The 57,671-nt window shown below is 51.9% G+C and carries 50 protein-coding genes and 1 riboswitch (2 of these 51 running past the window's edge); of the genes, 29 read left to right on the top strand and 21 right to left on the bottom strand.

The window, feature by feature from the left end:
* The 3 genes in view from EHT25_RS09570 to lipB are tightly spaced (at most 30 nt apart) and all read right to left on the bottom strand, a layout consistent with a single transcriptional unit that may run on beyond the window.
* Positions 1 to 500: the 5' portion of a ribonuclease H-like domain-containing protein gene (locus EHT25_RS09570; RefSeq protein ID WP_124873837.1), read on the bottom strand. Its footprint begins 232 nt before the window's first position; 500 of the gene's 732 nt are visible here — the first part of the coding sequence; the start codon lies at positions 498 to 500; the stop codon falls past the left edge of the window.
* Positions 501 to 529: 29 nt separating this feature from the next.
* Entirely contained in the window at positions 530 to 943 is a 414-nt protein-coding gene (locus EHT25_RS09565) for a hypothetical protein (RefSeq protein ID WP_124873835.1), read from the bottom strand.
* A gap of 30 nt (positions 944 to 973) precedes the next feature.
* Entirely contained in the window at positions 974 to 1,759 is a 786-nt protein-coding gene (gene lipB, locus EHT25_RS09560; RefSeq protein ID WP_124873833.1) for a lipoyl(octanoyl) transferase LipB, read from the bottom strand.
* 92 nt (positions 1,760 to 1,851) lie between these two features.
* Between lipB and EHT25_RS09555 the strand changes: the two genes are divergently transcribed.
* The 3 genes from EHT25_RS09555 to EHT25_RS09545 all read left to right on the top strand — a co-directional run bounded on the left by EHT25_RS09555 (position 1,852) and on the right by EHT25_RS09545 (position 4,651).
* Complete coding sequence (locus EHT25_RS09555; RefSeq protein WP_124873831.1) at positions 1,852 to 2,205, top strand: YraN family protein; 354 nt, start codon at positions 1,852 to 1,854, stop codon at positions 2,203 to 2,205.
* Between the two features lie 66 nt (positions 2,206 to 2,271).
* Positions 2,272 to 3,798, top strand: a complete 1,527-nt coding sequence (locus tag EHT25_RS09550) for a S41 family peptidase (RefSeq protein ID WP_124873829.1) — start codon at positions 2,272 to 2,274, stop codon at positions 3,796 to 3,798.
* A 49-nt stretch (positions 3,799 to 3,847) separates the two neighbouring features.
* Positions 3,848 to 4,651: an RpnC/YadD family protein gene (locus EHT25_RS09545; protein ID WP_124873827.1), complete on the top strand. Its 804-nt coding sequence runs from the start codon at positions 3,848 to 3,850 to the stop codon at positions 4,649 to 4,651.
* Positions 4,652 to 4,708: 57 nt separating this feature from the next.
* On the opposite strand, the gene atpC is transcribed toward EHT25_RS09545, so the two are convergent.
* Both atpC and atpD read right to left on the bottom strand, forming a co-directional pair.
* Complete coding sequence (gene atpC, locus EHT25_RS09540) at positions 4,709 to 4,957, bottom strand: ATP synthase F1 subunit epsilon (protein WP_124873825.1); 249 nt, start codon at positions 4,955 to 4,957, stop codon at positions 4,709 to 4,711.
* 99 nt (positions 4,958 to 5,056) lie between these two features.
* The gene (gene atpD / locus EHT25_RS09535) at positions 5,057 to 6,580 is read right to left on the bottom strand and encodes a F0F1 ATP synthase subunit beta (protein ID WP_124873823.1); all 1,524 of its coding nucleotides are present in this window, start codon (positions 6,578 to 6,580) and stop codon (positions 5,057 to 5,059) included.
* 398 nt (positions 6,581 to 6,978) lie between these two features.
* On the opposite strand from atpD, the gene EHT25_RS09530 reads away from it, so the two are divergent.
* From EHT25_RS09530 to EHT25_RS09505, 6 genes are all read left to right on the top strand, one after another.
* The gene (locus EHT25_RS09530; protein WP_124873821.1) at positions 6,979 to 10,008 is read left to right on the top strand and encodes a hypothetical protein; all 3,030 of its coding nucleotides are present in this window, start codon (positions 6,979 to 6,981) and stop codon (positions 10,006 to 10,008) included.
* Positions 10,009 to 10,048: 40 nt separating this feature from the next.
* Positions 10,049 to 10,549 carry a hypothetical protein gene (locus tag EHT25_RS09525; RefSeq protein WP_124873819.1) on the top strand — a complete coding sequence of 167 codons (501 nt, stop codon included), beginning with the start codon at positions 10,049 to 10,051 and terminating at the stop codon, positions 10,547 to 10,549.
* Positions 10,550 to 10,595: 46 nt separating this feature from the next.
* A complete protein-coding gene (locus EHT25_RS09520; protein WP_124873817.1) occupies positions 10,596 to 11,330 on the top strand; it encodes an ABC transporter ATP-binding protein in 735 nt (244 codons plus the stop codon).
* Between the two features lie 121 nt (positions 11,331 to 11,451).
* Positions 11,452 to 12,210 (top strand): carboxypeptidase-like regulatory domain-containing protein, encoded by a 759-nt coding sequence (locus EHT25_RS09515; RefSeq protein WP_124873815.1) that lies wholly within the window; start codon positions 11,452 to 11,454, stop codon positions 12,208 to 12,210.
* Between the two features lie 176 nt (positions 12,211 to 12,386).
* Positions 12,387 to 12,743 (top strand): DUF6152 family protein, encoded by a 357-nt coding sequence (locus EHT25_RS09510; RefSeq protein ID WP_124873813.1) that lies wholly within the window; start codon positions 12,387 to 12,389, stop codon positions 12,741 to 12,743.
* Positions 12,740 to 13,228, top strand: coding sequence for a DUF6644 family protein (locus tag EHT25_RS09505; RefSeq protein WP_124873811.1), 489 nt, complete (start codon positions 12,740 to 12,742; stop codon positions 13,226 to 13,228). Before EHT25_RS09510 ends, EHT25_RS09505 begins: the two co-directional genes overlap by 4 nt.
* A 148-nt stretch (positions 13,229 to 13,376) precedes the next feature.
* Positions 13,377 to 13,477, bottom strand: a riboswitch (SAM riboswitch).
* Positions 13,478 to 13,712: 235 nt separating this feature from the next.
* On the opposite strand, the gene EHT25_RS09500 is transcribed toward EHT25_RS09505, so the two are convergent.
* The 5 genes from EHT25_RS09500 to EHT25_RS09480 form a co-directional block, all read right to left on the bottom strand.
* Positions 13,713 to 14,810: a mevalonate kinase family protein gene (locus tag EHT25_RS09500; RefSeq protein WP_124873809.1), complete on the bottom strand. Its 1,098-nt coding sequence runs from the start codon at positions 14,808 to 14,810 to the stop codon at positions 13,713 to 13,715.
* 18 nt (positions 14,811 to 14,828) lie between these two features.
* Positions 14,829 to 16,124 (bottom strand): DUF3472 domain-containing protein, encoded by a 1,296-nt coding sequence (locus EHT25_RS09495; RefSeq protein WP_124873807.1) that lies wholly within the window; start codon positions 16,122 to 16,124, stop codon positions 14,829 to 14,831.
* Positions 16,125 to 16,134: 10 nt separating this feature from the next.
* Positions 16,135 to 17,586, bottom strand: a complete 1,452-nt coding sequence (locus tag EHT25_RS09490; protein WP_124873805.1) for a RagB/SusD family nutrient uptake outer membrane protein — start codon at positions 17,584 to 17,586, stop codon at positions 16,135 to 16,137.
* A 12-nt stretch (positions 17,587 to 17,598) separates the two neighbouring features.
* Positions 17,599 to 20,526 carry a SusC/RagA family TonB-linked outer membrane protein gene (locus tag EHT25_RS09485; protein ID WP_124873803.1) on the bottom strand — a complete coding sequence of 976 codons (2,928 nt, stop codon included), beginning with the start codon at positions 20,524 to 20,526 and terminating at the stop codon, positions 17,599 to 17,601.
* A gap of 137 nt (positions 20,527 to 20,663) precedes the next feature.
* Positions 20,664 to 22,034, bottom strand: a complete 1,371-nt coding sequence (locus EHT25_RS09480; RefSeq protein WP_124873801.1) for a Gfo/Idh/MocA family protein — start codon at positions 22,032 to 22,034, stop codon at positions 20,664 to 20,666.
* A 229-nt stretch (positions 22,035 to 22,263) separates the two neighbouring features.
* Here EHT25_RS09480 and EHT25_RS09475 point away from each other — a divergent pair, with 229 nt between their 5' ends.
* Complete coding sequence (locus tag EHT25_RS09475; protein ID WP_124873799.1) at positions 22,264 to 23,274, top strand: LacI family DNA-binding transcriptional regulator; 1,011 nt, start codon at positions 22,264 to 22,266, stop codon at positions 23,272 to 23,274.
* Between the two features lie 25 nt (positions 23,275 to 23,299).
* Here EHT25_RS09475 and EHT25_RS09470 read toward each other — a convergent pair whose 3' ends face one another.
* Positions 23,300 to 24,778 carry a xylulokinase gene (locus tag EHT25_RS09470; protein ID WP_124873797.1) on the bottom strand — a complete coding sequence of 493 codons (1,479 nt, stop codon included), beginning with the start codon at positions 24,776 to 24,778 and terminating at the stop codon, positions 23,300 to 23,302.
* Between the two features lie 176 nt (positions 24,779 to 24,954).
* Here EHT25_RS09470 and EHT25_RS09465 point away from each other — a divergent pair, with 176 nt between their 5' ends.
* The gene (locus EHT25_RS09465) at positions 24,955 to 26,988 is read left to right on the top strand and encodes a serine hydrolase (RefSeq protein ID WP_185731324.1); all 2,034 of its coding nucleotides are present in this window, start codon (positions 24,955 to 24,957) and stop codon (positions 26,986 to 26,988) included.
* 84 nt (positions 26,989 to 27,072) lie between these two features.
* On the opposite strand, the gene EHT25_RS09460 is transcribed toward EHT25_RS09465, so the two are convergent.
* Both EHT25_RS09460 and EHT25_RS09455 read right to left on the bottom strand, forming a co-directional pair.
* Positions 27,073 to 27,903: a M23 family metallopeptidase gene (locus EHT25_RS09460; RefSeq protein WP_124873793.1), complete on the bottom strand. Its 831-nt coding sequence runs from the start codon at positions 27,901 to 27,903 to the stop codon at positions 27,073 to 27,075.
* 104 nt (positions 27,904 to 28,007) lie between these two features.
* Positions 28,008 to 30,080 (bottom strand): S9 family peptidase, encoded by a 2,073-nt coding sequence (locus EHT25_RS09455; RefSeq protein WP_124873791.1) that lies wholly within the window; start codon positions 30,078 to 30,080, stop codon positions 28,008 to 28,010.
* Positions 30,081 to 30,239: 159 nt separating this feature from the next.
* On the opposite strand from EHT25_RS09455, the gene EHT25_RS09450 reads away from it, so the two are divergent.
* On the top strand, positions 30,240 to 31,748 hold the full coding sequence (locus EHT25_RS09450) for a M20/M25/M40 family metallo-hydrolase (protein ID WP_124873789.1): 1,509 nt from the start codon (positions 30,240 to 30,242) through the stop codon (positions 31,746 to 31,748).
* A 202-nt stretch (positions 31,749 to 31,950) separates the two neighbouring features.
* Entirely contained in the window at positions 31,951 to 33,399 is a 1,449-nt protein-coding gene (locus EHT25_RS09445; RefSeq protein ID WP_124873787.1) for a Gfo/Idh/MocA family protein, read from the top strand.
* A 44-nt stretch (positions 33,400 to 33,443) separates the two neighbouring features.
* Here the strand turns inward: EHT25_RS09445 and EHT25_RS09440 are convergent, their stop codons facing one another.
* From EHT25_RS09440 to galK, 3 genes are read right to left on the bottom strand one after another with little or no spacing between them, the layout of a single operon-like run.
* Positions 33,444 to 33,896: a PIN domain-containing protein gene (locus EHT25_RS09440; protein WP_124873785.1), complete on the bottom strand. Its 453-nt coding sequence runs from the start codon at positions 33,894 to 33,896 to the stop codon at positions 33,444 to 33,446.
* Positions 33,893 to 34,099, bottom strand: a complete 207-nt coding sequence (locus EHT25_RS09435) for a hypothetical protein (RefSeq protein WP_124873783.1) — start codon at positions 34,097 to 34,099, stop codon at positions 33,893 to 33,895. The genes EHT25_RS09440 and EHT25_RS09435 overlap by 4 nt, the downstream gene beginning before the upstream one ends.
* Before the next feature lie 53 nt (positions 34,100 to 34,152).
* Positions 34,153 to 35,325, bottom strand: a complete 1,173-nt coding sequence (galK, locus tag EHT25_RS09430) for a galactokinase (protein WP_124873781.1) — start codon at positions 35,323 to 35,325, stop codon at positions 34,153 to 34,155.
* Positions 35,326 to 35,552: 227 nt separating this feature from the next.
* Between galK and EHT25_RS09425 the strand changes: the two genes are divergently transcribed.
* Positions 35,553 to 37,094, top strand: a complete 1,542-nt coding sequence (locus tag EHT25_RS09425; RefSeq protein ID WP_124873779.1) for a YifB family Mg chelatase-like AAA ATPase — start codon at positions 35,553 to 35,555, stop codon at positions 37,092 to 37,094.
* Positions 37,095 to 37,100: 6 nt separating this feature from the next.
* On the opposite strand, the gene recF is transcribed toward EHT25_RS09425, so the two are convergent.
* Positions 37,101 to 38,186 carry a DNA replication/repair protein RecF gene (recF, locus tag EHT25_RS09420; RefSeq protein WP_124873777.1) on the bottom strand — a complete coding sequence of 362 codons (1,086 nt, stop codon included), beginning with the start codon at positions 38,184 to 38,186 and terminating at the stop codon, positions 37,101 to 37,103.
* Between the two features lie 169 nt (positions 38,187 to 38,355).
* Here recF and pdhA point away from each other — a divergent pair, with 169 nt between their 5' ends.
* From pdhA to serS, 6 genes are all read left to right on the top strand, one after another.
* Positions 38,356 to 39,414: a pyruvate dehydrogenase (acetyl-transferring) E1 component subunit alpha gene (gene pdhA, locus EHT25_RS09415; protein ID WP_124873775.1), complete on the top strand. Its 1,059-nt coding sequence runs from the start codon at positions 38,356 to 38,358 to the stop codon at positions 39,412 to 39,414.
* Positions 39,415 to 39,589: 175 nt separating this feature from the next.
* Positions 39,590 to 40,291, top strand: a complete 702-nt coding sequence (locus EHT25_RS09410) for a tetratricopeptide repeat protein (RefSeq protein ID WP_124873773.1) — start codon at positions 39,590 to 39,592, stop codon at positions 40,289 to 40,291.
* Between the two features lie 178 nt (positions 40,292 to 40,469).
* Positions 40,470 to 40,979, top strand: coding sequence for a 6,7-dimethyl-8-ribityllumazine synthase (gene ribH, locus EHT25_RS09405; protein ID WP_124873771.1), 510 nt, complete (start codon positions 40,470 to 40,472; stop codon positions 40,977 to 40,979).
* A 74-nt stretch (positions 40,980 to 41,053) separates the two neighbouring features.
* Entirely contained in the window at positions 41,054 to 42,388 is a 1,335-nt protein-coding gene (locus EHT25_RS09400) for an aspartate kinase (protein WP_124873769.1), read from the top strand.
* Positions 42,389 to 42,462: 74 nt separating this feature from the next.
* Positions 42,463 to 42,627: a nucleotidyltransferase domain-containing protein gene (locus tag EHT25_RS32650; RefSeq protein WP_185731323.1), complete on the top strand. Its 165-nt coding sequence runs from the start codon at positions 42,463 to 42,465 to the stop codon at positions 42,625 to 42,627.
* Between the two features lie 131 nt (positions 42,628 to 42,758).
* A complete protein-coding gene (gene serS, locus EHT25_RS09395; protein WP_124873767.1) occupies positions 42,759 to 44,030 on the top strand; it encodes a serine--tRNA ligase in 1,272 nt (423 codons plus the stop codon).
* 57 nt (positions 44,031 to 44,087) lie between these two features.
* Here serS and EHT25_RS09390 read toward each other — a convergent pair whose 3' ends face one another.
* Both EHT25_RS09390 and EHT25_RS09385 read right to left on the bottom strand, forming a co-directional pair.
* Positions 44,088 to 45,533 (bottom strand): TonB family protein, encoded by a 1,446-nt coding sequence (locus tag EHT25_RS09390; protein ID WP_124873765.1) that lies wholly within the window; start codon positions 45,531 to 45,533, stop codon positions 44,088 to 44,090.
* A gap of 130 nt (positions 45,534 to 45,663) precedes the next feature.
* On the bottom strand, positions 45,664 to 47,109 hold the full coding sequence (locus EHT25_RS09385) for an energy transducer TonB (protein WP_124873763.1): 1,446 nt from the start codon (positions 47,107 to 47,109) through the stop codon (positions 45,664 to 45,666).
* A 267-nt stretch (positions 47,110 to 47,376) separates the two neighbouring features.
* On the opposite strand from EHT25_RS09385, the gene EHT25_RS09380 reads away from it, so the two are divergent.
* The 5 genes from EHT25_RS09380 (at position 47,377) to EHT25_RS32640 (ending at position 50,440) form a co-directional block, all read left to right on the top strand.
* A complete protein-coding gene (locus EHT25_RS09380) occupies positions 47,377 to 47,703 on the top strand; it encodes a hypothetical protein (protein WP_124873761.1) in 327 nt (108 codons plus the stop codon).
* The gene (locus tag EHT25_RS09375) at positions 47,700 to 48,371 is read left to right on the top strand and encodes an ATP-binding cassette domain-containing protein (protein ID WP_124873759.1); all 672 of its coding nucleotides are present in this window, start codon (positions 47,700 to 47,702) and stop codon (positions 48,369 to 48,371) included. The genes EHT25_RS09380 and EHT25_RS09375 overlap by 4 nt, the downstream gene beginning before the upstream one ends.
* 129 nt (positions 48,372 to 48,500) lie before the next feature.
* Positions 48,501 to 49,262, top strand: a complete 762-nt coding sequence (locus EHT25_RS09370) for a YHYH protein (protein ID WP_124873757.1) — start codon at positions 48,501 to 48,503, stop codon at positions 49,260 to 49,262.
* Positions 49,225 to 49,836, top strand: coding sequence for a toxin-antitoxin system YwqK family antitoxin (locus EHT25_RS32645; RefSeq protein WP_221622262.1), 612 nt, complete (start codon positions 49,225 to 49,227; stop codon positions 49,834 to 49,836). The genes EHT25_RS09370 and EHT25_RS32645 overlap by 38 nt, the downstream gene beginning before the upstream one ends.
* Entirely contained in the window at positions 49,823 to 50,440 is a 618-nt protein-coding gene (locus EHT25_RS32640) for an SCO family protein (RefSeq protein ID WP_185731321.1), read from the top strand. The genes EHT25_RS32645 and EHT25_RS32640 overlap by 14 nt, the downstream gene beginning before the upstream one ends.
* Here EHT25_RS32640 and EHT25_RS09360 read toward each other — a convergent pair.
* Positions 50,437 to 51,330 (bottom strand): porin family protein, encoded by an 894-nt coding sequence (locus EHT25_RS09360; RefSeq protein ID WP_124873753.1) that lies wholly within the window; start codon positions 51,328 to 51,330, stop codon positions 50,437 to 50,439. The genes EHT25_RS32640 and EHT25_RS09360 overlap by 4 nt on opposite strands.
* Positions 51,331 to 51,367: 37 nt before the next feature.
* Here EHT25_RS09360 and gldB point away from each other — a divergent pair, with 37 nt between their 5' ends.
* Genes gldB through EHT25_RS09340 form a run of 4 tightly spaced genes read left to right on the top strand, consistent with a single transcriptional unit; the run spans position 51,368 to position 56,465 of the window.
* Positions 51,368 to 52,342 (top strand): gliding motility lipoprotein GldB, encoded by a 975-nt coding sequence (gene gldB, locus EHT25_RS09355; RefSeq protein ID WP_124873751.1) that lies wholly within the window; start codon positions 51,368 to 51,370, stop codon positions 52,340 to 52,342.
* 45 nt (positions 52,343 to 52,387) lie between these two features.
* Positions 52,388 to 54,202: an ABC transporter ATP-binding protein gene (locus EHT25_RS09350; RefSeq protein WP_124873749.1), complete on the top strand. Its 1,815-nt coding sequence runs from the start codon at positions 52,388 to 52,390 to the stop codon at positions 54,200 to 54,202.
* 23 nt (positions 54,203 to 54,225) lie between these two features.
* Entirely contained in the window at positions 54,226 to 54,657 is a 432-nt protein-coding gene (locus EHT25_RS09345; protein ID WP_124873747.1) for a Fur family transcriptional regulator, read from the top strand.
* Positions 54,657 to 56,465, top strand: a complete 1,809-nt coding sequence (locus EHT25_RS09340; RefSeq protein WP_124873745.1) for a MutS-related protein — start codon at positions 54,657 to 54,659, stop codon at positions 56,463 to 56,465. Before EHT25_RS09345 ends, EHT25_RS09340 begins: the two co-directional genes overlap by 1 nt.
* Here the strand turns inward: EHT25_RS09340 and EHT25_RS09335 are convergent.
* Positions 56,462 to 57,671 carry the 3' portion of an ATP-grasp domain-containing protein gene (locus EHT25_RS09335; RefSeq protein ID WP_124873743.1) on the bottom strand. 5 nt of this gene lie beyond the right edge of the window, so 1,210 of the gene's 1,215 nt are visible here — the last part of the coding sequence; the start codon falls outside the window, past its right edge — the gene reads right to left on this strand; the stop codon is at positions 56,462 to 56,464. The two genes, EHT25_RS09340 and EHT25_RS09335, sit on opposite strands and share 4 nt — an antisense overlap.

The following is a 57,671-nucleotide window of genomic DNA, read 5'->3' as shown; positions in this document are numbered from 1 at the left end:
AACCGCCACATTTCCAGCACATCCTGGTGCGGAATGTCCCACGGTTTTCGGCCCGACAACCGGAGCGTAGCCGGGAGTTGGTGTTCATGAACCAGCATCCGGCGACACAGGTACGGATAGTCAAATTCCTTGCCATTGTGGGCGCAGAGAATCAACTCATTCGTCGGGTATTTTTCAATCAGGCTGATAAACTCGCCCAACAGCGCTTCCTCATCGTCGTTGGCCAGCGTTTTTACTTTCAGGAAAATGTTCTCCTCATCGTCCCAGTACAAACCACCAATGCCGATGCAAACGATTTTGCCGTATTCGGCGTAGTAGGACGCCCGGTTGTCGTACCATTTCGCGACCGACCAGTTTTCTTCGTTCTGAAAATAGCTGGTTTTCTGTCCCCATTGCTGCCGTATTCGTTCGTCTAATTCATCGTAGGAAGGGGCTCCGGCAACGGTTTTGATGTCGATAAACAACAGATTTTTAAGGCGTTTTTTCCAGGATACGGGCATGGCAGTGGCAAAAAGACGAATGACAACGGTTAGGTGTGCAGGATTCCGTCCAGTCCCAATTCATGAATCGGAATCAGGTTCTGCTCGGTAATGCTGTCCGGCACGAAGATAAACTTTTTGTCAAAAATCTGGTCGCCAATGTAGTAACTGACCCAATATTGGTTGTTCAGGTGAAACACATCCGGCATGATGGTTTCGACGGCTACGTGCTCATTCGGCTGTAATTCCGCAAAATAATGCCGCAACGTGGAGGTCGTCTGCTGCTGTTGCTGCGTTTCATCCCGAAAACCGTATCCCTTCGAGGTAACAAAGACGTTGCGGATCATTACATTATTTTGATTGATCAGATAAACCTGCCAATCGTATTGATCCAATTCGGTCGGTTTCCGCGCAATCACGACCTGTATTCCTTCGACCGGTAAAAACGAAATATCTCTCTTCATTCAACGTACCCACGGACTTTAGTCCGTGTTTTATGTTATACCGCAAACGGACTGAACGGGGGCGCCCGTGCGATCCGTAGGTACGGAAACCAACTCCATTTCAAACAGGTTGGCCAGGTGTTGGCTAACCCGTTCGGTAACTTCAACCATCGGCACTTCCCGGCCCAGTTCGGCCTGCATCGACGTCACGGCTTTGTCCGCAATGCCGCACGGCACGATGTGATTAAAGTAACTCAAATCCGTGTTGACATTCAAGGCAAAGCCGTGCATCGTTACCCAGCGGCTCGCTTTAACGCCCATCGCGCAGATTTTCCGGGGAATGCCATTCGGGCGGTTTTCCGACGTTTCGTAATCCAGCCAGACACCCGTCAGGCCATCGATGCGGCCCGCATCCAGTCCATAATCGGCCAGCGTTTGAATGATGGCTTCTTCCAGCACGCGCATGTAGCGGTGAATGTCCGTAAAGAAATTATCCAGGTCCAGAATCGGATAACCCACCAACTGACCCGGCCCGTGGTAGGTGATGTCGCCCCCCCGGTTTATTTTGTAATAGGTCGCCCCGATGGTTTCCAGAAAACCATCGTTGGCGAGCAAATGACCTTCTTTCCCGCTTTTTCCCAGTGTATAAACGTGCGGATGCTGGCAGAAAAGCAGGTAATTGGACGTCAGACGGTGTTGGTCGGTTGCCAGAGTCCGGTTGGCAATTTTGGTGGCTACAATATCCGCCAATAACCGCTCCTGATAGTCCCAACCGGCCTGATAATCAATAAGCCCCAGATCCTGAATCTGTACTTTTTTATTGCAGATACTGTTCATTTTAGCGTACTACTTGCGGAAAAAACACCAAAACCGTACGTTTTCGTTCGTATCTATCGAAGCGGTTTTCCGTCTAATAGGAAAAACGACCGATGGCACAGCACAATGAGACCGGCAAACAGGGCGAAGACGAGGCCGTTCGCTACCTCCAGCAGCAAGGCTACGAGATCCTGGAACGCAATTACCGGCACCAACACGCCGAAATTGATTTGATTGCCCAAAAAGGCAAACTGATCATTTTTGCCGAAGTAAAAACCCGAACCGGAACGCGGTTTGGCAATCCGGAAGAATTCGTCAATTCCACCAAAGCGCGGCTGGTGATGAAAGCCGCCGAGCATTATATTTTCGCCAAAGACTGGCAGCACGATGTCCGTTTCGACATTGTGGCCGTGACGGTTTTGCCGGACGAGGTGAACATCAAGCACATCGAAGATGCGTTTTACTAATTTTGTTTCCCATAAAAAAAAAGGTAGTTTCGGGAACAGATTTTACTGATTAGTCAGAAAAATAGTATGCGGTTCCTGGTGTGGCTGATGGCGTTGACTATCAGCACGGTTTATTGTTTTCCGGCCCATCCGAAAAGCGCGCCCTACCGCCCCCGGATGTACACGGTCGAGCAGTTGCGGAGCGACTTTGCGGTGCTTCGGAAGACGCTGGAAGAGCGCCATCCGAGCTTGTACCGGTATGTCCAACGCGAGGAAATGAACCGCCAGTTCGACGCGGTTGCCCGGCAGTTATACCGCCCGATGACCGAAAGTGAGTTCCGCGAATTGCTCCGCCCGCTGATTGTCCAGATTCGCTGCGGCCATACCGACGTGCAGGAATCACTCTATTCCAGTCGTTCTGGAAAGAAACCGCAACCGCAATGGTTACCGTTCGATATTATTCTACAAAACGACCGGATGTTTATCGGACGAAACCGCAGTACCGATTCGTCGCTGGTTTGCGGTACGGAAGTGCTTAAACTGGGCAATCATCCCGTCAAGGAAGTGATTCAGGCCGCTCGGGATCGCTGGCCATCAGACGGTTATAACCAAACCTTTAAAAATTATTTTCTGGAATTATACCACCTGGAGGAAACATACTGGCGGCATTTTGATGGTCATTCGCCCTGGACGATGACTGTGCGCGACACGACCTCGACCGAGCGCATCACCACCGTCCGTCGGCGGCCGGTCAGTTCCGGTGATATTCCCACAAGCTCAATGCCTGAGACAGTGAAACGGAGCCGTAAAAATCGCCACAAAACCGAGACATCCTTTTACGATGAGGATGCGAAACTGCAGCTCATGCGTTCGCTGCATTTCCTGAACGGTGATTCGACGGCGGCCATGTTGATCATCAACGGTTTTGCGTATGACCATTACGAATCCTACCACCGGGACGTTTTTGAAACCCTCGAAAAGCTGAAAGTACAGGATCTGGTGATCGATTTGCGGCAAAATACCGGCGGTAATGCCGAAATCGGTTCGGATTTGATGTCGTATCTGATGAAATCCGATTTCCGCCAGGTCGACCGGGCCGAAAGCCGCGTTCGCCGACCCAATTCCTGCGCGTATTTCGACCGGAAAGAAAAGCGGCTTTTGCGGCAGAATTTCCGGTTTATGAAATCGGAAGCCGGACGCTACCAGTTTGGCAAGTCCAACGTTGGCTGGAACAAACCCGCGTCGGACCACCGGTTTAGCGGAAAAGTGTATATTCTGACCAGCGGCCGAACCTTCTCGGCAGCTTCTATTTTCACCGCCAGCCTGAAAGCCCAGCGACCGGTTACGGTCATTGGCCAGGAAACCGGCGGGGGCGAAGCGGGCTGTAACGGCGGCATCATTCAAACCCTGACGTTGCCTGAAACCCGGCTGCGGGTGCGGTTTCCGGTTTTCTGGATTGCCACCGCCAGCCGAAATCCCGACCAGGGTCGGGGGGTCATGCCCGACTATCCGGTTGATTATTCCGTTACCGACCGGATCAAACAGCGCGACCGCGACATGGAAAAAGCCCTGGAATTGATTCAGGATAACAAACGGAAAGTGACGGCGCGGTGAGTTACTGATGTAAAATAGTATTCAATCTCGTTTTTGATACATTTGTTGTATGGGCAAGCAATCGAACCAATACGACAAAATTTTTAAAGAAAATATTGAAGCCGTCATACCGAGTTTGATGAAAAACTTACTGGGTATTATGGCTCTTTCTTCGGAAGAATTACCCGACGACATTCAGCATACCAAAGAACGCAAGCCGGATGTTTTAAAGAAAATACTTGACAATCAAAACAATACGTTTATTCTTCAAATTGAATTTCAGGTAGTTGATGAACCGGAAATGGTTTACCGTATGGCGGAGTATCACATTATGTTGGCCAGAAAATATAAATTGCCCATTCGCCAGTTTGTGTTATTTCTCGGCTCTGGAACTCCAAAAATGGCAATCCGTTACGAAAGCGATCTCTTAAAATATGAGTTTCCTCTGATTGCATTTTCGCAACTTGACTATCATATTTTCCTTAAATCCAATCAGCCAGAAGAAGTCATTTTAGGTGTCCTGGCGGATTTCAGGGATGAAAGCCCTGACAGCGCGTTGAAGCAGATTATTCAACGTATTGAAGAAACGACCGATGGCGATTTTTCGTTAAAGAGGTACTTTAGCCAGTTGCGCGTGTTAGCGCAGTTGCGTAATTTAGAATTAAAATTGAAAACCGCTATGGATAGTATTGCACAACATATTAGCGAAGAAAGGGATGTTCTCTATTTGCGGGGTCAGGAAAAAGAACAAATTAGGTTTGTGACAAGCTTGCTTAAAAAGAGTGATTTTAGCGTTGAAAAAATAGCAGATCTCGTCAATGTTCCCATTGAGTTTGTCCAAAATATTCAACAGAAGCTTTCTGAGACAAAATAAAAAGGACAAGCCTTCGCAGACCTGTCCTCCTTAATTTATATAAAGCTAACGACCGATTTAAGCCGCGACAACCGCTTCGGCCAATACCAGCACGTTGTTATTCAACACTTCCACAACGCCCCCATCGACGGTAAACGTCTGCGTTCCGGTTCCGGTCGCAATCGTAACCGGCCCCTTCGCCAGCGTGCTGACAATGGGTGCGTGGTCGTTCAAAACCTGAAACTGGCCTTCGGTGCCCGGAAATGTAACCGCCGTTGCTTCGCCGGTGAAGACCTTCTTATCGGGTGTAATGATTTCCAGATGCATTTTTCTTTTATAATAAGATGAAAGATCTGAGAGATGAGACAAAAGACAACCGTTATAACTGCGTCTCTTGTCTCACATCTCTTGTCTTTTAATCTGCACTTATTTGCCTGCTTCCTTCAACAGACGCTCACCTTTGGCGGCTGCGTCGTCGATGGTTCCAACGAGGTTGAACGCGGCTTCGGGCAGGTGATCCCATTTGCCGTCGATGATTTCGTTGAAGCCCCGGATGGTTTCTTCGATCGGTACCAGAACGCCTTTCAAACCGGTGAACTGCTCGGCCACGAAGAACGGCTGCGACAGGAAACGTTGTACCCGGCGGGCCCGGTTTACCGTCTGCTTATCTTCTTCGGAAAGTTCTTCCATCCCGAGGATGGCGATGATATCCTGCAATTCTTTGTAGCGTTGCAGAATCTCTTTCACGCGCTGAGCGGTATTGTAGTGCTCGTCACCCAGAATTTCGGCGGTCAGAATCCGGGAGGTTGAATCCAGCGGATCCACCGCCGGGTAAATACCTAATTCGGAAATTTTCCGGCTCAATACCGTCGTGGCATCCAAGTGGGCAAAGGTTGTCGCCGGTGCCGGGTCCGTCAAGTCATCGGCAGGTACGTAAACCGCTTGTACCGAGGTGATTGAGCCGCGTTTGGTTGACGTAATCCGCTCCTGCATGGTTCCCATTTCGGTCGCCAGTGTCGGCTGATACCCTACCGCCGAAGGCATCCGACCCAACAGGGCCGATACTTCCGAACCGGCCTGCGTAAACCGGAAAATGTTATCGATAAAGAACAGAATGTCACGGCCTTGACCGGTTCCGTCACCATCGCGGAAGTGTTCCGCAATCGTCAGACCCGAGAGAGCCACACGGGCGCGGGCTCCGGGAGGTTCGTTCATCTGTCCGAAAATAAAGGTAGCCTGGCTTTCTTTCAATTCTTCCGAATCGACTTTCGACAAATCCCAGCCGCCTTCTTCCATCGAGTGTTTGAACTCCTCGCCGTATTTAATAATACCGGCTTCGATCATTTCGCGCAGGAGGTCATTCCCTTCACGGGTCCGTTCGCCCACCCCGGCAAATACCGACAAACCGGCGTATGCTTTGGCAATGTTGTTGATCAATTCCTGAATCAATACGGTTTTTCCAACCCCCGCACCACCGAACAGACCGATCTTACCCCCTTTGGCGTATGGTTCGAGCAAGTCGATAACCTTGATCCCGGTGAACAAAACTTCCGTTGATGTCGCCAGGTCTTCGAACTTCGGCGCGTTCCGGTGAATCGGCAAACCGCCGGTGCTCGCCGGTTGGGGAATCCCGTCGATGGCGTTACCCACCACGTTGAACAACCGCCCGCGAATTCCGTCGCCCGTCGGCATGGTAATCTGAGTGCCTAAGTGAACCACGGTCATCCCGCGTTCCAATCCTTCGGTGGCATCCATCGAAATCGTCCGGACACGGTCTTCACCGAGGTGCTGCTGGCACTCCAATATAACTTTTTGGCCATTGGCTTTGGTGACTTCCAGAGCATCCAGAATCGACGGTAGCCGCGACCCTTCGCCCTCGAAACTCACGTCAACAACCGGGCCGATCACTTGCGTGATTTTACCCGTATTCGTTGCTGTTGCAGTTGTCATGCTATGAAGTTGAAATATTTAATAGGAAAAGCGTACTCAATGCGACCGCAAAATTAGATGATAATTTGCTTAAACCCAAGTTGACTTTTAATCTATTTTTAAGATTTTAACGACGAAACCGTTTTTGTTCCAGTTAGTTCGCTGTTAATCGCCCGGGTTACTCCGTTTGCACAAAACAAAGATTTTGGGGACAAACCGGTTTATTCGTTCGCAGAGGGCCTAATCGGCTGTCGTTCTGATGGGTACTCCCGCTCGTTTACCGGTTTTATCCGGATCTTTGCAACATAAACGGACTGATGAGATAGAATTTATCCACAGGCACTAACAAACCGCTTGCAGCGTTGCTATTGGTAGTTTAACCGGCACAATGTAACCCCTTGTCGGTTTATTTTTGACGTATGCTTTTTTTCTGGAAAAACTGGAATACTGCCCACCGGACAACCTACTGGACGGGTTTAGTGCTTTTGGCTGCGGCCATCATTGGGATGATCTGGGCCTGGATGCAAGGCTTGCAGAACGTCGTTCGCTGGGATGTCCTGAGCGACCTGACGGAACTCCCGGCTTCCATCGGCACCTTTACCGACGGACTTTTCGATTATTCGGTGTCGGGCAAAGCCTACATCGTTACCGAACAGTTTGCAGCCTCGGTCATGCAGGTCAATGGGCTGGCGGCCCAATTGGTAACACTGGGAATTTGTGTAGGTATGGCCTTTGTCCTGGCCGCCATTACAGAACTGCCCCGCTGGTATTACCTAATCGCAATGGCGGTTTTAATTGTGCTTCTGGCTACGTTCCGGCTGGAAGTATTGCAACTACCCGGTTTTTTGGGAACGGTTTTGGGAGGTCGGTTCCTGTTTGTCGTGGTGGCGCTGGGATTTGGTCTGGTCAGTTATTATTTCCACGCCTTCCGGCCGGAAATCGAACTGCCCGCCCGTCTCGGTGTTTTTGCGGCCATAACGCTGCTGGGCTGGCTGGTTATTGATCGGTTACCCGGACAACAGTTGCCCGCGCTGGCGTTTGTCGGTTATTCGTTGCCGGGTTTGCTGGTGCTGTCGCTGGGCTTTATTTTCTGGATTTCCCCGGAAATCATTGCGGGACTGGTCTACCTCACCTCCGTGACCCGGACTAACCGCAGCGACGGATCGGGGCGTCCGCTGGGGGTAGCCAACTTTCTGGTCATTGGTTCGCTGTATATTGTGAATCTGGTGCTGATCTGGCTTAATAACACCAAAGTCATTGCCTGGAATCCACTGGTAGTCAGTCCATTTGTCCTGATTCTAATTTCATTGATTTTAGGAATTTGGGGGTTTCGGCAGCAATTGCGCCAGAACGAAACCGCCCTGCCGTTTCGGGATGCCGGGGCGTATTTGTACCTGGGATTGGCACTCATTACCCTCATGGTCATTTCGTATGCCTTTGCGTCCGCCAATGATCCGCTTGTCGAAGCACTGGAGGACGTGATTGTCTATACCCATCTGGCCGCTGGTCTGGCGTTCGTGGCTTACGTGATTTTTAACTTTCTATCCCTGTACCGACAAGGCTTACCGGTTTATAAAGTTTTGTACAAACCAACGCGGTTTTCGGTGTTACAAGCCCGTCTGGTGACTGCCATTGTAACGGTTGTGATCCTGGCGTTCGAAAATTTCTTCCCCATCAGTCAGGCGGTTGCCGGTTATTTTAATAGCGTGGGCGATTACCACGCCGGGACGGGCGAAATTCGGGTGGCCGAGCAATATTACAGTCTGGCCCTGAACAGCGAATTTCAGAATCATAAATCCAATTACGCGCTGGCCTCGCTGGCACTTTCCCAAGACGACAAGGTGACGGCGGTCCATTATTTTCAGCAGGCGTTGTTGAAACAACCTTCGGCCCAGGCGTATGCCGGATTATCAGCGGTTTTGTTGCAGGATAACCTGCTTTTCGAAGCGATTAAAATGTTGCAGCGCGGCATTCGGTCTTTTCCGAAAAACGGTGAATTGCAGAACAATCTGGGCTATCTCTACGCCCGAACCAGCGTGGCCGATTCGGCTTATTATTACCTGGCCGCAGCCGCCGGTAATACGGCCCGGGAAGAAGTTCCGCAAACGAACCTGCTGGCGTTTTGGGCGCGCAATCCGCGACTGATTTCGCTCGATTCGCTGGCACGCACGATGGAAAACCGCTCGTATGAATCCTACGAAGCAAACCGCTCAGCCTTGGCATTTTTCCGCAACCCCACCGACAGCACCGGAGTTCAGCGCCCCAACTGGCTCGATGCCCCACTTACCGACGACGGCCTGAATGTGTCCCGGTTTGCTCAGCTGTATAATTATTCGGTTCAAAACCGCACGACCGACACAACCTTACTGACTATTCTGAACCGGTTGGGGCAGAATCCGGCCAATCAGGATTTTACGGACGATTTGCTGTTTGCGCGGGCTGCAAGCCAGTATTATACCGGCAATAAACGCACGGCTTTTGAGCTAACCGACCAGATTGCCCGCGACAATCAGCGCAATGGCGCTTTTTACAATTTCATTACGGGACTCTGGATGATGGAACAGGGGCTGAACCGCAAAGCCGCCGACATTCTAAGCCAGAACGCCGATACGCTTTCCATCTATTATCAGGCACTCGCACTGACCAAATCCGGTGATCCGCTCATTGCACAATCGCTTTGGGAAACCGCCGGGCAGAACGATCCCGGTGTGCAAACGCTGGCGGAGGTTTTGTACGAAAAAAGACAACCCGCAACCGATCTCGAAAAAGCCTTTGTGTTGCTGTATAACCCCTTGCTCGATCAGCCCGAATCGCAGCGGGCTTTGTACCGATCAATGCGGGACGACAACCTAAAAACGATTGTGGCTTCGGTTTTTGTCAACCGGTTTCTAACTCTCAACCAACCCGTCGTTGCCGAGAGCTGGTACGAACAAATTCCGCAGGAAGCCCGGCTAAATCCTTACGCCGGATCGGCCATGACGATCGCGTACCTGCGTTTGCGGAATGCGAAAGGGCAATATGATCAGACTATCAGCGACGCCCGGCAATCGGTAGTAGCGGCTTTTCAGCCCGAAAAAGATTTCGTTCTGGCGCAGGCTTATCAGGCTAAACGCCAAACCGCTCCGGCCCGATTAGCCTATGAAAATGCCTTAAAACGAGCGCCGTTTAACGCCGAAATCGTAGCGGCTGCGGCCGGTTTTGAACAGCAGAACGGCAGGGCTGAAAAAGCCTATAATCTGGTATTGGAAGCCCTGCCACTGAACGAACGAAACCCGGATCTGCTGAAAATATACGCGCTGCTTTGTCTCGATCTGAGCCTGACTGACTACGCCGACGAGAGCCTGACGCGTCTGCGTTCGGCCACCTCTCCCACCGATTATCAGGCATTTCTGGCCCGCTATCAGGCCAAACGTGCGTTGATTAAAAAACAGCGGGAGTCATTTCAATAAAATCCGTAAGTTTAAGAGGTGGTTTCTCCCCTCGGCCATTATGGAAAAACAACTTCACTGGGTTAAAGAAGCGTTCAGTCGCAGCATCGTCATTATGGATGGCGAAAAGGTGGTCGGTGGCATGCACCGCGATCTGTTGGTTCGGGATGTCGATGCCCATCTGAACGGGGTTCACATCTTTTTCGATGTCAGGGGTTTTCTGGTTCATTCGGTCAATATTCACGACAAAGATGCCGGGGATAAAATCGTTGGCCGGATTGAATTTGAAGGTTTCAACGGTGCCGTGGTTCGGCTGGAGACCGGTGAGAAATATACCTGGCAGCGGGAAAACTTCATGATGCACGAATGGAGTATCGTGGCCGACACGCCGGAATCAAAAACCGGGAACGAAATCATCCATTACGACCGCACGCGGATGTTTCTGGCCGATGAAGGGACCATTGAACTGGTGACTGCCCTGCCGAATGCCGAAATGCTGATATTGACGGGTTTGTTTGTCCGAAATTATTTTCTGCGTCGACGCAAAATTGCCGCTACGTAGCCAACTCTGTCATGCGGTTTTCGTATGATGCTGTTCCCAATTGATCATGAACAAAAATATTATTGAAACCAACGAAATCTCGAAACGGTACGTGATGGGCAGCGAGGTCATCGAAGCGTTGAAATCGGTGACCATTACGATCAAAAAAGGAGAATACGTTGCCTTCATGGGGCCGTCGGGTTCGGGGAAATCGACACTGATGAACATCGTGGGCTGTCTGGATACGCCGACCTCCGGTACGTATATTCTGAACGGGCTGGACGTCAGTAATATGAGCGAAAACGCGTTGGCCGAAGTGCGGAACAAGGAAATCGGTTTTGTGTTTCAGACCTTTAACCTGCTACCCCGCCAGACCTCGTTGGAAAATGTGGCCCTGCCGCTGATTTACGCCGGTTTTAACAAAGCCGACCGAACTGAAAAGGCCATGCAGGCGCTCAAAAACGTAGGACTCGAACACCGGGCGGGCCACCGACCCAACGAGCTTTCCGGTGGGCAACGCCAACGCGTGGCCGTGGCGCGGGCGCTGGTCAATGACCCGAGTATTCTGCTGGCGGATGAACCGACCGGTAACCTCGACAGCAAGACGTCGTACGAAATCATGGATTTGTTCGATCAGATTCACAGCAAAGGCAACACGGTGATCATGGTGACGCACGAAGAAGACATCGCCGAATACGCCCACCGGATTGTCCGGCTACGCGATGGCCTGATCGAAACGGACCTCATCAACAAGAATATCCGCAAGGCCAAGGCATTTATTCAAACCGCCGAAGAGCACTGATCGACCGGTTTTCTCTCCTTCCAGCCTATTTCCGGAAACCCTAAAAAATGTTAAAAACCGGGTAAACTATCCTAAAATCGGTTAGTTTGCGTTCGGATGATAGCACCGGTTTCCAGCGCAGATGAAAAAAACACTACTTTTCTTTTTGGTATTGCTGTCGGCAATCGGCCACGCTCAGACGATCCGGAGCGGTTCGGTGGTCGATAAAAGCAACCAAAAACCGATCGTTTCGGCTACGGTACAGAACACCTCGCTTTCCCGGGCGACGATGAGCACCGAAACCGGACAATTCCGGATCACGGCTTCCCCGAATGACACCCTGCTAATTTCGTGTATTGGGTATAAAACCGTCCAGCTAATTGTTCCGATCGATGAGCAGGAATTGATCGTTGAGCTGATTCAAGACGTAAAAATGCTGAACGAAGTAGTGATCAAAGGCTGGACCGAAAGCCGGTTCAAGCAGGAATTCATGAAGTTGAACATTGCCCCAAAACCAGTCATCGAAATCAAGACCGCCCCGGAACTGGTGGGTGTATCCCTCGGCAACGTCGGGCGAATGGGGTACGATTACGCGACTCTGGCTCCTAAAATGACATTGAAAGGCCCGATTTCTGCCCTCTATGGCCGGTTCAGTAAAGAAGCCAAAAACGAGAAGAAACTCCAGCAGTTCAACCAGGCCGAATTAAACAAAAAACGGTATCAGGCGCGTTTGGATCCGATCTGGATTTCGCGCATTACGGAACTGAAAGAAGAACGGCTGACAGCGTTTATGCAGTTCTGCAAACTCCCCGAAAAATTCGTTCTGGAAGCCAATGAGTACGATTTGATCGTAGCCATTCGCGGTTGCCTGAAGGATTTTCTGGTTCAGGAAAAAGGCTAACGTACCCACGGACTTTAGTCCGTGTTTTTTGAGAATTTCATAAAGCGGGCCCACAAAAAAACACGGACTAAAGTCCATGGGTACGTTAACAAATCGCTTTTTTTCAGGTTGTTGATTGATGAGAGATTCCTCTGTGCTCTCATGTCTTTTCTCTTTGATCGTAAACCCAATCAATTATGAACTTACTGAAAATCACGCCGTTTGCGCTGCTTTTTTTCCTCGGAACGGCTTTCGCTCCTTTACACCACGGTTGGGCCGATTACGACCAGACCAAAGTGCTGGATTATACCGGAATCATCGAAGAATCGAAGTATGAAAATCCGCACGCTACAGCCAACGTAAAAGATAAAGACAAAACCTGGTTTGTTGTTTTGGCTCCTCCGAGCCGGATGCAGGAGCGGGGCGCCACCGCCGACATGCTGAAAAAAGGCGTTTCATTGCGGGTCGTTGGGTATCCGCATAAAACTAAAAAAGGCGAAATGCGCGCCGAACGTATTTTCATCGACGGCAAGAAAGTTGAACTGCGGAAATGAGGCTGACCTTTCCCGTCGAGTGGCTGCAATGGGTTGAAAATACCACTTTGGCCGTTGTCATCCGCCAATCGACGTGGTTGTATCCCGGTCTCGAAATCGTGCACATTACCGGGCTTGCTCTCCTCGTTGGTGGGGCGTTTCTGTTCGATTTCCGCTTGTTGGGTTTCTCCAAAAAAATACCGGTTTTCGATCTGGCAACGCATGTTTTGCCTTGGTCAAGGCGCGGATTGGCGCTCGTCATTCCGTCCGGAATGCTGCTTTTTACGACCAATGCCGAAGCGCTGGGCAACGATCCGATGTTCGGATTGAAGCTGTTCCTGATTCTTGTCGCGGGCATTAACGTGGCTATTTTCCACCGGATCACGTTTCGGGCGCCCGCCGGCTGGGAGTCGGGCGCAACGCCAATTGGGGCCAAAGTGGCCGCCATTGGTTCGCTGCTGCTCTGGCTGGCAACCATCACCTGTGGCCGTTTGCTGGCCTACTAATAAATCAAAATTTGAATAAAAACGAAAAGCCAACGATCTAATCGCTGGCTTTTCGCACGTGGAAACTGATTACCGGATCGGACAAAGATGCCAGTCCTGATCGGGGTCACAACGTTGCTTTGACGTTTGATTGCTCATGATGGTTGATCATTTATAGTTCCTACTACTAGGCAGGTTAGCACTTATTCCACTAAATGGAAAGTTGCTAAGGGTTCATCGAGCCTGTCTCTCCCCCTTTCTGTATAAACCATCACACCGGCAACCGGGAATTACTTTTGCAAGTAATCAAGATGATGATGCAAAAATAAAAGGCGGTTTTTTATATTCCAAACTAAATCTATATTATTTATAGGATAATATTTTAAAACGTTCGCCTGTTGCCCCAGAATCCCCTGAATGGGACTGCGACGCGCGGTTGATCCGGATTCAAAAAGTCCGGCACTGGCCGATCGGAACTTAGGGGCAACAGGCGAAATCAGACATTCTACTCAACTGACTGAACCTGAGGCTGAACTGAAACGCCCTGATCAACCTGGATGATGTACGCTTTTCCGCCCGCCCGCTCAATGGCTTCGGCCACTGCTTCCGGGTTTTCGGGCGCGTAGGCAAACATGCAGCCGCCACCGCCGGAACCGTTGATTTTGCCGCCGTAAGCCCCGGCCTTGAGGGCTTCTTCAATCATTCGGTCGATTTTGGGGGTCGAGACACGCTTGGCTTCCCGCAGGCTGGTTTGATGAATCGTTAACAAAGCACCCAGTCGCTGGTGGTCGATGATGCCCGTTTTGAACATAGTCAGGGCTTCCTGCAATACATCGCGGTCGGACAGGTTGCCTTTCAACAGCACGGTTTCGTCCGGCGTCAGCAAGTGGCGGTATTCGTCCACTTTTTCCTGTGGACACGAATCAAGTGAAAAACCGGGATCGTACTGCCGGATTTTCTCCATCGCTCCCAGCATCCCGAATTTGACGTGCCGCAACACGCCAATGGTGTCTTTCGGCTGGCGCGAATCACCCAGCACAAATGTGCCCAACTGAGACTGAAACGACTCAAGATGAATGGCCGGTTTGGATTCAAGGTAAATCACCCCGCCAACCGCCGTGGCGTAATGATCCATCATACCACCGGGTTCGCCAAATTCCAGGATTTCGGCCCGGTACGCGAGTTCTGCCAGCTGCCTGGGCGACAACGGCTGCGGATTGTCAGCTAACTTACTGAGAATAGCTAACCAGGTGATCAACAGCGCCGAGGAACTGGAGGTGCCGGAATTGATGGGAATATTGCCCCGGACTTCGCCCTGAATTCCGCTGGAAAACCGAAAACCTTCCCGCAGCAACACATTGATGGCCGAGCGAAAATAGTCGCGGTCGTGCTGGTACGAAAGCGGAAAGGTGCGTAGCGAAAACCGCTCCTCCGCGTCAATGTCGGGCAGAAACAGCCGAACCTCCGGTTTGGTGGTGGGCTCAGCTGTAATTTGGATTCGTTTGGAAATGGCCGCAGCAATAACCGGTAAACCGAGGTAATCCTGGTGTTCTCCAAACAAACAGATACGACCGGGCGTGGATATAGAAAGGGGTAAAAACATAGCCAAATCAATCACAAATTAGGGTAATCGGGAAAAATCAATCGAGGGTGCTTTTTGGAGCGGTTTCCGGGTAAAGTCCGTATTGAGCGGAATGTTGTTGTCGAAAAAACCGCAGTTTTTCAGGAAGAATTGCGTTTCACCGGCTTGTAAACCGCCCGCGTAATCGAGCCGAAAGCCCGCCCGGGCGGTGGCGTCGCCGGTAAATTTGGCCCTAATAATTTCCTGCCAGTTTCCTTCCCTGCTTCGGACCCACTGATTCCCAAAGGTTACCTGTCGGGTTGTGTTACCCGTGTTGGGCATGAAATTCTCCAAAAAAGAGTGAAACGATGTTAAATACGTCGTGGTTTTGGGTCGTTTGAAACTGGCGATCAACTGCCAGTCTTGCTCGCTGGAATCCGAGAAATACGCCGTGTAAGTCGTATAGCCGTTTTCCGTTGGCCGGCCCCGGAGCAAAAACCGGTAGGTGTGGCCCGCTTTCCAGTTGTAACGCCGGTAGCTTTGCCCGCCCGAACCTTCGTTTCCGAAATCGTTGGTCGTAACGCCCTCGCCTTTTTTCTCCAGCAAAATTTTCTGGTCGTCGGGAATGTCTTTGGGATTATCGGTTTTAAATGGGCTCCAGACCGAAAACAGAATCCGGCGCTCCGTCGGCGAATTCACCTGCATGCCGAAATACCCTTCGGCAAAACCGTTCGCCATGAAGTAGGAACCCAGCACGTCGTTGCCTTCGGCAACCGTAATTTCGTTGTAAAACCATTCGGAATCGACATGCTCCGGCGTGGTATATTTCAGGTGAACCGACGGCCCGCGACGACCCCAATGGAAATAATTGCCGTTGTTGTTACGGACAAAACCCGTCTTTTCGTCCACCATATCCCCGCTGATGCCCAGTTCGCGGAACTGCCCGAACGTGGCACCGGTTTTCGCCAAACCCTGAACGTCGATTTTGACGTAACCCGGTTTTGGCACCGCCCATTCTCCGAGGTAATATTCCTTCTCTGCGCTGCCGCCGGCCGAAAACTCGACCGGTTTTCCCAACAAACTGACCCGTAGCTTGCTTTCGCCTTCCGGAACGCTGAGGGTTGCCGAGAGTTTCAACTTCCCGGCGCGGTCGAAGCGGATGTAGATGGAAACCACGCTTTCCGAAGACGTCCAGCCGGTTAATCCGTCGTTGGTGATTTTCTCGGAACCGCTGCCCGACTTCGAAACCCAGGCATTGCCGCCGAGGGGAACCGCCAACCGATTCGCGTCGTGCGAACCGGTTGCCGGGGTAATCAACCAACTTACTAGAAAAAGGATCGGGGTCAGGACATTCATCAGCAAATCACTACAATGGGTTCTGTTTCAGGTTGGAATTTAAGATAATTTCGGCTTCCGGAATCAGGTGAACCACTTGTTTGTCGTCGGCAGGAACGGTTTGCTGGCCGGTCGTGGTGTTGTGATAACCGGGATAATTGCGAACCAGACTCCGGCCATTGCGGTAGAGGTCGTAGGCGCGGTGGCCTTCAAACGCCAGTTCGAGTCGACGTTCCTGCAACACCACGTCCAAAACCGTCGGCAATCCTTTCAGGTCGGCTGTCGAATAAAGCTCCGTTCCGCTCAGGCCCGCCCGTTGGCGAATCAGGTTCACATCCGCGATCGCCTTGTCCGGTGCGCCGGTTTTGGCGTAGGCTTCGGCCCGGTTCAGGTACACTTCCGACAACCGCAGCAGAATCGGCGAACTGAGTGTGGCAATACCGCCCTGGTTGGAAAATTTCGTGACGTACACTTTGTCAATCCCGTTCCGTTTTTCCTGCGCGCCCTGCGCCGTCAGCTTCTTCACGATAAACGACCGGCGTTTGTCGTTCGGAAATTTGTTCACCAGATCCTGGTAATCCTGCGACGCGTAAACCTCGCCCCAGCCGACACCACCCGGCGACGTATACAGCATCGATCCCAGCGAACTCCAGGCGCGGTCGTCTTTCAGCGTGTGTTTGATTGCCAGAATGACTTCCTTATTTTGCTCGTTTTCCACCGTGTAAAAATCCGGCACCTGCGTCGGTGTCGCCAGCGTAAACCGGTTTTCGGTAATCACCAGATCGGCGTATTTGATGGCGTTGGCATTGTCGTTCATGTAGAGATACACCCGCGAAAGGAGCGCATTGGCGGCCGCGGCCGTGGCATAACTGCTGGTCCGCGAAACCGTCATCAGTTTGGCGGCTTTCTGCAACTCACTGACCACAAACGCATACACCTCTTTCACCGTCGCCCGGGCGGCATTGTCGTCCGCTTTTGTATCGGTTTTGATGATCACACCCAGATTCGTTTCCGGACTCTGGTTGTAAGGCCGCCCGAACAACCGGACCAGATCGAAATGGACACTGGCGCGCAGGAAAATATTCTCGCCCAGAATCTGGTCCATTTCTTTTGACGTTCCTTCCTGAACCGCCCCGATCACTTTGTTCGCACCGACGATAATCTGGTAAGCTTTCCGGTAAATCTGGAGCGCGTTGGCCTGATCGGAGGTGTGCCGGTAGGTGTACGTCAGGAAAAGCGCGTCCGTGGTTGTTCCGCTGAGCGTCAGGTTGTCCCCCGGATATTCGTTCATAATGAACAGGTTACGGGTATAATCGGATTCTTTGAGAAACGTATAATTCCCGTCGGTTGCCGCCCGTAGACCCTGCGCACCTTGCAGGATGGCTGATTCAGACAAACCGTTATAGGGTGTTGTATCAATTTCGCAGGCGGTGGTTACCACCACACAACCCAGCAATAAAAAGCGCGAAAGAGTGAATTTCATGGGTGTTGATGATTAAAAGTTAAACTGGAGACCAAAGACCAACTTCCGGCTGAATGGGTATTTCGTACCTACTTCGCCCGTCTCGGTTACGTCGGGATCAATGCCGGAAAACTTCGTGATCGTGAACACGTTATCCGCCGAAACCGACAGCCGGACACCGTCCAGTTTGGCTCTGCTGACCAAAGCCGCTGGCAAATCATACGTCAAGCTGATGTTGCGCAACCGGAGGTAATTGCCATTTTCCAGAAACCGGGATGAGGGGCGTTGGGCATTGTTGTTGCCGCCGATGACGTATTTCGGATGCGTGGCAATGTCGCCCGGCTGTTCCCAGCGGCTCCAGCCATCCTGCAGCGCCATGAGGTTGTAGCGGTCGTAAGCGCCGTCGTTGTCGAACAGGTTCCGGTCGCCGTTGTACAGAATAGCACCGGTGCTGTAGGTAAAGAACGCGTTCAGTTCCAGCCCTTTCCAGCTCAGCACCTGCCGAAAACCGCCGAACAGTTTGGGGTTGGCGTTGCTGCCGATAAACTGGATCGTCGCGTCGTTGTAATTGGTCGTGGTGGTGCTGGTTCCGTCGGTGCCGACTTTCTCCCAGAGCGGCCCACCGGTTTGCGGATCGACGCCCATCCACCGACGCAAATACCAACTGTTGAGCGGCTGATCGAGGGCATACGGACGCTGGCCGTTGGCGACCAAAACCCGGTCGCCGTAGAGGGCCGTCACCGCGTTGCGGTTTATTCCGGCATTGATGTCCATGCGCCATTTCAGGGCGGTTTTCTGCAAAATATCCGCCGACAAAACCACTTCCAGCCCTTTGTTTCGAACCGCTCCCACGTTTTCGGTTATGAACGAATAACCGCTGGTTGCCTGCAAGGGACGATTAAACAATAGGTTGTTGGTCAGACGGTTATACAGATCGACGGTGATCGACAGCCGGTTCCACAAACTGGCGTCGATCCCAAAGTTGGTGTTGTTCGACACTTCCCACGACAGGTTCGGGTTTTCGATCCGGGTCGGATAGGCCGACGGAATACCGGCGTATTGCCCGGTCAGGTTATACAAACCCTGCGCGGCATAATCGTTGATGCCGTCGGCGTTCCCGGTGGTTCCGTAACTCAGCCGGAATTTGAGATTGGTCAGCAACGGATTGCTGCGCAGAAACGCTTCGTTCGAGGCATTCCAGGTCAGGCCGACGGCATAGAAATTACCGTATTTCTTATCCCGGCCAAACTTGGACGAACCGTCCCGGCGGAAGGAAGTGGTGACGAGGTATTTGTCCTGATACCCGTAGTTGGCCTGAAACAGGTACGACGAAAACGCATTGTCGGTTTTGGTACCGCCGATGGTTTCGGGTTGTGAGGTCGCATCCAGAATGCTCAGGCCCGAGAAAATCCCTTTTCCGGTGGCCGCCAGTGATTCGTAATAATAATTCTGGAATTCGTAACCGGCCAAACCGTCCAGCGTATGTCCGCCCTCGAAACTATGTTTAAACCGTAAGAGGTTAGAAGTCAACAAAGTATAATCGCGTGTATTGGTTCGGGAAAGCCGCCCCTGCACATCCAGCGCACTGGGGCCGCGCATGTCCTGACTGCTCTGGCTGCCGTAATAAGTGGTCTGTCCACGGTTGGTCGTCGTCAAGGTCAGCCAGGGCAACAGGTCGTATTCGGCTTTGAAAAGCACATCCGCCGACATCGTGTTTTCATTGAACGTATTGAACTGGCGGTTGTAAATGAAGTTGGCGTTATCGCGGCCATACCATTTTTTCGCGCCCGTCACCGGGTTATACGGTTGTCCGTTGTAGTAGGGATCGTCGTAGGGCAGGTAGGTGTAAGCTGCATAAAGCCCGCCGTTGCTGTTGTCATAACCGCGTGTATACAGCCCGGCGGTATTCAGACTGACCCGGAATTTGTCGCTGATGTTGTGGCTGAAATTCAACCGTCCGCCAAACCGGTCGAGCCCGGTTCCCTGCAAAATACCCTGTTCCTTGTAGTAGTTGCCACTCAGGAAAAACTTGGTTTTGTCGCTCCCACCCGACGCACTCAGTTCGGCCAGCGTGTTGGTGGCTGTCCGAAACGCCTGATCGAACCAGTTGGTGTTGGCATTCGCTTCGGGCGTGGGCAGATAATCGTTGAGAACCCCCGTTGGCCGGTCGCGCTGGAATACTTTTTTCTGTAAATCATACAGTTGCGGGCCGTCCAGCAACCGGAAGTTGCCCAGACTCAAGGTGCCAACGCCCTGATTCAGACGCGCGGTCAGGCGGGTTTTGCCGGAAGCCCCCCGGCGGGTCGTGATCACAATAACGCCGTTGGAAGCCCGTGCGCCGTATAGCGCCGTTGCGGAAGCATCTTTCAAAACCGTCATCGATTCGATGTCGCTGGGGTTTGGAATCCCGCCAATGACGCCATCGACGACGTACAGCGGATTGGAACTGGCGGTCAGCGTCCCAACACCCCGGATCAACACTTTGGGGGGCGTACGCGGGTCGCCGGAACTGTTGCCGACAAACACGCCAGCCGCTTTTCCCTGCAATAGTTGGCCAACGTTGTTGGCCGTTACGTCTTTCAGTTCTTTGGCCGTTACGACCTGCGCCGAACCGGTCAGGTTGCGCTGGTTCGTCGTGGTATAGCCCATCACGACCACCTCGTCCAGCATGGTGTCGGCTTTTTTGAGCGTGATTTCCACCGTCGTGCGGTTTCCGACCGTAACGGTCGTTCCCTGATACCCAATCGAGCTGATTTCCAGCACATCGGCTGGCGTTGCGCGAACGGAGAAGGCCCCTTTATCGTCGGTGGTGGTTCCCTGCGTGGTTCCCCGGACGATGATGGTGGCACCCGGCAGCGGTTGTCCGGCATCGTCGCGGACCGTGCCCCGAAGGCCTGACTGCGCATAACCGCAAACGGTTACCGATAGCCACAGAAGTAAACTTACGGAAAGCTGTTTCATGTGTTGGTTGATTGATAAAGTGGAGCGTTAACAAGCAAAAGGAAAGGGCTTAGGGCATTGGGTAAAGGCAACGGAAGGGTGTCCGGGTCAGAACCAGACGGTTCCAACCCGGTCGGGTAGTTGAGCAAATCAGGTTATTAATAAATTTCGTTCAGGCCGAAAATGGGGCGGTTTGTTTTCCACTTTCCGCGCGTGAAATCCGGGATTTCAATCGGTTTGCTGCCCTGCGCAATCGACTGTTCCGACAGCGGGCTAATGGCGCTCCAGACAGCGGCATCGTACACATCGATCGGCGGAGCGGTTTGGGCTTTGATGGATTCGATGAAGGCCCGCATCACGAAGAAATCGATACCGCCGTGGCCACCGCTCTGGGCGGTTTGGCCATGCTGTTTCCAGAGCGGGTGATCGTATTTATCCTGATACCCCGCAAACGGTTCCCACTGGTGCGGTTTCGGGCTTGTTCCTTCCAGGTAAATCGTTTTGCCGTCGTCCATCCAGATGCCCTGCGTTCCCTGCGCCCGAAAACCGAGTGAGTAAGGCCGGGGTGAGTTCGTATCGTGCATGATCACGATGTTTTCGCCATTGGCACAGTTGACGACGGTCGTCACCACATCGCCCAACTTGAAATTGACTTTGGCGTTGGGATGATCAGGCCCACCCTTATCGACGATGTATTTGTGCAGGCTGCGGGCTTTGGTGGCGGTTGAGGTCAGCGACAAAAACCGGTTGCCGCGGTTGATGTTCATCCAGTGAGCCACGGGGCCGAGGCCGTGGGTCGGGTACAAATCACCGTTGCGATCGACGGAGTGCTGCGTCCGCCAGCGGGCTTCGGAATAGGCTTTCTCACCAAATTCGACGCCTTCTTTACCCATGCCGCCATTGAATTTGACGTTCCGCAGATCGTGCTGATAGCCGCAGTGAGCGTACAGCATTTCGCCGAACATGCCCTGACGGATCATGTTCAAAACCGCCAGTACATCGCGCCGGTAGCAGACGTTTTCCAGAATCATGCAGTGCGATCCGGTTTTCTCGAACGTATTGACCAGATCCCACGATTCTTTGAGGGTGACCGTCGCCGATACTTCCACGCCCGCATATTTCCCGGCTTTCATGGTGGCAACAGCCATCGGAACGTGCCATTCCCAGGGCGTCGCGATCACAACGCCGTCGATGTCGTCGCGCTTAAGCATGTTCACAAAATCCTCCCCGCCTTTGGTGTAGGCCACCGGCGTTTTCTTGCCACTTTTTTCGATCATGGCGTTGGTGCGGCTGATGGCTTCCGGATCCGGATCACAAATGGCCGTAATGACCACATCATCGCGGAAGAGTGCCTGACGAACGTGACTGCGGCCCCGCGAACCGACTCCAATAAAAGCCAGCCGAACCTGCGACAAAGCCGACGGGTTGGAAGCCGCTGCAGCTGGTTCGAATAACGAAGGAATAAAGGGTGCGGCCGCCGTACTGAGGGCAGCGGTTCGCAGGAAGTTTCGGCGTGAAGAGGTCGGCATGGCTTACGTTAGGGTTACCTTTTGTGAAGGAATTTGAGTTAGTTGATTTCGAAAATTGAAGAAAAGGTAACAATTGATCAACCAAAACCGGGAACTCATAAACCTGATTCTGACGGTTTTGGCTTGTGCAAACGTTTGTTCTGAGGTGTGCAAACGTTTGTGCAAAACCGAAGAAAATTTCGGGATAATGGACAAAAAGCGTAAATTGTAAGGCAGACAGCGAATCAACATGAAAGATGTTGTTACCATTAAAGAGATTGCCCGTCAATTAAATGTATCGCCATCTACCGTATCCAGGGCGTTGCAAAACCATCCCCGTATCAGTGCGTATACCCGCGATGCCGTTCATGCGCTGGCCGATCAGTTAAAATACCTGCCCAGCACGACGGCCCGAAATCTCCAGCGGGGCCGAACGGGCGTGATTGGCATGGTGTTGCCGGAAATCCGGGAGAACTTTTTTTCGGAAGTCATCAACGGCGTGGAAGAACTGGCGTTTGAACACCACATGACCGTTGCTCTGTACCAATCCCACGACCGGTTTGACCGCGAGAAGCAGATTCTGACGGTTTTGGCTTCCAACCGGGTCGATGGGGTGTTGTTATCAGTTGCGAAGGAGACCCAGCAGATTCACCACATTCAGGAAGTATTGGATCGTCAGATTCCGCTGGTGCTTTTCGACCGCATTCCGCCCCACATTGCGGCCCATCAGGTGGAATGTAATATGGAGAAAGGGGCGTATGAAGCCACCAAATGGCTCGCCCGGCGCGGTCACCGACGCATTGCACTGCTGAACGGCCCGCACGCCCTGATCGCCAGCGAGGAGCGGTATCGGGGTTATATTACGGCGTTGGTGGAAGAAGGATTGCCGGTTGAAAATGCGCTGATCAAGCGAAGCGACCTCACGACGCCGGAAACCGCCCTGAAAATGAACCAGCTTTTGTCATCGACAACCCGACCGGATGCCGTATTAACGTTCAATGATTACGTAGCATTGGATGCCATGCAGGTTTGCCGGAATTACGGGCTGGTGGTCAACCGCGACATTGCATTTGTGAGCTTTGCCAATCTGCCCTTGAATACCTATCTCGAACACCCGCCCCTGGCGTCGGTGGAGCAGCATCCCTACCAAATCGGGTTTATGGCGGCTGAAATCCTGCTGAACGTCATCAACGGAAAAATAGCGCCGACGGATTTGCAGAAGGTCATTCTCGAACCGGAGCTCGTGATCCGGGGACAGTAGGAAGTCGTGTAGGTTCAGGCCCGAATCACTTCACCAGCACTTTCCGCCATTTTTCGTACGCATCGCGATAGGCTTCCTGCGCCCGCATATCGGGTTCAATGGTCCGGGTCACTTTCAGGCCCGTAAAGGCTTCCTGACGGTTTTTGTAGATACCGAGTCCCAAACCGGCACCACGGGCAGCTCCCTGAGCGCCATCGGTGTTAAAGAGCTGAATTTCAGCACCAGTCAGGTTAGCCAGCGTGTCGCGAAAGAGCGGACTCAGGAACATGTTAGCTTCTCCGGCACGGATGGTTTTCAGCCCAACACCAACCTGCTCCATGACCTGAATGCCGTAATAAAATGCAAAAACGATGCCTTCCTGAGCCGCCCGAATCCAGTGGGGAAGACTGTGGCGGGTCAATTGCAACCCATGGAACGAAGCGCCCGGATCACGGTTTTCGAGTACACGCTCGGCCCCGTTGCCAAACGGCAGACACAGCAAACCGTCGGCTCCGACGGGCGCGTGACTCGCCAATTCGTTCATTTCGGCGTAACCGACCGTTCCGCGCAGCAACTGATTCCGCAGCCAGCTATTCAGAATGCCGGTTCCGTTGATGCAAAGCAACACGCCATAACGCGGGGCTTCCGGCGTGTGGCTCACGTGCAGAAAGGTGTTTACGCGCGACTGCGAATCGTATTTGGCCTGATCACTGACCCCATAGACTACGCCCGACGTTCCGGCGGTGGCCGCAATTTCGTTGGGTTCCAGGACGTTGAGCGAGAACGCGTTGTTGGGCTGATCGCCCGCCCGGTAGGTTATGGGGGTTCCGGCAGCCAGACCCAGCTCGCTGGCGGCTGTCGACGTCAGTTCACCCTGAACCGAAAAGGTCGGTTTCAAATCGGCGACGAGCGACGGATCGAAGCCGAAATAATCGAGTAAAAAATCCGCCGGTTTTCCGCCCTGAAAATCCCAGAGAATCCCTTCCGACAAACCGGAGGGCGTCGTGACAATTTCGCCGGTCATGCGGGCGGCCAGGTAATCGCCCGGCAGCATGAATTTATGGATTTTATCGTAAACCGCCGGTTCGTTTTCCTTCACCCACGCCAGTTTGGCGGCTGTAAAGTTGCCCGGCGAGTTGAGCAGATGCTGGAGGCTTTTGGTTCGGCCAACGGTTTCGAACGCTTTTTCGCCGTAGGAAACCGCCCGGCTGTCGCACCAGATGATCGACGGGCGCAGCACATTCAACGCCTGATCGACGACCACCAACCCGTGCATCTGGTAGGAAATGCCGATGGCTTTGACGTCTTCCGGTTTTACCCCGGCTTTCGACAACACGGTTTTCGACGCCAGGCAGGCATTTTTCCACCAAGCATCCGGATTCTGTTCGGCATAACCCGGCAAGGGTGCGTCGATGGGCATTTCCGATTCGGGGAAAAACGCGGAGGCTACTACGGCACCGGTTTCAACTTCCAACAAACAGGCTTTTACGGACGAACTGCCGACATCAAATCCAAGAAGATACATTATACGCAGGGTTCAAATACAAAAAGAACTGCAAAGTACGCAGCGCGGAGAAGTTAGACAAACGGTGAAGGACAGAGCGCCCTTACGAATGGGTTGGTATTGTCGTCAAAAGCAATGAAATTAGACAAATCAGTGCTTTGATTCGTTCTTTCTCTGGTGCAACAATGCGGGCTTACATGAAGCGATTTATGCGGATTATTCCTCTATTTTTTCTTTTCGCAACGACCGGTTTTGGGCAACTGATCATCAAAGGCACGGTTTTGAACCAGGCTACCCAACAGCCGGTTCCGTACGCCAACATCGGTATCCTCAATTCGAATGTCGGAACGCTGTCCAATCCAGATGGGAGTTTTTCGATCATGATTCCCCAGAAACATCGAAAGGATATACTCCATTTTTCGGCGCTCGGCTTTAGGAAAAAAGCGGTGCCTATGCGGTTTTTTCAACCGGAAAAGCCGCTAACGGTTTTCCTTGCTGAACGGACTAAAACGTTACATGCAATTACGATAACCGGGAAAAAAGAACGAAATCAAACGTTTGAGCTAGGAAACCGCAGCTTTCGGGGTGGTGTGCTGGAAACCGATACGACCTACGCCGGGCGCTCGATGGCGTTATTGATCAAGCCCAAAGAAGCTGATGTGAAGAAAGGATTTACTTTTCCGGTTTTTCTCGAGAAAGCCAGCCTTCGTATTTTCAGAAATAACCTGAAGTCGTTCCGGTTCAGAATCCGGTTCAACAAGGTCGATCCGTTGACGGGTCAGCCCGGCGAAGACCTCGTTCAGCAAAGCATGATCGTGGAATCGACGATGAAAAACGGCTGGCTGGCGTTTGATCTGTCGGCGTTGCGTTACCCGGTTTCCGGGCCGTTTTTTGTTACATTCGAGCAAATAACGGATTTAAAAGACCGGACCGACATCGCGGATGGGTACCGGAAATACATGCAGGAGCATCCCGAAAGATTAAAAATCGATACCGTTGAATTCGAAGGGAAAAAGGCAGTTCGCCAGATGCTCAGGGGCGGTATTGATTTGCCCGGAACGTTTATCGGCATCGCAAGTTCGCAGGCTGCTGCCGACCAATTCACGAGTTATGTCCGGGAAACCAGTTTTGGCGAATGGAAAAAGGTTCGTGGAATCGTGTCGGCCACCGTCACGGTAAGTAGCCAACCCAATCCCGCGCCAACCCCAATTTCCGAAAAACCGTGCCAGAGTGACCAGCCTGAATGCCTGGCCGAACAGCTTTGCCGGGATTTCATGGACAACACGGGTCTGAACGGCATGCAAATCAGTGTCAGCATGGCGAATAAACCGGCCTGGTCGGCCGCGCTGGGGTTTGCCGATGTGAAAAACAACATTGCCGTAACCGATTCCACGCTTTTCCGGATCAACAGCGTATCGAAAGCCGTGACTTCGCTGGCGTTGATGAACCTGGTGTCGGAGGGAAAACTGGATCTGGATGCACCGATTCAAACCTACGTGCCCGCTTTTCCGCTGAAAAAATACCCGGTTACCACCCGGCAACTGGCCGGTCATCTGGCCGGATTTCGGGATTACAACGAAACGGATCTGAGTGATTTTATTCGAACGGAGCATTTTGAGTCGGCAACACAAGCCCTGCGGATTTTCGAAAACGATACGCTCTTGTTCAAACCCGGTGCAACATTCGGATACTCAACTTTTGGCTGGAACCTGATCGGTGCGGTCATCGAAGGCATCAGTGGCGAAAACTACCTCGATTACATGGCTAAACACGTCTGGAAACCGCTGGGTTTGCAACATACTTCCGGCGACGATATTCGTAAGAAGCAGCCCAATCGAAGTAAATTCTATGATGCCACCGGGCAGGAAAATGAACTGGGCGACTGGAGTTATAAATACGCCGGAGGTGGCCTTCTTTCGACAACGCAGGATTTGGTCAAGCTGGGCAATGCGTTGTTGTACGGCACTCTTTTCGATAAAAAAAGCAAGGATATTCTTTTCACATCACAACGCACAACGGATGGTAACGAAACCGGATACGGTTTAGGCTGGTATGTCGGAAAAGATAAAAATGGACACCGGATCTGGCACCACCAGGGCGACTCGTTCAGCAGCAGTTCGCATTTACTGATTTATCCCGATGATCAACTCGTCATCGCCTTCCTGGCCAATTCGCAGGATGGCGTCGCATTTGATATTCAAAAGATTAGCGAGTTGTTTTACAAAAAATAGACCAGTCGCAAGGCCCGAAATCGGGTGAACAAATCCTTGCAAAACCGCTTAGTCGATCAAAAGCTAAGCGGTTTTCCAAACTCATCAATTAAGTGCGGGTAATTTGGCCGGATCGTCCAGCAGAAACGCCGGGTCGATGCGGGCGTTGTGCCAGCGGACGCCCAGGTGCAAATGCGGCCCCGTTGCGCGACCGGTTTCGCCCACTTCGCCGATTTTCTGGCCTTTTTTCACACTATCTCCTTTTTTCACCGCAAAACCGCTCAGGTGCAGATACATCGTGACGAGCCCGTTGCCGTGGTCGATAAAGACGGAATTCCCGCCGAAGAAATGATTGGCCGTCAGAACGATTTTGCCATCGGCCATGCTCAAAACCGGTTGGCCGGTTCCGATCGGGTAATCGGTTCCGGTGTGGCGGTTTCGGGGGCTGCCGTCGAACGTCCGATAAGCACCGAAGTTGCCTTCTGTTGAGGGAAGTGGATTGGCGGGTTTGCCCAATGGCAATGTAAAAAGCGGTTTTGTTTCCGTGCGGGCGAAGAGTGGAAACACCTGGGCCTGTTCCCGGCGCTGGCGTCGCTGGTTAGCCGCCGAAACGTACACGTATTCTTTCTTCTCAAAATCCTTGAAATCTTCGTTTTTGAATTCGCCTTTGGCAACCAGAATCGTCCGGGATTTCCGCCGACCGTTTTTCGTCCAGCGATACACCCGGTGGTAACCCGTTTTTTCAATCAAATCGATGGGAAAATAACAGGTGCCGTCCACGGCCCGCCAGCGGTGATTGCCCATCGCGCACCGGACGCAGTTGTCGGTCCAGCGGACAACACCGCCCTGTTTGACCTGCGTGGGCGTATTTTGCCCAAAACCGCTGGAAACATTGAGACAAAAAAGAAGACAGATCAGGAGTTTAGCGAATTTCATAAGGGGATGCGCACCGGAGAAGTTGGCCGGGGCATTACCCTTTGGAAGTAAAAAGTCCCCGATTGTCACAGCAACCGGGGACTTTATTTAGGAACGGATTCTTGTTACTCCCGAATTCCGACCAGATTTAGCATAAACGCGTACTCCAGCGCAATCTCTTTCAATGCCTCAAACCGCCCCGATGCGCCACCGTGTCCGGCTTCCAGGTTGGTTTGCAGTAGCAGTTGATTGGTGTCGGTTTTCATCGCGCGGAGTTTGGCAACCCACTTGGCCGGTTCCCAGTATTGCACCTGCGAATCGTGTAATCCGGTCATCACCAGCATGTTGGGGTAGGCTTTTTCCTTCACATTGTCGTAGGGCGAATACGAAAGCATGTAATCGTAGTATTTCTTGATTTTCGGATTTCCCCACTCTTCGAACTCGCCGGTCGTCAGCGGAATGCTTTCGTCGAGCATCGTCGTGACCACATCGACAAACGGCACGGACGCCACCACGCCCCGGTACAACTCCGGTTTCTGGTTCACGACCGCACCCATCAGCAAACCGCCCGCGCTGCCGCCCATCGCAAACAACCGGTCCGCGCTGGTATATTTATTGGCAATCAGGTAATCCGACACGTCCACAAAATCGTTGAAGGTGTTTTTCTTCTTGAGCATTTTTCCGTTGTCGTACCACTTCCGGCCCATTTCCTGCCCCCCGCGAATGTGGGCAATGGCGAACAGAAAACCGCGGTCGAGCAAACTCAGGCGGGTGGAGCTAAAACCGGGTTCGGTCGAATAGCCGTACGAACCGTAGGAATATTGCAGCAGCGGAGCCGAACCGTCTTTCGGCGTGTCTTTCCGGTACACCACCGAAACCGGCACCTTCGCGCCGTCGCGCGACTTGACAAAAAACCGCTCCGACGTATACTTCGACGCGTCGAAACCGCCCAGCACGGCCTGCTGCTTCATCAGCGTTTTTTCCTTCGTATCCATGTTATAGTCGAAGGTGGAACCGGGCGTGGTCAGCGACGAATAGCCGAACCGCAGGATGTTGGTATTGAAATCCGGGTTATGACCGATTCCTGCCACGTAGGCCGGTTCGCCGAAATCGAGGTAGTGTTCCTGCTTATTTTTCCGGTCCAGAATGCGCAGGTTGATCAAACCGGCCTGCCGTTCCCCCAACACCAGGTGGTTTTTGAACGCGTCCAGTTGCTCCAGGTACACGTGCGGCCGGTGGGGAATCACTTCTTTCCAGGCCGAACGGTCGTTGGTTTTATTTTCCTTCACCTCCATCAGCCGGAAATTGTCGGCTTTCCAGTTGGTCCGGACATAAAACGTCGTTTCCAGGTGCTGAACGTCGTATTCGTGGCCTTTCTCGCGGGGCAGAAACACCGCAAACTCGCCCGTTGGATTGGTCGCTTCCAAAAGCCGGTATTCCGTTGCCACTCCATTGTGGTCCGACACCACGGCGATGTACTTCTTCGACTTCATGCGCCCCAGCCCCATATAATACTGGTTGTCGGTTTCTTCGTACATCAGCACATCATCGGCTGGATCGGTGCCGAGTGCATGGCGGTATACCCGATAGCCCAGCAGCGTCTGCGGGTCTTTCCGGATGTAGAAAAGCGTCTGATTATCAGCGGCCCAGGCATAACTTCCGCCTTCCGTATCGGGAATGGCGTCGGGGTGAATCTCACCGGTTTTCAGGTTTTTGACCCGCAGCGTATACATCCGCCGACTGACGGTATCTTCGCCATAAGCCACGAGTTCTTCATTATCCGAAACCTCCAGCCCACCGACGTTGTAGTACGAATATGGTTTGGCCATTTCGTTGACGTCCAGCACGATTTCCTCTTCGGCGTCCAGCGAACCGGGTTTCCGGCAATAAACCGGGTATTCACCCCCTTCAATAAACCGGGTGTAGTAATAATAATTGCCTTCTTTATAGGGCACCGATTCGTCCTGTTGCTTGATCCGGCCCTTCATTTCCTCGAACAGTTTCACCCGAAAATCTTTGACGGGGGCCAGAATTTCTTCCAGATAGTCGTTTTCGGCTTTCAGATAATCCAGAACTTCGGGGTTTTCCCGTTCGTTGAGCCAGTAATAATTATCGATGCGGGTGTGCCCGTGAGTGGTCAGTTCGGTCGGTTTGATGGCCGCTTTGGGCAAAACCGGTGTCGTCTGCGCGTTTGTCATAAAAAGAGTTGGAACGAATAATAAACCCAATAAACACCTTTTTTTCAGGATTCGTTGAGGAGTTTTGGTTTGGCAAAGAAACTTAAAGATTTTTAGGTATTTGCAAATGGCATTCAGCCGGTTTTTAGTTATTTTGGGAGTTGTATTGCAATCCTCACTATGCGAAAAAAAGTCTACGTTTATCTGCTGCTTTCGGGCGGTATTTATTTGCTAAGTGCCTACACCCTGAAAAAACCGGGCGACCCGACCGACGGCGAACCGGCCCGTCCGTCGCTTGAAAAAGTATTTGCGAAAATCAATCAGGAAGTTCTGAAAAACAGCCGGGTGTATGAAACCCTCACCGATGCCACGCAGCGAATCGGTCACCGGCTGACGGGCAGCCCCAACGGCAGCAAAGCCGAAGAATACACCCACAATTTGCTGAAAGACTACGGGTATTCGGATACCCAATACGCGCCGTTTGAGGTTGAATCGTGGATGCGCGATACGGTTACGCTGGCGGTGGTGCCTTACAAAAGTGATAATTTCCGGGATGTGCAGGTCGTGGCCCTGGCGCATTCGCCCGTGGAAGCCCACATTCAGGGCGAGATTGTGGACCTGGGCAATGGCCTGGAAGGTGATTTTGCGGCTGCGAAAGACCGGCTGAAAGGGAAAGTTGCCCTCGTCAACATCGGTCTGGCCGCTCCCACAAAAGGCGCCCGGAATCTTCACCGCTCCGAAAAAACTGCCCTGGCGATTCAGCACGGCGCCATCGGCGTCATCATGGTCAATCTGGTGCCGGGCAATGTGCTGCTGACCGGAACGGCTTCCGTAACCGGGAAGCTCATTTCGATTCCGTCGGTTTGTGTTTCACTGGAAAGCGGTCAGGAAATCCGGCAGTGGATGCACGACGAAAAGAACCTGCACGCGGTGATCGACATGACCAACGTGAGCAAGAAAATCAAAGCGCGGAACGTGGTGGCAACGCTGAAAGGCTCGCAGTTTCCCGACGAAAAAATCATCGTCGGCGGCCACCTCGATTCCTGGGATCTGGCGACGGGCGCGATCGACAATGGCATCGGTTCCTTCTCGATTCTGGATATCGCCCGGACCTTCAAGGCGTTGAAAATCAAACCGAAACGCACCATTGAATTTGTGATGTTCATGGGTGAGGAGCAGGGCCTGCTCGGTTCGCGGAGTCTGGTGGAGGACTTGAAGAAAACCGGTCAACTGGACAACGTTCGGTACATTCTGAATCTGGACATGACCAACGACCCGAGCGGTTTTAATGCATTTGGCCGCAACGAAATGATGCCGTTTCTGACCGAGGTTGGCGACAAAATCAAACAAATCGAACCCGCTTTTCAGAATACCTTATCGAATCAGGCCGGTTTACACAGTGACCATCAGCCGTTTATGATGGAAGGCGTGCCGGTGGTGGGTATGAGCGGCCACCTGGACCGGAACGTGCTGGATTGTTACCACGCCAATTGCGACCGGATGAATCTGGTGAACAAAGACCAGCTGAAAAATACCGTTCGCTATTCGGCCATGCTTCTCTACGCGCTCGCGAATGCCGACGCCATTCCGACGCAACGGATGGACGACACGAAAACCCGCGATTTTCTCATTGCGCAGGGCTTGCGAACGTCGCTGCAAATCGCGAATGAGTGGCGCTGGAAGGAGTGATTTGATGCTTTTGATTCTGTGAAACGAGCCCCGTTAGCCGCAACCGGTATAACGGGGCTTATTTTTTTATTCCTTTCGCGAAAATCTGACAAGAATTTTGGCGTTGAACTAGCCCAATCGCCCCTTTTTTTCGTATTGATTTCAGCCTTAGCTCATTAAATCTCAACTTGGGCGTAAATTCTTATTACTAAACCCCTCTTTTATGGAAGACAACCACGGAACTACGGAGAATTCGGGCCGCCGGAATTTCCTGAAAACATCGTCACTGGCGGCAACCTCGTTTATGATTGTTCCCCGGCACGTGCTGGGAAAAGGCTTTATTGCCCCGAGCGATAAGCTGAATATTGCCGGGATTGGCGTCGGCGGCAAGGGTAAAAGCGATCTGGCGGCTTTTTCGAAAAGTCCGAACGTAAATATTGTGGCGTTGTGCGATGTGGATGATCGTCAGGCGGTTGAATCCCGCAGCAAGTTTCCGAAAGCGACGTATTACAAGGATTTCCGGGAGATGCTGACGAAAGAACGCAAGAACATCGACGCCTGCTCCATTTCGACGCCCGACAACACGCACGCCGTGGCTACGCTGGCTGCGATGCAGCTCGGCAAACACGTCTATACGCAAAAACCGCTCACGCACGACATCTACGAATCCCGGATTCTGGGGCAGGCGGCTAAAAAATACAAGGTCATTACCCAGATGGGCAACCAGGGCGGCTCGGGAAATGGGGTTCGCCGGATGAAGGAAATTTACGACGCGGGAACGATCGGCGAAGTGCATAAAGTGCTGGCGTGGACGAACCGCCCGGTTTGGCCGCAAGCCGTGCCAACCGACCAGTCGTACGAGATTCCGAAAGAACTGGACTTCGATCTGTGGCTCGGACCGGCCAAGAAAGTGCCTTATAATCAGGCGTATCTGCCCTGGAACTGGCGCGGCTGGTGGCCTTACGGGACGGGGGCTTTGGGCGATATGGCCTGCCACATTCTGGACCCGGTTTTCCGGATTTTGCCACTCGATTATCCCAATTCGGTGGAATGCAGCGTGGCCGGAACCTGGACATTTACGCTCCGGGAACAGGATCACAATCCGGATTGGACGCCATTCTCGTCGTCGATTCACCTGAATTATCCCCGAAAAGACAACAAGGGCGATATCAAACTGAGCTGGTACGACGGTGGCATTCTGCCCGAACTGCCGGAAGAGTTGTTACCGGGTGAAGCGTTCGGCAATTCCGACGGGGGCGTCCTGTTCATCGGTTCGAAAGGCAAACTGATGGCCGACTGCTACGGCGCGAATCCGCGGTTATTGCCGCTGAAAGCCAACGAATCGATTAATATTCCGGAAACAATCGCCCGCGTTCCGAACGAAGACCATTATTTGCAGTGGGTCGATGCCTGCATTGCCGGGTACGGCAAAGGGGTGACGAGCTCGCCGTTTGAATACGCGGCTCCGTTTGCGGAAAGCATTCTGATCGGGAATCTGGCCCTGCGGAGCTGGATGCTGCGCGATAATCCGACCGCCAAAAAGACCGTTGACAAGTACAACGGACGGAAAAAATTGATGTGGGATGCCGCCAATATGAAAGTTACTAACTACGACCTGGCGAATCAGTACGTGAAGCGGGAATACCGCGAGGGCTGGAGCCTGGTGGTGTAAATACCGTAGCGGTTTTTAGTACGAATCAGCCTGAGAGAGAAGAATCAACTTTCTTTCTCAGGCTGATTCAGTATTTGATACAATTCTTCCGTATTGATTACCCGATTAAATTCTAATCCTTGTAAATGAGCAGTCAATTTTTTGTCACCTGTCCACAGCCATCCATCGGTTTGTAAAGTCAAGGCGACATAGCTAATATCGAAGCTATCTACACCCGCCGTAAGGCGTGCGGCTTCTTGCCAGTGTTGTGACTCAATCAAGGTTTCATTGTATAGTTTCAGATTGTTGATGAGCGTGGAAAGATCATCAATCACTTCTTCTAACGGTTTTTTGGCGTATTTAACAATTTTAGGCTGGTGTTTGAAAAGCTCGACCACCGCATAATGGCAGCTTACACGTCGGATAGAAAGCGTGGGATCGGTAAGCAGACGTGCGATTTTACCATTGGCGGAAATGAGGGCGCTAAACAAAATATTGGCATCAACGATTACGATCATGGAAGGAAACGATGCTTGTTTTCTTTCCACCACTTTTGGTCAACTTCCCGCGCCAGTTCGGCGGCTTGTTCTTCTGTTCCCTGATTACTGGCATTGGATTCCAGAAATCTAAAATAGTTGACAAACTTCTGCACTTCCTCAATATCGATTAAGGAACTGTTGAGTCGAATGACGATTTCGTTGTTCTGACGCTCAATGACCATAACATCTTTTTTTACAAAGATAACATTTTGAACGAAGTCTTATTTTATGGATTTCATGACGAAATCTCCGACGTTCCATCCGTAATCCGCACCGGGTAGCATTTCAGCTCGATGTTGAATTTTTCCTCATAAACCGCACTCATCCGGGCCACGAAGGCATCAGCGGCACTGCTTTCGACGATGTTGATGGTGCAACCGCCAAAACCGCCCCCCATCATGCGGGCACCCAAAACCGCGTCATCCATCCGGGTTTGATCGACCAGAAAATCCAATTCCGGGCAACTCACTTCATAGTCGTGCTGCAAACCGTTGTGGGTTTCGTACATTTTTTTCCCAAAAGCCGCCAGGTCATTTTCCAGCAAATACTCACACGCTTCCCGAACGCGCTGGATTTCTTCGGTAACATAGTGGCAACGCTGGTACACTTTCCCCGGCATTTCGTCACGGTGGGCCTCCACCAGGGCCGTTGTCGCGTCGCGTAGCAACCGGATGTCGGGATTGTATTGTTGCAAAATCGAAACACCGGTTTCGCATTCCTGCCGCCGGGTGTTGTACTCACTGTCGTTGAGGGAGTGCTTCACGCCCGTATCACACAAAATCAGCACGTAATCCGTTGCCTGAAACGGGAAATATTCGTGATGCAGGGATTTACAATCCAGCTGAATGACTGCCTGATCGCGCCCAAACATGGAGGCAAACTGATCCATGATGCCGCAATTGACGCCCACAAACTGGTTTTCGGCGCGTTGGCTTAATTTCACCATGTCGATGGTGGCTAAGCCCAGGTTGTAGAGTTTATTCAAACCGAATGCCAGCCCGCATTCCAAAGCCGCCGAGGACGACAAACCGGCTCCGGACGGAATATTTCCGCCAAAAACCAGGTCAAAACCGCCCGGGAAATAACCCGCTTTCTGCATCTGATCGACCACGCCCATCAAATAATTCGGCCAGCCCTGCGGGGAGGGTGTGATTTGATCGAGCGAAAAGGAAAACGATCGGTTTAGATTTTCGGCCACAATCCGCCCGGTTTGATCGGAACGCTTGCCAAGGGCAAAAATGATCTCTTTGTCGATGCTGGCTGGCAATACCAGCCCGCCGTTGTAATCCGTATGCTCGCCCAGCAGATTGATCCGACCCGGCCCACGCACCAGCAACTCCGGTTGCCGGTTAAACTCCTTCCAAAAAACAGCCTCGACCTGGTGAACGTAAGCTTGCTGAGCAATCATAGAACTAGTGTTAAGAAACGTTCGGACAATAGAGAAATCAATTTCGCCCCAAATTTTGCTGCCTTTTCAGAGTTTACAAACAGGTGGGTGGTAAATCTGTCGATTCTGACGAAAATTCATTCGTAATCTATTCTACAAAAGTCAGAAAGAAAGTCCGGTTTTCCTGTATCCTTTCGTGCGGTTGTTCGTCTAACAAAAAGAACAATCAAAACCGCATCCTGCTTTTCATGCTGGCAAAAACCTTCGGAAGCGCCGTTCACGGTGTGGGCGCAACGATTATTACGATTGAAGTGACGGTGGCGCAGGGCTTGCACTTTTTCCTGGTGGGTTTGCCCGACAGTGCCGTCAAAGAAAGCGAACAACGCGTCGAATCGTCCCTGAAATATTTTGGCTACCGGATGCCCCGGCAGAAGGTCGTCGTCAACCTGGCCCCGGCCGACATCCGGAAAGAAGGCTCGTCCTACGATTTACCGATCGGACTCTGCGTGCTGCAGGCGTCGGAGCAAATGACACTGGAACGCAAGCTGGAAGATTACGTGATCATGGGTGAACTGTCGCTCGACGGAAAGCTGAGGCCCATCAAAGGTGTTTTGCCGATTGCGATCGAAGCCCGTAAACGCGGTTTTAAAGGCTTTGTGTTGCCCGCCGAGAACGCCCCCGAAGCCGCCATTGTCAACAATCTGGATGTGATCGGCGTCGAAACGATGATGGATGCCGTGGAATATTTTGAAGGAAAAAAAGAAATAAAACCGCTGGTAACCGATACGCGGGAATTGTTTACGAATACGCAAAACGCGTACGACGCCGATTTTGCCCACGTTCAGGGGCAGGAAAACATCAAACGGGCGATGGAAATTGCGGCCGCCGGTGGGCATAACGTCATCATGATCGGACCGCCAGGTGCCGGGAAAACGATGTTGGCGAAGCGATTGCCCAGCATTTTGCCTCCGCTGACCTTGCACGAAGCGCTGGAAACCACCAAGATTCATTCGGTGGCCGGAAAACTCGGAAGTCGGGCCACGCTGATTGCGACCCGGCCGTTTCGGTCGCCACACCACACGATCAGCGATGCGGCTTTGGTGGGTGGCGGCAGTTTTCCGCAGCCCGGCGAAATTTCATTGTCGCACAACGGCGTTTTGTTTCTGGACGAACTGCCGGAGTTCAAACGAACCGCGCTGGAAGTGATGCGTCAGCCGCTCGAAGAACGGAAAGTGAGCATTTCGCGCGCCAAGTGGGCGGTGGAGTTTCCGGCCAATTTTATGCTGATCGCCAGCATGAACCCGTGTCCCTGCGGATATTACAATCATCCCGAAAAAGAGTGTGTTTGCGGGCCGGGCGTGGTGCAGCGGTATTTGAATAAAATCAGCGGACCATTGCTGGATCGCATCGATCTGCACGTGGAAGTGACGCCGGTTTCGTTCGATCAGATGACCGCCAACCGGCCGTCCGAAGGCAGCGAAACCATTCGGGAGCGGGTGATCCGGGCGCGGGAAATTCAGACGAAACGGTTTTCTGAGCAATCCGGTATTTACTCCAACGCCATGATGCCGTCGCAGATGGTGAAAGAGATCTGCGTCATCCGTTCGGAAGGGTTGACGCTGTTAAAAACCGCTATGGAACGACTGGGTTTATCGGCCCGTGCCTACGACCGGATTCTGAAAGTATCGCGCACGATTGCGGATCTGGCGGGCGCTGACCACATCGAAATCGAACACCTGGCCGAGGCCATTCAATACCGGAGTCTGGACCGGGAAAATTGGGCGGGGTGAGATGACTTACTCTTCCGTCCGGAAATAGGCCACATCGGCTTTCACGGCGGTCAGCAGGTCTTTGGTGCGGTCGGGGCGGGCGTCGGTGATGAAAATCTGGCCGAAGGTGTAGTGTTCCATTAACGTAATGAGTTTGTCGATCCGGCGGTCGTCGAGTTTATCGAAAATATCGTCCAGTAGCAGCATCGGTTTGACGCCTTTCTCGGCCTGTAATTGCTCGAACTGCGCCAGCTTCAGCGCAATGACAAAGGTTTTCTGCTGGCCCTGCGAACCGAATTTTTTCAGCGCAACGCCGTTGGCTTCAAACACGTAATCATCTTTGTGAACGCCCTTGTTGGTGCGTTGCAACTGAATGTCCCGCTGGCGGTTTCGGCGGAAATCTTTCGGGAATTCTTCGTTGCCCACTTCCGATTCGTAAATAATATCGACGGCTTCGCGGGCGTCGCTCAAATACGCGTAATGTTTTTGAACAATCGGCAAAAACTCGCTGACAAACCGCTTCCGGCGCTGGTAAATGCGCCCGGCCAGTTGGAGCAGCGGTTCGTTGTAGGTTTCCAGCAACTCTTCGTCCAGGTAATTTCGTTCGGCAAACAGTTTCAGGGTGCCGTTGCGCTGTTTCAGAATCTGCTGGTAGAACAAATAATCACGCAGGTAATCGGCATCCAGTTGCGACAGCACGCCGTCGAAAAAATGCCGCCGTTCTTCGCTGTGTTCCCGCACCAGATCGGTATCGTTCGGGGCCAGCATCACGACCGGAAACCGCCCGATGTGTTCGCTGATTCGTTCGTACGGTTTTTTGTCTGACAACAACACCTTGCGCTGGCCGCGTTGCAGGCTGCACGTGATCTGGGTGGATTTGTCACCGGTTCGGAAAATACCGTCAATAATAAAGAAATCGCTCTGGTGGTGAATACTCAACGCATCCTGGTTATGGAACGCACTTTTGCTCAGCGACAAAAAATAAACCGCGTCCAGCAGATTGGTTTTGCCGCTCCCATTCGGTCCAACGATGCAATTAATCTGTTCGCTAAATGTAAAACTCCCTTCCTCATAATTCTTGAAGTTGGTCAGGTTGAGTTTTTCCAAATACATCGGTATGGTTGTTAGCAGGAATTGCGTATTTTCGCGGCATCGTGGTGGTAACAGCCGCGTGTTTAAGCAACAAAGATACAGGTCGTTTGTTACGTAATGACCGCTTATCTATATCGCACAACGATTTCCGTTTTATTCGGTTATCCTTTTTTTACGCCCAACGAACTATATGGCAAGTGTAAAGGAAAAATCTAAGCCGGGCGCCGGTTCGCCGGGCGACGCATCGCCAGCCGCTGCAAAAACCAAGCATCCCAAAGAACGCTACCTGTATTGGTACGAGTCGATGATGTTGCAACGTAAATTTGAAGAAAAAGCCGGTCAGCTCTACGGGCAGCAGAAAATCCGGGGTTTTTGTCACCTCTACATCGGGCAGGAAGCCTGCTCGTCAGGGGCATACTCCGCGCTGACCAAAGATGATAAATGGATTACGGCCTACCGCGACCACGGGATTCCGCTGGCGCTGGGCTCCGATCCGAACGCCATCATGGCCGAGTTATTCGGCAAACAAACCGGTTCGTCGAAAGGCAAAGGCGGTTCCATGCACATTTTCGATAAGTCAGTGAATTTTATGGGTGGCCACGGAATCGTGGGCGGCCAGATTCCGATGGGAGCCGGTATCGCTTTCGCCGAGAAATACAACAAGACCACGAATCTCTGCATTACCTTTATGGGTGATGGCGCCGTTCGCCAGGGTTCATTCCACGAAACGCTCAACATTGCCATGACGTGGAAACTGCCGGTTATTTTCGTGGTTGAAAACAACGGTTATGCCATGGGCACCTCCGTGGCCCGTACCTCCAACGTAACCGACCTTTATACACTGGGTGAAGCGTACGACATGCCGTCGGAACCGGTCGATGCGATGGATGTGGAAGCCGTTCACGAAGCCGTTAGCCGGGCGGCCGAGCGCGCCCGCAAAGGCGAAGGCCCCACGTTTCTGGAGTTTCGGACGTACCGGTATCGGGGTCACTCGATGTCCGATCCGCAGAAATACCGCACGAAAGACGAACTGGAGCAATACAAACAACGCGACCCGATTGAGAACGTCCGGGCAACCATTCTGAAAGAGAAACTGGCGACCGAAGAGGATCTGGCGGCTATTGATCAGAAAATCAAAGGCATTGTGGATGAATCGGTGAAGTTCGCGGAAGAGTCGCCTTATCCGGCTGCCGATGAAGCATTTAAGGATGTGTATATGCAGAAAGATTATCCATTTATCATGGAGTAAGAAAGAAAAGAGGAATAAAGGAGGAAGGGACGAAGGGATAAATGGACGTCAATGTTTTCCGTTTTATCCCTTCGTCCCTTCCTCCTTTATTCCCTTCGTCCTTTATTTTTCTTTTGTTCTTTCTATTATCCAGAGATTTACTAAATTTGCAGTCCGAAATTTTGTCTAATTATAAATGAGTAAGACACAAACAAACTCCAAACTGGAGTTTCTGGAAGATCCCGCTGCGTTGGCGGGTTCGTTAGGGAAGGCGGAGTTGTTTTTTGAGAAAAACCAGAAACTGGTTCTGGGTCTGTTAGGCGGTATTGTCCTGATAGTGGCCGGTTTTATCGGTTACCGGTATTGGATTGACAGTCAGGATCAGGAAGCCCAGACGGCCATGTTCCCGTCGGTCTACGAATGGGAAGCGGATTCGCTCAAAAAGGCCCTGAACGGCAACGGAGCTAACGAAGGCTTACTCACCATTGCAGACGAAAACAGTGCAACACCTGCCGGTAATATCTCTAACTTCCGGTCCGGTTTTGCGCTGCTGAAATTAGGTAAATACGACGACGCCATTGACCGGCTGAAGAAATTCAGTTCGTCGGATTTGCTGGTGCAGGCGCGTGCGTATGCGCTGATCGGTGATGCATACATGGAAAAGAAATCCTACAGCGACGCTATCGATTATTATAAAAAAGCAGCTGATTATAAGCCTAACGCACAATTTACGCCCGGTTACCTGATGAAGCTGGCGGTTGCCTACGAGCAAAGCAAACAGAATCAGGAGGCTATTGATACGTATGGTTCGATCATCGACAAATACCCAACCTCTTCGGAAGCGGCCAACGCCAAGAAGTATAAATCCGTGCTGGAAAGCACTGTCGGTGAGTCGTAAGCAGCGTTGAAACAACCCATTGCGAAAGGACAAAGCCGACCGGTTTTGTCCTTTCTTTTTGGACTATGATTACGGTGATTAAAATGATAACTATGATTTCTAATTTTGATCTCTGTATTTACTCCAAATCCATCTTAATCCATCATCAGTATCATTTTAATCACCGTACTCATAGTCCATGGCAAGTGAATTAAAGAATCTGAGTGTTTTTTCAACCGATAACCTCCCCGATATCAGTAAACGGCGGTTTGCCATTGTGGTGGCCGAGTGGAATGCTGAAGTAACCGAAGCCCTGTTCGAAGGAGCTTACCAGACTTTGCTGCACTACGGAGCCGCTGCCGAAAACGTGATCCGGGGCAACGTTCCGGGTAGTTTTGAGCTGAGTCTGGGCGCGCAGTGGTTTGCCCAACGCAACGATATCGATGCCGTCATTGCGTTGGGTTGCGTGATTCAGGGCGAAACCAAGCACAACGATTACATCAACCACGCCGTGGCGCAGGGCTTGACGCAGGTTGGCGTCAATACCGGAAAACCGGTCATTTTCGGCGTTCTGACGCCCAACAACCAACAGCAGGCCCTCGACCGCGCAGGTGGGATTCACGGCAACAAAGGCGACGAAGCCGCCATGACAGCCATCAAAATGTTAGGCTTACAGCAACAAGTTTATAGTTATTCACCAAAAATCTAATTTTGAATGAGTGAATAGCTCCGCAGGGAGCAGAAAATGGCAAAGCTATTCACTCATTCACTCATTCCAAAACCATGCAAGTCTGGAAATTTGGCGGAACGTCCGTTGGCAAGCCCGAACGAATGCATTCGATCCGCAACCTGATTACTTCCGATGATCAGCAAAAAATCATCGTTCTGTCGGCTTTGTCCGGTACCACCAACGCGCTGTTGTCCATTGCCGAATCCCTGAAAGCGGATCAGCCGGAGGAAGCAGCCGAAAAAATCGAGCACCTGAAAGCGCATTACGATTCGTTCGTGCGCGAATTGTACAAGACGTCCGACGGTTTGACGAAAGGTCAGAAGATCATCGAAAACGAGTTCTCGTTCATTCGGTCGCTGACCCGGATTCGTCCGTTTACGCTGAAACAGGAAAAGGAACTGGTGGCCGAAGGCGAATTGCTGAGTACGCAGATGTTTCAGGCTTGTCTGGAAGAGTCCAGCGAAGAGTCCATTTTGCTGCCGGCGCTGGAGTTTATGCGGGTGGATGCCGACGGTGAACCCGAGCTGGATTTTACGGAGCGGAAACTGCGGGAGTTGCTGCGGGCGCACGGCGATAAAAAACTGATTGTGACCCAGGGATTTATCTGCCGAAATCCGCGTGGCGAAGTCGATAACCTGAAACGCGGTGGTTCGGATTACACGGCCTCGCTGATCGGCGGAGCCATCCGGGCCGACGAAATCCAGATCTGGACCGACATCGACGGCATGCACAACAACGATCCGCGGATTGTCAAGAAAACCTTCCCGATCCGGGCACTGACGTTTGAAGAAGCGGCCGAGTTGGCGTATTTCGGGGCAAAAATCCTGCACCCGTCTACGATCACCCCGGCGAAGATGTTCGGTGTTCCGGTTCGCCTGAAAAACACGATGGACCCGCAAGCCGAAGGTACGCTGATCGCCAGCAAAACTTCCGATCAGGTGTTCAAAGCCGTGGCCGCCAAAGACGGCATTACGGCCTTGTACATCCATTCGCTACGGATGCTGAATGCCTACGGTTTTCTGCGCCGGATTTTCGAGGTGTTCGAGAAATACAAAACGCCGGTCGATCTGATTGCAACTTCGGAAGTATCGGTTTCGGTCACGATCGACAAGACCGATAACCTGACCGAGTTGATGGCCGAACTGCGGACGTTCTGTGACCTGGAAGAACCGGATTACGACCAGACCATTGTGTGCATCGTGGGTAATTTCAGCGCCGACCATGCCGGTATTGCCCTGCAGGTGCTGAAAGCGCTGGAAGGCATTCCGATCCGGATGATTTCGTACGGCGGCACCGAACATAACATTTCATTGTTGATGCACGGTCGGTACAAAGCCGAAGCCTTGAATGCCCTCAACGAAGGACTATTCAATTTGGGAGAAGCCTGAAAGACGACCCAAAGCCCGTGCGGTTTTTAAAAACCGCACGGGCCTGACTACCTTTACGGTTTATCCATTGTGATATGGCCCGGTTAACCAATAAAGCATTTCTCCAAAAGGTCAAGGAATCGATCCACTCCATTGATTCACAGGCGGATGTGTATCTGTTTGGATCCCGCGCGCAGGGATCACCGGAAGGATTCGGACTGGGATTTTTTGGTGCTTACTTCTGGAAAAGTGACTGGTGATTTGAAAAATACGATCCGGGATCAGCTTTTTGAGTTGGAATTGGATGCTAAAAAAGTCATTAGCACAATTTCCTTTTCGATAAAACAAGGCAATTCATCGCTGCCATCCGGCAGTTATTACCTGAATAACCATGCTTTTACTTCCTTTCATCCGCGATAACAAAGAAACCACGCTGGCGGGCCTGAAAAAGAAACGGTTTGCCAACGCCGAAACCGCCGTCGAGCAGGTGCTGGCGTTTGATCAACAACGGCGGGATACTCAAAAAGAACTGGAAGATGTGCTGACTCGCTCCAACGCGAAAGCCAAAGAGATTGGGGCGTTGATGAAAGCCGGACAAAAAGCGGAAGCGGATGCGGCCAAAGTCGAAACCGCCGAGCTGAAAACGCGCTCGAAAGAACTGGAAGAAAGCCTGAAAATCGCCGAGCAGCAATTGCAGGAAGTGCTGGTCACCTTGCCGAATCTGCCGCACAGCAGCGTGCCCGAAGGCCGTACACCCGAAGAAAACGAAGTAGTTTTGCAGCACGGCGAAATTCCGGTTTTACCCGAAGGCGCTCAGCCGCATTGGGAGTTGATCAAAAAATACGGGATCATCGATTTCGAGCTGGGCAATAAAATTACCGGGGCCGGTTTTCCGGTTTATCGGGGCAAAGGAGCACGGATTCAGCGGGCGATGATCAATTTCTTTCTGGACGAAGCCCTGAAAGCCGGTTATTTCGAGATTCAGCCGCCCATTCTGATCAACGAAGATTCCGGATTCGGCACCGGCCAGTTACCCGACAAGGAAGGGCAGATGTATTACGCCACGGAAGATAAACTCTACCTGATTCCGACGGCTGAAGTTCCGATTACCAATTTGTACCGCGACGTCATTTTGCCGGACGATCAATTGCCGGTGAAGAATGTGGGTCACACGCCCTGTTTCCGGCGCGAAGCCGGATCCTGGGGTGCGCACGTTCGCGGTCTGAACCGCTTGCACCAGTTTGATAAAGTGGAGATTGTGCAAATCCGCAAACCGGAAGAATCCTACCAGGCACTGGAGGAAATGAGCCAGTACGTGCAATCGCTGTTGCAGAAACTGGAACTGCCCTACCGCGTGCTGCGGCTTTGCGGGGGCGATATGGGCTTTGCGTCCGCGCTGACGTACGACATGGAAGTCTGGTCGGCGGCTCAGCAACGCTGGCTGGAAGTAAGCTCGGTGTCCAATTTTGAAACCTTTCAGGCCAACCGGCTGAAACTCCGGTCACGCGTGGAAGGAAAAACCCAGTTGCTGCACACCCTGAACGGTTCGGCGCTGGCGTTACCCCGAATTCTGGCATCCATTCTGGAAAATAACCAGACACCCGAAGGCATCCGGATCCCAGAAGTGCTGGTGCCGTATTGCGGTTTTGATACCATTAACTAATCACGAAAAGGCTCGCGGCTTCTGGCTGGTGGAGCTGCGAGCCTTTTTAAACCCGCGCTACTGCAAGTGAAAATTGATGGGCAGGTTGTACTTAACCCGCACTTGCTTTCCCCGAATGGCGCCCGGTTTCCATTTTCCGTTCGACGCTTTCACGACCCGCAAGGCTTCGTTATCGACACTCGGGTGAACACCCCGCAGCACTTCGTAATCGCAGAGTGAGCCGTCCTGGCAAACAACAAAACTGACAAAAACTTTACCCTGGATTCCAGCTCTGGAAGCATCCACCGGATAACGGATGTTGGCCGAGAGAAACCGTCCCAAACCATTTAAACCGCCCTGGAATTCAGGGTTTTGATTCGGATCGGTATACGTTAGGGAGTCCGATTCGTAATAAGCGACTCCGGATTCACATTTGCCGTTCTGGTACGATTCCCGGAAAGCCAGTTTACCGTCGTCAAACCGGCCTAACCAGAGCCCTTCTTTTCGTTGTTCTTTGATCAGGCCGGTTTCCGTTACCCATTTACCGTCCTGTCTGGACAAAAACCGGGCGGTTCCCTGCCCGTTCTGTACCAACTGTTTACCGGTTGAATCCCACTGGCTGAACAATTCAATTTCCTCAGGTGACATCGCCACCAGTTTTCTCATCAAAACATGCCGTAGCTGCCCGTTTGGATGCCAGGCCCATTCTTCCGTTTTTCCATCCGGCCGGATTTCGCTAATCAATTTAACCAATCCATTGCGGTAATAATAAATCGATCGCCCGATCCGTCGACCATCGTCGTACGGTTCCCGGGCCATAATCACCCCGTTCGGATACAGCGAATAAATCGTTCCATTCAGAAATTGATACTGCGGGTCTTTGATTGCCAGACGGATTGCCGGGATTGAATCCGGCAGGGAGGGATCATCTTCATTGGCGCGGTTATACGGTATTCGTTCAAAACTATTTTCTACGGTTTTCTGCCATTTATTCCCTTTCCGCTCCGAAATAACCGGATTTCCGTTGGGCAATCCCAGGGTGTCGACGGGAGTCATCAGCTTGAACTGTGCCTGTGCTTCGCCAGCAACCGCGCTGCCATCTTTGCCATAATACGCGGTGATCGCACCGGGTTCGCTTTGGGTGGCCGAGGGCGTAAACCGGATGGTGTAGGTTAAACTCTGCCGAACCGACTGACCGGCTTTCAGGGCTGGTTTCCAGGCTTTGAACGAGCGTAGCAACCGAATCGCTTCACGATCACAATCCGGGCGAAGGCTGCGCAAAACCGCTATCTCTGAAACCGTGCCGTTCGGTTCAATAACCATCGACAGAATAACCGTGCCTTTGACGCGGGCCACTTCGGCTGCGTAGGGCATTCGCCGGTTGACATCGATAAACTTCTCCAGCAGTGGCAAACCGCCGTGCGGTTTCGCAGCGGAATCAACTTCAAACTCTTTATAAATCGTTTGGGCGATTGCCGCCTGCGTTATCAGCAGAAAGAGTAGGGAATAAAACCAATGTTTCATGGGTGGATAAGAAAATGTTGGAATTAAATTTATAAAATCTGGTAATAATCCTACTTGCTTGTGCCAACATTTTATTTTTAAAACGGATTCTATCGCTTCTGCTATGCTGCCATAGCCCGATGGCTGGTCTTTACTCCAACTCAAAGTTAATGGGGAGGTTGAATCGTACCTTTACATTCCGACCTCGTTCGACACCGGGTATCCATTGTCCACTGGTTGCTTTCACCACCCGAACGGCTTCTTCGTCGGCACTTGCGCCAATACCCTTTAAGACCTTTACATTTTCAACATTTCCCTCTTTGTCAATTACAAAAGAAACAAACACCCTTCCCTGTAATTTCGCCCGTGCAGCTTCCGGCGGATACCGCATCGTAGTGGCTAAAAACCGCCCTAACGCGGTTCTGCCGCCTTTAAAATCCGGCATTATTTCCGGCTCGGTATAAGTCAGAACCTCTCCATTTTCGGCATAAAACTTTCCGGAAAGACACTTGCCCATGTCGTATGTTTCCCGGTATTCCAGATAGCCATCACTTCGCCGACCAGTCCACTCGCCGTCCTTCAGCCCTTGTTTCACCGCTCCACTTTCCAAAAATCGACTCTTGCTTCTCCGGGATTCAAACGTGGCCTGGCCAGCTCCGTTCACAACGGTTGGCCTTCCCAACGAATCCCACTGACTCAAAACCTGAAATTCAGGGCCCGTCTGGGGGGACGATTGGCGTTGCGCTTGCTGACGAAGCTGACCATTCGGATACCAGAGCCATTGGTGGGTTTTATAGTCTTCAACAAATTCTTCCATCTTCCTGACTAGGCCATTCCGGTAATAAAAGCGTGAAGACTGGGTGTGATTTCCATTGCGAAACGTCACTTTTGACAAGGGCGATCCGTCCGTAAAAAATGAATAGTGAGTTTCCTGGGCAGTATTCATTTTATCAATGATTTCAAGCCGGTAAGCTTCTACCGAATCGGGTAGCGCCGGATCATCCTCGTTATGGTACGTAAAGGGTTCTTTGTTCAATTGATAGCGTTCAACTTCTTTCCAGTTTTTCCCCGATTTTCGATAAATAATGGGAGCCGCATTCGGATAGCCTAGTGAGTCGACAACCGTCACAAACTGATAAACAGAGTTAGCTTCATCTGCGACCGGCACTCCTTTTTTATCGTAATATCGGATGATCCGGTCTGGTTTAGCATTCAATTCAACGGACGTGAACGGAACTGTAAAGGTAAGCTCCTGCCGAACTGGTTTTCCTCCCTTTAACGCTGGTTTCCAGGCCTTGAACGCATTGAAAACCCGGATGGCCTCCCGGTCGCAGTCGGGGCGGAGGCTGCGGAGTGTCTTGACCTCTGAAACCGTGCCATTGGGTTCTACCACGCCCGACAGAATGACACTGCCTTTCGCCTGATCCACTTCGGCTGCGTACGGCATTCGCCGGTTGGCATCAATAAATTTTTCTAACAAAGGCAATCCTCCAAGAGGCCGCGCGGCCGAGTCAACTTCGGACTCTTTGTAAATCGTCTGGGCGTGAACTGAAAAAGTCGGTAACAAAAAAAGTAAAATGTAACGGTAGTATTTCATGTATAGATGCTAAAATTTCAGCATCCAATTTACAAAAAATGGTAATAGTTTTATTTGTTCAACGGGATGTTTTATACGTTGAAGGTTCCTGATGTATCAGCACACCCAATCACCGGTTTTAGCAACCTAAGCATTTGATTTGGCACAACAGGGTGTTAGTCGATTTTGGCTACCGATTTTCAACTGCTTTTTCGTTCTCCTGTTAAAGTATGTTAATGCGTTCCAAATCAATCTAAATACCGCTATTTTGCCCCAAATCAATCAACTATGTTCCCTCCCAAAGTCCGGGCAATCTGGCTCTTTTACCGATCGTTCTGGTTGTTCAGCAACGCCCTGACGCTGGGTTTGCTTTGGGCTTTCTGGCCGAAGCTCACCACCTATCTACATCTTTACATCGTCAGCTCTTTATGGTTTAAACTACTTTCCAACGCCGGTATCTGGTATGTAACCCGCAAAATCTACAAAGCGCAATTCTGGTTTTACTACAACTTAGGACTAGCTGAAAAAGTCCTGTTCGGCGGGGCATTTACCATCGATTTGCTGATCGGTTTTCTGCTGACATTGGTTACGTATCAACTGCTTCTGATTTTATGAACGGCCTGCCAACCACCCTGGAAGCTGATGGCATCTGGCTGCAATTTGGCGAGCAGAAAATTCTCCAGAGTGTTTACGTCAAGTTGCAAACCGGTCGGATTACGGGTTTGCTGGGCCGAAACGGCAGCGGTAAATCCTGCCTGCTGAAAAGCATCATGGGCCTGATGCCGACCGAATGGCAGTCGGTGCGGGTAAATGGACACTACATCGGAAAACCGTATCAGCAACCCGGTTTGATCCGGTATTTACCCCAACACCCGTTCGTGCCACCGTCGCTGACGATCCAGGCGGCTTTTGATTGGTATGGTGTGGATATACGCGAACTAGCGGAGGAATATCGAGCAATTGGGCAGTTCAAAAATCAGCCGTTTGGAAAATTATCAGGCGGAGAGAAACGGCTGGCGGAAATTTTGTTGATTTTGAAATCGGACGCGGCTTTTGTTTTGCTGGACGAACCTTTTTCACACCTGATGCCGGTTCAGGTCGAGCAGTTGCAGAAAACCATTCGACAGGAATCCCAGCGAAAAGGCATTCTTTTATCCGATCATCTCTACCGGTCCGTACTGGACCTGAGCGATTCCATTTATTTCCTCCATTCCGGTGGCCGAACCATCCGGCTAACTTCGCCGGAGCAGAATCTGAAAGATATGGGCTATTTGAATTCGTAAAGTCAAATAACTGGTTTTCAGAAGCTTAACCCTGTCTTTTTCGTAATTCTTCGTCAGTATCAGAAGTTTTTTTCCCCTGAAATGTGCTTTTGACGATTCTCTGCGTCTAAAAGAAAAGCCCATCGATTCATGAATAAGCCTTTTCTGTCACTCGTCCTGACGGCGTTGACGCTGCTAACCGGAACCGCGCTAACTGTTTCCTGCATGAATGACGACGATCCGGAGTCGTCGATTGAAACCACGGATGTTCCGGACGTGTACCGAAAAATCTACGGCGCGACTAGTATTACGCGATCCGGCGATTACATCCTGATCAAAACGACGGGCGTTCCCGATCATAAAAGTCCTTATTTCCAGAACACGCAGTGGGCCACCGCGCAATACGAAGCCTATAACGGGACCAATGCCGCCTGGCATCAGAATCCCAACAAAATAGCGTCGTTCAACTATACGTTCCGGTTGCCCGTTGCGCCGAAAGAAGCTGTCGGCAAATCGGCAACAGACGGTGGCCCCATCGGGGTTTCGCTCAACGGCGTGCCGTTCTTCAATCAATATGCTGCCATGCGAGCCGCGTTGACAGACGAGGTCAACGGTTTTGACCAATACAACGGTCACCCCGCGCAGGCTGGCGATTATCACTACCACGCTGAGCCAACGTTTCTGACCACCAACAAAGGCAAAGAAGCCCTGATGGGTTTTCTGCTCGACGGTTTTCCGGTTTACGGCCCCATTGAGAATGGCAAGCTGGTCACGAATCTGGATAAATACCACGGCCACAGCCACGCAACGGCGGATTTTCCGTCCGGCATTTACCATTATCACATTACAGCCGCCGATCCTTACATCAACGGCAATGGCTATTATGGAACGCCGGGGACGTATACCAAATAGCCCGCTCGCACTGCTGGTTTTTGCCGCTGTCCAACTGGTTTCCTGCACGGGCGAATTCACCCAAAAGCGGGTGCCCCTAAACGTCGATTCGGTAACGGTTTTGCAGCAAAATGGACGCTGTTACCGGGATGGAAAACCGTTTACGGGAGGCCTGTTTCGGTTGAATGACCACGCCGATACGGTTTTTCTGTACCAATACCGGAACGGGCGGGAACACGGAATCCAGAAAGTCTGGTATTTCAAAGGGCGGTTACAGGAGGTGCGACTTTTTAATAAGGGAGAAAAAGAAGGCCGACACGTCGGTTATTGGGAAAATGGCAAAAAGCGGTTTGAGTACCTGTTTGAGCGGGATTTATTCCATGGAATTCAGAAAGAATGGCACGCCAGCGGGAGGCTTTTCAAACAAACGCAGTATCGGGCGGGCTACGAACAGGGGTTGCAACAGGTTTGGGATGCCGACGGAACAATCGTCGCCAATTACGAAACCCGAAACGGCCGGAATTACGGCAACATCGGCCGCAAAAATTGTAAATCAGTTTGGCAAAACGATTCGGTTCGGGTTGTTTCTGAGTAGTTTGCTGGTAACGGGATGCTCAAAACCGGATGGCGTTCCCTACTACCACACACCCGATTTTACGCCGATTTGGACGACGGACCAAAACCGGATCGACACCCTGCATACGGTTTTACCTTTTCGGTTTACCGACCAGTCTGGGGAGACGATTACGGAAAACGACGTCGAAAATTCGGTGTATCTCACCAATTTTTTCTTCACGGCCTGCCCTTCTATTTGTCCGAAAATGATGGAAACCGTCCGGATTGTTTATCAGAAATACCGAGGTAATCCGGCGGTAAAATTCCTGTCGCACAGCGTGACGCCCGAGCGCGACAGTGTCAGCGTGTTGAAGAAATACGCCGGGCGGAAAGGAATTGACGGACAGCAATGGCATTTACTAACCGGCAAACGGAAATCGATCAACACCATCGCCCGGCTGAGTTATTTCATTGAAAAAGAGCAGGGTTTTCTCAACGGTTCCGCGCAGTTTTTACACACCGAAAACCTGATTCTGGTCGATCAGCGGGGGCATATTCGCGGGTTGTACAACGGCACAGTGGCCGTCGAAGCCGACCGCATCATTCAGGATATCGACCTGCTGCTGAATGAACAAAACCGCTAGAATTTCAGCCCCAGATCGAGCGAAACGGCGTGGTTTTTCGAAACCAGATCGCGCGCCCGGGCCACATCCGTCAAACCGCGCTGGTAACTGATTCCGAACAGCAACGCCTGGCTCTGGTTCAGCCGGTATTGGATCCCGGTTCCGAGCAGCAAACTCAGGCTGGCGCGGCTGTATTGCCGGCTGTAGTTTCCGCCATCTTCCGCGTACTGAAACAACGCATTATGCGCCGAATCGAGCGGTTTTTCGGCCAGTTTGATGTTGATCAACCCGCCGGTCTGAATGTAAAACCGGGCGTTGGGAAACAGGTTGTTGGCGTACATTTTGACGGCGGCCGGTAGTTGCAAAAGCTGCAAATTGTAGGACGACTGCTGAATTTTGGCACCGGGGTCCCAAACGACTTGCCCAAATTGGCCCGGAATCCGGTAGCCCGACCGCTGAATCGTGTACCAAAGCCCGGAGCTGAAGGAATACCGATCTTTGAAAAAGAAATAATCGATGCTGGGCCCAATGCTCATCCGCATGGCCGCGCCGTTGGTCCGAAAACCGGCGTAGGAATTAAATCCTTCAGCAGTATTGAACGTCACCGACGGCGCCACGCGAAAACTCATTTCAATCAGCTTTTGTGGGGGCGCATAATCGATTTCTTCTTCCTGAATCCGGCGAAAAACTTTCTCCGTCTCCCGATTTGGGCGTGGCTGGTTGTCACTCCGGCGGTTATTTTTTCGGGGCGCCGGTTGACCCCAGCCGTCGTCGTCCGACGTCCGGTTCGTTTTGTTGGGTTCCTGCACGGTCACCCGGCCCTGCGCGTGGGCGTTCCAGACCAACCCCAAAAGCAGAGCCGTTCCTGCAATCATCTGACCCAAACGCCGGTATGAACCCAACTTTTTCATAAATTTGTATGTTTCCAAGAGAAGCCCAATTGCAAGGATGAAGATTTCGCCGGTTATTTTTTCTTTAGTAAGTATACTCATTTTCAACGCGTGTTCCAAAACCGAGGAGCTGGTAACCGTCGAGCAGCCCGAACAGGAGCTTTTTGCCTCGCGAAAACCGGCCGACGTCAGTCAGTGGCTGGATAAACACAAGGACATTGCTCAGGTCTACTTCGGCACCACCGCCTTTGGCAAAGACACGGCTCTGGTGAGCGAATTACTCAAACGAGTTAACGATAAGGAGCTTGACGTATTGTACAAGCAGGTGAATGCGGAGTTTGGAACGCTCGGCGATATTCAGGGGTTGCTGTCGGAATCGTTCAACCGGATTCACGAAAACTTCCCGGACTTTAAACCGCCGAAGATCGCTACGATGGTCTCCGGTTTTATGGGCCCGGATCTGGTGATCAGCGACACATTGATTGTGATCGGATTGGATTATTTCGCGGGACCCAAGGCCAAATACCGCCCTCGGGAATTCCCGGCCTACATTTTGCGCCGGTATCAGAAAGAATTCATCGTGCCAACCATCCTCTTCGCTCTCTCCGACCGGTTCAACAAAACCAATCAACAGGACCAGACGCTGCTGGCCGATATGGTTTATTACGGAAAAGGCTACGTGTTTACAAAAACCATGCTGCCCGAAACGCCCGACAGCTTGATTATTGGGTATACCGATCAGCAACTGACGCAGATGAATAATGTCCAATCCGACATCTGGGCCTATTTTATCGACGCCAAACTGCTTTTTGAAGTAAATCCGGCGATTAAAAACCGGTATATGTCCGAGCGGCCCTTTACAGCGGAAATTAGTTCGAAAAGCCCCGGTGCCATTGGCCGCTGGCTGGGCTGGCGGATTGTCGGGAAATATTACGACGAGAAAGAGCCGGGTATTAAAACGCTGATGGACAACAGCAATGCGCGGGATATTTTCGAAAAATCGGGGTATAAAGGATTAAAAGACGATCAATAATACAATAAAATGGGCGGTTAGCCGACCCTATGGAAAACAACAGAAATGGCAAAGCGAGGTTGGGGTTCCGATGGGAACGAAGAAGATAAAAAAATAAAACTGACGCGGGATGCGCTGCGAAAATCGTTGCGGTTATTCCGGTTTATCAAACCGTATCGGGGGTATTTTATCGTTGGGCTCGTGTTTTTGCTGCTGTCGTCGGCGACGACGATGGTGTTCCCGAAACTGCTGGGCGACATCCTGAAAGTAGTTGAAAACAAAATGCAGGCGGGTTCGCTGAATCAGATCACCCTGCTCTTATTCGGCTTGCTGGTGATTCAATCCGGTTTTTCGTTTGCGCGCGTGTATCTGTTCTCGCAGGTTAGCGAGCGGTCGATGGCCGATGTTCGGCGGGCGGTTTACCAGAAAATCATTACGCTGCCGATCCACTTCTTCGAACAACGGCGCGTGGGCGAACTGACCAGCCGCATTTCGTCGGACGTGACGCAATTGCAAGACGTTTTGTCGACGACACTGGCCGAATTTCTCCGCCAGATCATCACCTTGCTGGCCGGGGTTGCGCTGATTTCCTTCACCTCGCTGAAGCTAACCGGTTTTATGCTGTCAACGATTCCGGTGGTGATCATCGCGGCCATTTTCTTCGGAAAATTCATCCGCAAACTGTCGAAAAAAGCGCAGGACGAACTGGCACAGGCCAACGTCGTGGTCGAAGAAACCCTGCAATCGGTGAGCGTCGTGAAAGCCTTTACGAACGAACCATACGAAGTCCGGCGGTATTCGACGGCACTCGACAAAGTCGTTCAGAATTCCCTTCGGGTGGCAAATTTTCGGGGCGGTTTTGTGTCGTTCATCGTTTTTGCGCTGTTTGGCGGCATTGTCGGCGTTGTCTGGTACGGTGCACAACTGATGCTGGCGGGCGAACTGACCTTTGCGCAACTGGTGACGTTTGTGATTTATACGATGTATATCGGTGGCGCGGTGGGTGGTTTGGGCGATCTGTACGCCCAGATTCAACGGACGATCGGAGCCTCGGAACGGATTCTGGATATACTGGAAGAAACCTCCGAAGTAGAACTGCCGACGGCCGAAAAAACCGCATTGGCCCTTCCCCTGAATGGCGACATTCAATTCAGCAACATTCATTTTTCGTATCCGTCGCGGCCCGATGTCGAGGTGTTGAAAGGCGTTTCGCTGCAGGTGCCGTCGGGAAATAAAATTGCGCTGGTGGGCCAGAGCGGGGCCGGAAAATCGACGATTGTGCAGTTGTTGCTGCGGTATTATGCCACGAATGGCGGTTCGATCACCATCGACGGGCGACCCATTCAGGACATCGACATCCGGTTTTTGCGCCAAAATATTGCCGTGGTGCCGCAGGAAGTCATTCTGTTTGGCGGTACGATTTTTGAAAATATCCAGTATGGAAAACCGGAAGCAACCACCGCTGAGGTGATGGATGCGGCCCGAAAAGCCAACGCGCTGGACTTTATCGAATCGTTTCCGGAGAAATTCCAGACGATTGTCGGAGAACGGGGCGTTAAACTGTCGGGCGGTCAGCGGCAGCGGATTGCCATTGCCCGCGCCATTCTGAAAGACCCGGCGATCCTGATTCTGGACGAAGCCACGAGTTCGCTCGATGCGGAGTCGGAACGGCTGGTGCAGGAAGCGCTGGACGAGTTGATGCAAAACCGCACGACCATCATCATTGCGCACCGGCTGGCCACGATTCGGAAGGTCGACACCATTTACGTGATTCGCGAAGGGCTGATCAGCGAAACCGGTACACATGAAGAATTGAGCATGCTGGAAGACGGTTTATACGCCAATTTGGTTAAATTACAGTTTGAAACGACGGATAGTTAACATGCCGCACCGGCTTTTATTCGATGAACACGGCCATTAAACAGACTTTGGACGACTTCCACCTGCGACATACCAGTTGTCGGGAGGAAGTGTTGGATACGTTTTTTACCGCCAATTATGCCCTGGCGCACCATGATATTGAAGAAAGCCTGAAAGACGACTTTGACCGGGTAACGATTTACCGGACACTGAAGACGTTTGTCGATAAAGGAATTCTGCACAAGGTGCTGGACGACGAAGGCGGTTTGAAATACGCCCTCTGTCGTGAAGCCTGCGCCCATGATCACCACCACCATGATCATGTTCATTTCAAATGCGAAAACTGTGGCCTGACCACCTGTCTGGAAAATACACTGATTCCGGCCGTTAGTTTGCCGTCGGGCTATAGCCGGAAAGAAACCAATTTGTTGATTCAGGGCGTGTGTTCGCTTTGTAATAAAAACACTGCGAACTAATGCCCCAATCTATTTTCGCCGAACGCGAAACGCAATTCCTACAGGAAGAATTAAAGGCCCGTGCGGGTTATAACCGGCTGGCGATCATTCGGGTTATCTGGTTTGTTGGTGCCGCTTTTCTGTTGTACTTCCTGATCGATCGATCGCAAACCGGTTTGGCTATCGGTGTCGGTTTGCTCGGCATTGTCGGTTTTCTCGTCCTGCTGAAACGCCACCAGGCCGTTCAGCGCCGACGGGATCGCGCCCGCTGGCTGGCGTTCATCAACCGCGACGAAACCGCCCGGCTGGAACGGAAATTCCTGCGTCCCGAAACCGGTCTGAACTTTGCCGACGCCAACCATCCCTACGCCGGTGACCTCGATATTTTTGGCAATCATTCCCTTTTTCGGTTGCTAAACCGCACCTATACGTACGAAGGAAGCCAGAAACTGGCGTCTTATCTGCTATCGCCCGTGCCCATCAGCGAAGTAGTACTTCGTCAGGATGCCGTTGCGGAATTAAAACCGCTGCTCGACTGGCGGCAGGAACTGGCGGCTCTGGCGTACCTCAATCCCTCGGTTGGCGAAACACCCGAAGTGCTGAAAGACTGGGCTACAAAGCCCACAGAGCCATTACCGGTTTTTTTTACCATGGCCCGCTGGCTGTTTCCGGCTATTACGCTGACGTTGATCGCGTTCTGGCTGAACGGTCATTTGCCGGGCTGGGCCGTAACCGCTTCGTTGCTGGGTCATGGGGTGTTGCTGGGTCAGGTGGCCGAACGCGCTAAAAATGTCAGCGAACAGACGTTTGCCATGTCGCAGGCACTGAAAACCTACCGCGATTTGCTGAAACACCTCGAAAATCCACGTTTTGAATCGGCTATTCTGCACCGCCTACAAACCGTGACGAATCTCGAAAACCGCTCGGCAGCAGATGCGATCGGGAAACTGAGCGGTTTGGTCGAGAACCTGAATTTCCGCCGAAACCCGTATTTCTTTCTCCTGTTCGGCATTTTTACCCTTTGGGATATTCATTATTTACAGGCCCTCGACCGCTGGAAACAGACGTACGGCCCGCACCTGAACGACTGGCTTGACGCGCTGGCCGAAGCCGAAGCCTTGAACAGTCTGGCTGGTTTGGCCTATGCGCATCCCGACTACGCAGTTCCGGAGTTTGCGAACGAAACGCTGCAACTCGACGCCCGACAAGCCCGACATCCGATGCTGATGGCGAACAAAGGCGTTGCCAATTCGCTGAAAATTGACGGAAACGGGCAAACGATTCTGATTACCGGCTCGAATATGTCCGGAAAAAGTACATTTCTCCGGACGATCGGGACGAACGTGGTTTTGGCATTAGCGGGCTCGGTCGTTTCGGCTGAAAAGCTGATCTGTTCACCGGTTCAGGTGTTTACGAGCATGCGGACGCAGGATTCGCTGGAGGAAAACACCTCCTCGTTTTACGCCGAACTGAAACGCCTGAAAACGCTCATCGACCGCACGCGGCAAACGTCCAACTGGCCGGTTTTGTATTTTCTGGACGAAATTCTGAAAGGTACCAACTCCGCCGACCGGCACCGGGGCGCGCGGGCGTTGATTCTGCAATTGCACGAAACCTCGGCCTCCGGTTTTGTTTCCACCCACGACGTCGAACTGGGCGAACTGGCGGCCATACATCCGTTTGTTCACAACTACAGCTTCAACTCCGACGTGATCGACGGCAAGCTGCATTTCGACTACCAACTACGGAACGGCGTTTGCCGCAGTTTCAACGCCAGCCAGCTGATGGAATCCATTGGGATTCAGATGCATAAATTTCAGGAGGACTAATTCGTCGGTTTGTCGGGCACCGGAGCAGACGCGTGGTATTCCTGGTAAATCCGCTCCATATAGGTGTCGAGGAGTTGCAGAACGCGCTCGCGGTCGGGCGATTTGACGATGAAACCAACGTGGTATTCTTTCTTCATGCGCCACACAATTTCCTCGTCCGTAAAACCGCTGGTGTCGGGCCATTGCTGCCGGGCCAGCGAAATAATCAACCCGGCGTAGTGGTTTTGCACCTCCGGTAATTGATACGGTTCGTTGCGCGCCATCGCGCTTTCGAGTTTCGCCCATTCGGCCCAGAGATTGATGCCGGACGACACTTCCACCAGTTCCGCAATGTTGGCGCCCCCCACGCGCGACGAAGTTTCCAGAAAGTAGTATTCGCCGTCGTGGTCGCCCCGGATGTATTCGGAATGCGACGCACTGTACTGCATCCGGAATGCATTCAAAACCGCATCGTTCAGTTCATACAATCGTTGGGCTTCGCCGGAATCGAACGGTAAAACCGCCGTCCGGAACACCCCCCCGCCGTGCGCCACATCCATGGGTGTAGCCAGGTACTGACTGGCGCGGGTGAAAATCGTTTGGCCGTCCTGCGACAGCGAATCGACGTGAAAAACCCGCCCCGGTTTGAACTGCTCGATCAGAAACTGGTGCCGGTTGTCGCCCAGTGAATGAATCACCTGCCAGGCTTCGTCGAGCGAATGCACTTTTTTGATTCCGGTGGCCGAAGCTTCCGAGCGCGGTTTGATGAGCCAGGGCGCTTCGGTAGTCCGCAGAAAATCAGTGATGGTTTCGTCGTGAAACAGACTGCTGAACGCCGGAACCCGAATGCCTTCCGCCGACGCCCGCATCCGCATCGCTAGTTTATCGCGAAAAAACCGGGCCGTGGTTTGCCCCATGCCGGGAATCCGGAAGGTTTCGCGTACCAGTGCCGCCTTTTCCACGTCAAAATCATCCATTGCCACCACCCGATCGATTTTCCGCGACCGCATCGTGTGCGCCAGCCCATTGATCATCCGATCCAGATTCTGCGACGAATTATCCTGTGACGGCAAATAAAAGAACTCATCGACGGCTTCTTTGGGCCAGGGATGATCGGCCAGTTTCTCGTATGTCAGCAGATAAACGGTATTTCCGGCTTCCTTACAGGCTTTCAAAAACGCTTCCCCTTTGAAATACGTTGAGATGCAAAGAAAAGAGAGTGGCTGG

Source organism: Larkinella rosea, from assembly GCF_003858635.1.
GTDB classification, from domain to species: Bacteria; Bacteroidota; Bacteroidia; order Cytophagales; family Spirosomataceae; genus Larkinella; species Larkinella rosea.
The sequence above is the reverse complement of the archived record's forward strand: the minus strand, read 5'-3'. Positions and strand labels throughout refer to the sequence as shown.

Bases quoted from the DNA above. Each gene is read 5' to 3' on its own strand.
- EHT25_RS09425 (WP_124873779.1), top strand. From the start codon at position 35,553: ATGCTGGCAAAAACCTTCGGAAGCGCCGTTCACGGTGTGGGCGCAACG.
- EHT25_RS32650 (WP_185731323.1), top strand. From the start codon at position 42,463: ATGGCCCGGTTAACCAATAAAGCATTTCTCCAAAAGGTCAAGGAATCG.
- recF (WP_124873777.1), bottom strand. From the start codon at position 38,186: ATGTATTTGGAAAAACTCAACCTGACCAACTTCAAGAATTATGAGGAA.
- atpC (WP_124873825.1), bottom strand. From the start codon at position 4,957: ATGCATCTGGAAATCATTACACCCGATAAGAAGGTCTTCACCGGCGAA.
- EHT25_RS09565 (WP_124873835.1), bottom strand. From the start codon at position 943: ATGAAGAGAGATATTTCGTTTTTACCGGTCGAAGGAATACAGGTCGTG.
- EHT25_RS09455 (WP_124873791.1), bottom strand. From the start codon at position 30,080: ATGACAAACGCGCAGACGACACCGGTTTTGCCCAAAGCGGCCATCAAA.
- atpD (WP_124873823.1), bottom strand. From the start codon at position 6,580: ATGACAACTGCAACAGCAACGAATACGGGTAAAATCACGCAAGTGATC.
- EHT25_RS09380 (WP_124873761.1), top strand. From the start codon at position 47,377: ATGTTCCCTCCCAAAGTCCGGGCAATCTGGCTCTTTTACCGATCGTTC.
- ribH (WP_124873771.1), top strand. From the start codon at position 40,470: ATGGCAAGTGAATTAAAGAATCTGAGTGTTTTTTCAACCGATAACCTC.
- EHT25_RS09370 (WP_124873757.1), top strand. From the start codon at position 48,501: ATGAATAAGCCTTTTCTGTCACTCGTCCTGACGGCGTTGACGCTGCTA.
- EHT25_RS09545 (WP_124873827.1), top strand. From the start codon at position 3,848: ATGGGCAAGCAATCGAACCAATACGACAAAATTTTTAAAGAAAATATT.
- EHT25_RS09485 (WP_124873803.1), bottom strand. From the start codon at position 20,526: ATGAAACAGCTTTCCGTAAGTTTACTTCTGTGGCTATCGGTAACCGTT.
- EHT25_RS09450 (WP_124873789.1), top strand. From the start codon at position 30,240: ATGCGAAAAAAAGTCTACGTTTATCTGCTGCTTTCGGGCGGTATTTAT.
- lipB (WP_124873833.1), bottom strand. From the start codon at position 1,759: ATGAACAGTATCTGCAATAAAAAAGTACAGATTCAGGATCTGGGGCTT.
- EHT25_RS09520 (WP_124873817.1), top strand. From the start codon at position 10,596: ATGAACAAAAATATTATTGAAACCAACGAAATCTCGAAACGGTACGTG.
- EHT25_RS09530 (WP_124873821.1), top strand. From the start codon at position 6,979: ATGCTTTTTTTCTGGAAAAACTGGAATACTGCCCACCGGACAACCTAC.
- EHT25_RS09400 (WP_124873769.1), top strand. From the start codon at position 41,054: ATGCAAGTCTGGAAATTTGGCGGAACGTCCGTTGGCAAGCCCGAACGA.
- EHT25_RS09495 (WP_124873807.1), bottom strand. From the start codon at position 16,124: ATGAATGTCCTGACCCCGATCCTTTTTCTAGTAAGTTGGTTGATTACC.
- EHT25_RS09475 (WP_124873799.1), top strand. From the start codon at position 22,264: ATGAAAGATGTTGTTACCATTAAAGAGATTGCCCGTCAATTAAATGTA.
- EHT25_RS09435 (WP_124873783.1), bottom strand. From the start codon at position 34,099: ATGGTCATTGAGCGTCAGAACAACGAAATCGTCATTCGACTCAACAGT.
- EHT25_RS09390 (WP_124873765.1), bottom strand. From the start codon at position 45,533: ATGAAACATTGGTTTTATTCCCTACTCTTTCTGCTGATAACGCAGGCG.
- serS (WP_124873767.1), top strand. From the start codon at position 42,759: ATGCTTTTACTTCCTTTCATCCGCGATAACAAAGAAACCACGCTGGCG.
- EHT25_RS09490 (WP_124873805.1), bottom strand. From the start codon at position 17,586: ATGAAATTCACTCTTTCGCGCTTTTTATTGCTGGGTTGTGTGGTGGTA.
- EHT25_RS09480 (WP_124873801.1), bottom strand. From the start codon at position 22,034: ATGCCGACCTCTTCACGCCGAAACTTCCTGCGAACCGCTGCCCTCAGT.
- EHT25_RS09465 (WP_185731324.1), top strand. From the start codon at position 24,955: ATGAAGCGATTTATGCGGATTATTCCTCTATTTTTTCTTTTCGCAACG.
- EHT25_RS09550 (WP_124873829.1), top strand. From the start codon at position 2,272: ATGCGGTTCCTGGTGTGGCTGATGGCGTTGACTATCAGCACGGTTTAT.
- EHT25_RS09360 (WP_124873753.1), bottom strand. From the start codon at position 51,330: ATGAAAAAGTTGGGTTCATACCGGCGTTTGGGTCAGATGATTGCAGGA.
- gldB (WP_124873751.1), top strand. From the start codon at position 51,368: ATGAAGATTTCGCCGGTTATTTTTTCTTTAGTAAGTATACTCATTTTC.
- EHT25_RS09525 (WP_124873819.1), top strand. From the start codon at position 10,049: ATGGAAAAACAACTTCACTGGGTTAAAGAAGCGTTCAGTCGCAGCATC.
- EHT25_RS09460 (WP_124873793.1), bottom strand. From the start codon at position 27,903: ATGAAATTCGCTAAACTCCTGATCTGTCTTCTTTTTTGTCTCAATGTT.
- EHT25_RS09445 (WP_124873787.1), top strand. From the start codon at position 31,951: ATGGAAGACAACCACGGAACTACGGAGAATTCGGGCCGCCGGAATTTC.
- EHT25_RS09500 (WP_124873809.1), bottom strand. From the start codon at position 14,810: ATGTTTTTACCCCTTTCTATATCCACGCCCGGTCGTATCTGTTTGTTT.
- EHT25_RS09555 (WP_124873831.1), top strand. From the start codon at position 1,852: ATGGCACAGCACAATGAGACCGGCAAACAGGGCGAAGACGAGGCCGTT.
- EHT25_RS09470 (WP_124873797.1), bottom strand. From the start codon at position 24,778: ATGTATCTTCTTGGATTTGATGTCGGCAGTTCGTCCGTAAAAGCCTGT.
- EHT25_RS09510 (WP_124873813.1), top strand. From the start codon at position 12,387: ATGAACTTACTGAAAATCACGCCGTTTGCGCTGCTTTTTTTCCTCGGA.
- EHT25_RS09385 (WP_124873763.1), bottom strand. From the start codon at position 47,109: ATGAAATACTACCGTTACATTTTACTTTTTTTGTTACCGACTTTTTCA.
- EHT25_RS32645 (WP_221622262.1), top strand. From the start codon at position 49,225: ATGGCTATTATGGAACGCCGGGGACGTATACCAAATAGCCCGCTCGCA.
- EHT25_RS09410 (WP_124873773.1), top strand. From the start codon at position 39,590: ATGAGTAAGACACAAACAAACTCCAAACTGGAGTTTCTGGAAGATCCC.
- EHT25_RS09515 (WP_124873815.1), top strand. From the start codon at position 11,452: ATGAAAAAAACACTACTTTTCTTTTTGGTATTGCTGTCGGCAATCGGC.
- EHT25_RS09350 (WP_124873749.1), top strand. From the start codon at position 52,388: ATGGCAAAGCGAGGTTGGGGTTCCGATGGGAACGAAGAAGATAAAAAA.
- pdhA (WP_124873775.1), top strand. From the start codon at position 38,356: ATGGCAAGTGTAAAGGAAAAATCTAAGCCGGGCGCCGGTTCGCCGGGC.
- galK (WP_124873781.1), bottom strand. From the start codon at position 35,325: ATGATTGCTCAGCAAGCTTACGTTCACCAGGTCGAGGCTGTTTTTTGG.
- EHT25_RS09340 (WP_124873745.1), top strand. From the start codon at position 54,657: ATGCCCCAATCTATTTTCGCCGAACGCGAAACGCAATTCCTACAGGAA.
- EHT25_RS09440 (WP_124873785.1), bottom strand. From the start codon at position 33,896: ATGATCGTAATCGTTGATGCCAATATTTTGTTTAGCGCCCTCATTTCC.
- EHT25_RS09345 (WP_124873747.1), top strand. From the start codon at position 54,226: ATGAACACGGCCATTAAACAGACTTTGGACGACTTCCACCTGCGACAT.
- EHT25_RS09505 (WP_124873811.1), top strand. From the start codon at position 12,740: ATGAGGCTGACCTTTCCCGTCGAGTGGCTGCAATGGGTTGAAAATACC.
- EHT25_RS09375 (WP_124873759.1), top strand. From the start codon at position 47,700: ATGAACGGCCTGCCAACCACCCTGGAAGCTGATGGCATCTGGCTGCAA.